Annotated in this window: 50 protein-coding genes, 9 tRNA genes, 1 rRNA gene, 1 pseudogene, 2 riboswitches and 1 other annotated feature (1 of these 64 cut by a window edge); of the genes and pseudogenes, 48 read left to right on the top strand and 13 right to left on the bottom strand. The window is 37.2% G+C overall.

The annotated features are described in order from the left end of the window. The 4 genes from FFM55_RS03715 to FFM55_RS03700 all read left to right on the top strand — a co-directional run. Nucleotides 1-309, top strand: partial view of a Ppx/GppA family phosphatase gene (locus FFM55_RS03715; protein WP_042493111.1) — the end only. 636 nt of this gene lie to the left of the window's left edge; only the last 309 of its 945 coding nucleotides appear in the window; its start codon lies off the left edge, out of view; the stop codon is at nucleotides 307-309. A 203-nt stretch (nucleotides 310-512) separates the two neighbouring features. Beyond that, a 5S ribosomal RNA gene (rrf, locus tag FFM55_RS03710) occupies nucleotides 513-629 on the top strand. A gap of 7 nt (nucleotides 630-636) precedes the next feature. Continuing rightward, nucleotides 637-709: transfer RNA gene (locus FFM55_RS03705), tRNA-Asn, on the top strand. Between the two features lie 58 nt (nucleotides 710-767). Next, nucleotides 768-1,094, top strand: coding sequence for a hypothetical protein (locus FFM55_RS03700; RefSeq protein WP_052348413.1), 327 nt, complete (start codon nucleotides 768-770; stop codon nucleotides 1,092-1,094). Nucleotides 1,095-1,159: 65 nt separating this feature from the next. Here FFM55_RS03700 and FFM55_RS03695 read toward each other — a convergent pair whose 3' ends face one another. Further along, nucleotides 1,160-2,035 (bottom strand): LysR family transcriptional regulator, encoded by an 876-nt coding sequence (locus FFM55_RS03695; protein WP_042493109.1) that lies wholly within the window; start codon nucleotides 2,033-2,035, stop codon nucleotides 1,160-1,162. 105 nt (nucleotides 2,036-2,140) lie between these two features. On the opposite strand from FFM55_RS03695, the gene FFM55_RS03690 reads away from it, so the two are divergent. Continuing rightward, on the top strand, nucleotides 2,141-3,772 hold the full coding sequence (locus FFM55_RS03690) for a malolactic enzyme (RefSeq protein ID WP_137600513.1): 1,632 nt from the start codon (nucleotides 2,141-2,143) through the stop codon (nucleotides 3,770-3,772). Nucleotides 3,773-3,775: 3 nt separating this feature from the next. Next, nucleotides 3,776-4,732, top strand: coding sequence for an AEC family transporter (locus FFM55_RS03685; protein ID WP_042493106.1), 957 nt, complete (start codon nucleotides 3,776-3,778; stop codon nucleotides 4,730-4,732). 109 nt (nucleotides 4,733-4,841) lie between these two features. On the opposite strand, the gene FFM55_RS03680 is transcribed toward FFM55_RS03685, so the two are convergent. Then, complete coding sequence (locus FFM55_RS03680) at nucleotides 4,842-5,195, bottom strand: iron-sulfur cluster biosynthesis family protein (RefSeq protein ID WP_042493105.1); 354 nt, start codon at nucleotides 5,193-5,195, stop codon at nucleotides 4,842-4,844. Between the two features lie 199 nt (nucleotides 5,196-5,394). On the opposite strand from FFM55_RS03680, the gene FFM55_RS03675 reads away from it, so the two are divergent. Next, a complete protein-coding gene (locus FFM55_RS03675) occupies nucleotides 5,395-5,646 on the top strand; it encodes a GlsB/YeaQ/YmgE family stress response membrane protein (protein WP_042493103.1) in 252 nt (83 codons plus the stop codon). Between the two features lie 15 nt (nucleotides 5,647-5,661). Then, nucleotides 5,662-6,318 carry a hypothetical protein gene (locus FFM55_RS03670; protein ID WP_042493102.1) on the top strand — a complete coding sequence of 219 codons (657 nt, stop codon included), beginning with the start codon at nucleotides 5,662-5,664 and terminating at the stop codon, nucleotides 6,316-6,318. A gap of 59 nt (nucleotides 6,319-6,377) precedes the next feature. On the opposite strand, the gene FFM55_RS03665 is transcribed toward FFM55_RS03670, so the two are convergent. Next, complete coding sequence (locus FFM55_RS03665; RefSeq protein WP_042493101.1) at nucleotides 6,378-7,220, bottom strand: MurR/RpiR family transcriptional regulator; 843 nt, start codon at nucleotides 7,218-7,220, stop codon at nucleotides 6,378-6,380. Between the two features lie 153 nt (nucleotides 7,221-7,373). On the opposite strand from FFM55_RS03665, the gene gnd reads away from it, so the two are divergent. From gnd to FFM55_RS03625, 8 genes are all read left to right on the top strand, one after another. Then, a complete protein-coding gene (gene gnd / locus FFM55_RS03660) occupies nucleotides 7,374-8,282 on the top strand; it encodes a phosphogluconate dehydrogenase (NAD(+)-dependent, decarboxylating) (protein ID WP_137600512.1) in 909 nt (302 codons plus the stop codon). Nucleotides 8,283-8,408: 126 nt separating this feature from the next. Continuing rightward, on the top strand, nucleotides 8,409-9,098 hold the full coding sequence (locus FFM55_RS03655) for an FGGY family carbohydrate kinase (RefSeq protein ID WP_042493096.1): 690 nt from the start codon (nucleotides 8,409-8,411) through the stop codon (nucleotides 9,096-9,098). Nucleotides 9,099-9,702: 604 nt separating this feature from the next. After that, nucleotides 9,703-10,962 carry a tyrosine--tRNA ligase gene (gene tyrS / locus FFM55_RS03650; RefSeq protein ID WP_042493094.1) on the top strand — a complete coding sequence of 420 codons (1,260 nt, stop codon included), beginning with the start codon at nucleotides 9,703-9,705 and terminating at the stop codon, nucleotides 10,960-10,962. Between the two features lie 130 nt (nucleotides 10,963-11,092). After that, nucleotides 11,093-12,127, top strand: coding sequence for a branched-chain amino acid aminotransferase (locus FFM55_RS03645; protein ID WP_042493090.1), 1,035 nt, complete (start codon nucleotides 11,093-11,095; stop codon nucleotides 12,125-12,127). A gap of 387 nt (nucleotides 12,128-12,514) precedes the next feature. Then, entirely contained in the window at nucleotides 12,515-13,615 is a 1,101-nt protein-coding gene (locus FFM55_RS03640) for a PTS sugar transporter subunit IIC (protein WP_137600511.1), read from the top strand. A 111-nt stretch (nucleotides 13,616-13,726) separates the two neighbouring features. Continuing rightward, the gene (locus tag FFM55_RS03635; RefSeq protein WP_042493086.1) at nucleotides 13,727-14,062 is read left to right on the top strand and encodes a thioredoxin family protein; all 336 of its coding nucleotides are present in this window, start codon (nucleotides 13,727-13,729) and stop codon (nucleotides 14,060-14,062) included. A gap of 71 nt (nucleotides 14,063-14,133) precedes the next feature. Next, nucleotides 14,134-14,369, top strand: a binding site (T-box leader). 51 nt (nucleotides 14,370-14,420) lie between these two features. After that, the gene (gene msrC / locus FFM55_RS03630) at nucleotides 14,421-14,891 is read left to right on the top strand and encodes a free L-methionine (R)-S-oxide reductase MsrC (RefSeq protein WP_042493085.1); all 471 of its coding nucleotides are present in this window, start codon (nucleotides 14,421-14,423) and stop codon (nucleotides 14,889-14,891) included. Between the two features lie 55 nt (nucleotides 14,892-14,946). Further along, nucleotides 14,947-16,293 carry a dihydrolipoyl dehydrogenase family protein gene (locus tag FFM55_RS03625; protein ID WP_042493084.1) on the top strand — a complete coding sequence of 449 codons (1,347 nt, stop codon included), beginning with the start codon at nucleotides 14,947-14,949 and terminating at the stop codon, nucleotides 16,291-16,293. Nucleotides 16,294-16,403: 110 nt separating this feature from the next. Here the strand turns inward: FFM55_RS03625 and FFM55_RS03620 are convergent, their stop codons facing one another. Further along, nucleotides 16,404-17,579, bottom strand: a complete 1,176-nt coding sequence (locus FFM55_RS03620) for an MFS transporter (protein WP_137600510.1) — start codon at nucleotides 17,577-17,579, stop codon at nucleotides 16,404-16,406. A gap of 189 nt (nucleotides 17,580-17,768) precedes the next feature. Continuing rightward, nucleotides 17,769-17,867: riboswitch (purine riboswitch) on the top strand. Nucleotides 17,868-17,978: 111 nt separating this feature from the next. Between FFM55_RS03620 and FFM55_RS03615 the strand changes: the two genes are divergently transcribed. The 5 genes from FFM55_RS03615 to FFM55_RS03595 all read left to right on the top strand — a co-directional run bounded on the left by FFM55_RS03615 (nucleotide 17,979) and on the right by FFM55_RS03595 (nucleotide 24,138). After that, complete coding sequence (locus FFM55_RS03615) at nucleotides 17,979-19,283, top strand: nucleobase:cation symporter-2 family protein (RefSeq protein ID WP_042493081.1); 1,305 nt, start codon at nucleotides 17,979-17,981, stop codon at nucleotides 19,281-19,283. Nucleotides 19,284-19,288: 5 nt separating this feature from the next. Continuing rightward, complete coding sequence (locus FFM55_RS03610) at nucleotides 19,289-19,861, top strand: xanthine phosphoribosyltransferase (protein WP_042493078.1); 573 nt, start codon at nucleotides 19,289-19,291, stop codon at nucleotides 19,859-19,861. 253 nt (nucleotides 19,862-20,114) lie between these two features. After that, nucleotides 20,115-20,984, top strand: a complete 870-nt coding sequence (locus tag FFM55_RS03605) for an NAD(P)-dependent oxidoreductase (RefSeq protein WP_042493077.1) — start codon at nucleotides 20,115-20,117, stop codon at nucleotides 20,982-20,984. A 26-nt stretch (nucleotides 20,985-21,010) separates the two neighbouring features. Further along, nucleotides 21,011-22,603, top strand: a complete 1,593-nt coding sequence (gene asp1 / locus FFM55_RS03600) for an accessory Sec system glycosyltransferase Asp1 (protein ID WP_137600509.1) — start codon at nucleotides 21,011-21,013, stop codon at nucleotides 22,601-22,603. A gap of 5 nt (nucleotides 22,604-22,608) precedes the next feature. Next, entirely contained in the window at nucleotides 22,609-24,138 is a 1,530-nt protein-coding gene (locus tag FFM55_RS03595) for a glycosyltransferase (RefSeq protein WP_137600516.1), read from the top strand. A 57-nt stretch (nucleotides 24,139-24,195) separates the two neighbouring features. Here FFM55_RS03595 and FFM55_RS03590 read toward each other — a convergent pair. Continuing rightward, nucleotides 24,196-24,266 (bottom strand) — tRNA-Cys (locus FFM55_RS03590). 236 nt (nucleotides 24,267-24,502) lie between these two features. On the opposite strand from FFM55_RS03590, the gene FFM55_RS03585 reads away from it, so the two are divergent. The 7 genes from FFM55_RS03585 to FFM55_RS03555 all read left to right on the top strand — a co-directional run bounded on the left by FFM55_RS03585 (nucleotide 24,503) and on the right by FFM55_RS03555 (nucleotide 25,189). Further along, a tRNA-Val gene (locus FFM55_RS03585) sits at nucleotides 24,503-24,575 on the top strand. Nucleotides 24,576-24,577: 2 nt separating this feature from the next. Beyond that, a tRNA-Asp gene (locus tag FFM55_RS03580) sits at nucleotides 24,578-24,651 on the top strand. An 8-nt stretch (nucleotides 24,652-24,659) separates the two neighbouring features. Further along, a tRNA-Phe gene (locus FFM55_RS03575) sits at nucleotides 24,660-24,732 on the top strand. A gap of 40 nt (nucleotides 24,733-24,772) precedes the next feature. Then, a tRNA-Trp gene (locus tag FFM55_RS03570) sits at nucleotides 24,773-24,843 on the top strand. 14 nt (nucleotides 24,844-24,857) lie between these two features. Next, nucleotides 24,858-24,930, top strand: a tRNA-His gene (locus FFM55_RS03565). Between the two features lie 50 nt (nucleotides 24,931-24,980). Beyond that, nucleotides 24,981-25,064, top strand: a tRNA-Leu gene (locus FFM55_RS03560). Between the two features lie 41 nt (nucleotides 25,065-25,105). After that, nucleotides 25,106-25,189: transfer RNA gene (locus tag FFM55_RS03555), tRNA-Leu, on the top strand. A 123-nt stretch (nucleotides 25,190-25,312) separates the two neighbouring features. Here the strand turns inward: FFM55_RS03555 and FFM55_RS03550 are convergent. Continuing rightward, nucleotides 25,313-26,044 carry an alpha/beta hydrolase gene (locus tag FFM55_RS03550; protein ID WP_137600508.1) on the bottom strand — a complete coding sequence of 244 codons (732 nt, stop codon included), beginning with the start codon at nucleotides 26,042-26,044 and terminating at the stop codon, nucleotides 25,313-25,315. 11 nt (nucleotides 26,045-26,055) lie between these two features. Beyond that, nucleotides 26,056-26,982: an ArsR/SmtB family transcription factor gene (locus FFM55_RS03545; protein ID WP_170999648.1), complete on the bottom strand. Its 927-nt coding sequence runs from the start codon at nucleotides 26,980-26,982 to the stop codon at nucleotides 26,056-26,058. A gap of 216 nt (nucleotides 26,983-27,198) precedes the next feature. On the opposite strand from FFM55_RS03545, the gene FFM55_RS03540 reads away from it, so the two are divergent. The 10 genes from FFM55_RS03540 (at nucleotide 27,199) to FFM55_RS03495 (ending at nucleotide 38,373) form a co-directional block, all read left to right on the top strand. Continuing rightward, nucleotides 27,199-28,461, top strand: a complete 1,263-nt coding sequence (locus tag FFM55_RS03540) for an extracellular solute-binding protein (protein ID WP_137600506.1) — start codon at nucleotides 27,199-27,201, stop codon at nucleotides 28,459-28,461. Between the two features lie 38 nt (nucleotides 28,462-28,499). Further along, a complete protein-coding gene (locus FFM55_RS03535; RefSeq protein ID WP_081839301.1) occupies nucleotides 28,500-29,408 on the top strand; it encodes a carbohydrate ABC transporter permease in 909 nt (302 codons plus the stop codon). Nucleotides 29,409-29,428: 20 nt separating this feature from the next. Continuing rightward, the gene (locus tag FFM55_RS03530) at nucleotides 29,429-30,271 is read left to right on the top strand and encodes a carbohydrate ABC transporter permease (protein ID WP_137600505.1); all 843 of its coding nucleotides are present in this window, start codon (nucleotides 29,429-29,431) and stop codon (nucleotides 30,269-30,271) included. A gap of 6 nt (nucleotides 30,272-30,277) precedes the next feature. Next, nucleotides 30,278-30,643 (top strand): hypothetical protein, encoded by a 366-nt coding sequence (locus FFM55_RS03525; RefSeq protein ID WP_137600504.1) that lies wholly within the window; start codon nucleotides 30,278-30,280, stop codon nucleotides 30,641-30,643. A gap of 19 nt (nucleotides 30,644-30,662) precedes the next feature. Beyond that, complete coding sequence (locus tag FFM55_RS03520; RefSeq protein ID WP_042493065.1) at nucleotides 30,663-32,504, top strand: glycoside hydrolase family 2 protein; 1,842 nt, start codon at nucleotides 30,663-30,665, stop codon at nucleotides 32,502-32,504. A gap of 43 nt (nucleotides 32,505-32,547) precedes the next feature. Next, entirely contained in the window at nucleotides 32,548-33,654 is a 1,107-nt protein-coding gene (locus FFM55_RS03515; protein ID WP_042493063.1) for an ABC transporter ATP-binding protein, read from the top strand. A gap of 212 nt (nucleotides 33,655-33,866) precedes the next feature. Then, nucleotides 33,867-34,769 carry a 3-hydroxyacyl-CoA dehydrogenase gene (locus tag FFM55_RS03510; RefSeq protein WP_228179995.1) on the top strand — a complete coding sequence of 301 codons (903 nt, stop codon included), beginning with the start codon at nucleotides 33,867-33,869 and terminating at the stop codon, nucleotides 34,767-34,769. 336 nt (nucleotides 34,770-35,105) lie between these two features. After that, complete coding sequence (locus FFM55_RS03505; RefSeq protein ID WP_042493060.1) at nucleotides 35,106-36,245, top strand: trans-sulfuration enzyme family protein; 1,140 nt, start codon at nucleotides 35,106-35,108, stop codon at nucleotides 36,243-36,245. 86 nt (nucleotides 36,246-36,331) lie between these two features. After that, nucleotides 36,332-37,354 carry a dTDP-glucose 4,6-dehydratase gene (rfbB, locus tag FFM55_RS03500; RefSeq protein ID WP_042493058.1) on the top strand — a complete coding sequence of 341 codons (1,023 nt, stop codon included), beginning with the start codon at nucleotides 36,332-36,334 and terminating at the stop codon, nucleotides 37,352-37,354. A 65-nt stretch (nucleotides 37,355-37,419) separates the two neighbouring features. Beyond that, nucleotides 37,420-38,373, top strand: a complete 954-nt coding sequence (locus tag FFM55_RS03495; RefSeq protein ID WP_137600503.1) for an aldo/keto reductase — start codon at nucleotides 37,420-37,422, stop codon at nucleotides 38,371-38,373. 110 nt (nucleotides 38,374-38,483) lie between these two features. Here FFM55_RS03495 and FFM55_RS03490 read toward each other — a convergent pair whose 3' ends face one another. Beyond that, a complete protein-coding gene (locus FFM55_RS03490) occupies nucleotides 38,484-39,965 on the bottom strand; it encodes a hypothetical protein (RefSeq protein ID WP_137600502.1) in 1,482 nt (493 codons plus the stop codon). A gap of 244 nt (nucleotides 39,966-40,209) precedes the next feature. On the opposite strand from FFM55_RS03490, the gene FFM55_RS03485 reads away from it, so the two are divergent. Both FFM55_RS03485 and FFM55_RS03480 read left to right on the top strand, forming a co-directional pair. Then, on the top strand, nucleotides 40,210-41,040 hold the full coding sequence (locus tag FFM55_RS03485; protein WP_137600501.1) for a class A sortase: 831 nt from the start codon (nucleotides 40,210-40,212) through the stop codon (nucleotides 41,038-41,040). Nucleotides 41,041-41,109: 69 nt separating this feature from the next. Beyond that, complete coding sequence (locus FFM55_RS03480; RefSeq protein ID WP_137600500.1) at nucleotides 41,110-41,787, top strand: SDR family oxidoreductase; 678 nt, start codon at nucleotides 41,110-41,112, stop codon at nucleotides 41,785-41,787. An 89-nt stretch (nucleotides 41,788-41,876) separates the two neighbouring features. Here the strand turns inward: FFM55_RS03480 and FFM55_RS03475 are convergent, their stop codons facing one another. Continuing rightward, entirely contained in the window at nucleotides 41,877-42,260 is a 384-nt protein-coding gene (locus FFM55_RS03475) for a winged helix-turn-helix transcriptional regulator (RefSeq protein ID WP_137600499.1), read from the bottom strand. Between the two features lie 109 nt (nucleotides 42,261-42,369). On the opposite strand from FFM55_RS03475, the gene FFM55_RS03470 reads away from it, so the two are divergent. Further along, nucleotides 42,370-42,876 carry a type 1 glutamine amidotransferase domain-containing protein gene (locus tag FFM55_RS03470; protein ID WP_042493048.1) on the top strand — a complete coding sequence of 169 codons (507 nt, stop codon included), beginning with the start codon at nucleotides 42,370-42,372 and terminating at the stop codon, nucleotides 42,874-42,876. An 83-nt stretch (nucleotides 42,877-42,959) separates the two neighbouring features. Here the strand turns inward: FFM55_RS03470 and FFM55_RS03465 are convergent, their stop codons facing one another. Then, complete coding sequence (locus FFM55_RS03465; protein ID WP_042493047.1) at nucleotides 42,960-43,970, bottom strand: LacI family DNA-binding transcriptional regulator; 1,011 nt, start codon at nucleotides 43,968-43,970, stop codon at nucleotides 42,960-42,962. Between the two features lie 125 nt (nucleotides 43,971-44,095). Between FFM55_RS03465 and FFM55_RS03460 the strand changes: the two genes are divergently transcribed. The 7 genes and pseudogenes from FFM55_RS03460 (at nucleotide 44,096) to dhaL (ending at nucleotide 53,695) form a co-directional block, all read left to right on the top strand. Next, entirely contained in the window at nucleotides 44,096-46,141 is a 2,046-nt protein-coding gene (locus tag FFM55_RS03460; RefSeq protein WP_042493046.1) for a beta-galactosidase, read from the top strand. Between the two features lie 14 nt (nucleotides 46,142-46,155). Next, a pseudogene (locus FFM55_RS03455) lies at nucleotides 46,156-48,055 on the top strand (sugar MFS transporter). 166 nt (nucleotides 48,056-48,221) lie between these two features. After that, nucleotides 48,222-49,778, top strand: coding sequence for a hypothetical protein (locus FFM55_RS03450; protein ID WP_042493045.1), 1,557 nt, complete (start codon nucleotides 48,222-48,224; stop codon nucleotides 49,776-49,778). A 73-nt stretch (nucleotides 49,779-49,851) separates the two neighbouring features. Next, a riboswitch (SAM riboswitch) is annotated at nucleotides 49,852-49,939 on the top strand. Nucleotides 49,940-50,036: 97 nt separating this feature from the next. After that, nucleotides 50,037-51,230: a methionine adenosyltransferase gene (metK, locus tag FFM55_RS03445; RefSeq protein ID WP_042493044.1), complete on the top strand. Its 1,194-nt coding sequence runs from the start codon at nucleotides 50,037-50,039 to the stop codon at nucleotides 51,228-51,230. A gap of 452 nt (nucleotides 51,231-51,682) precedes the next feature. Beyond that, nucleotides 51,683-52,081 carry a dihydroxyacetone kinase phosphoryl donor subunit DhaM gene (dhaM, locus tag FFM55_RS03440; protein WP_042493042.1) on the top strand — a complete coding sequence of 133 codons (399 nt, stop codon included), beginning with the start codon at nucleotides 51,683-51,685 and terminating at the stop codon, nucleotides 52,079-52,081. Between the two features lie 9 nt (nucleotides 52,082-52,090). Continuing rightward, nucleotides 52,091-53,077: a dihydroxyacetone kinase subunit DhaK gene (gene dhaK / locus FFM55_RS03435; RefSeq protein ID WP_042493041.1), complete on the top strand. Its 987-nt coding sequence runs from the start codon at nucleotides 52,091-52,093 to the stop codon at nucleotides 53,075-53,077. 18 nt (nucleotides 53,078-53,095) lie between these two features. After that, the gene (gene dhaL / locus FFM55_RS03430) at nucleotides 53,096-53,695 is read left to right on the top strand and encodes a dihydroxyacetone kinase subunit DhaL (protein ID WP_042493040.1); all 600 of its coding nucleotides are present in this window, start codon (nucleotides 53,096-53,098) and stop codon (nucleotides 53,693-53,695) included. 62 nt (nucleotides 53,696-53,757) lie between these two features. On the opposite strand, the gene FFM55_RS03425 is transcribed toward dhaL, so the two are convergent. The 3 genes from FFM55_RS03425 to murQ are packed head-to-tail and all read right to left on the bottom strand — an operon-like array spanning nucleotide 53,758 to nucleotide 57,510. Next, nucleotides 53,758-54,600: a MurR/RpiR family transcriptional regulator gene (locus tag FFM55_RS03425; RefSeq protein WP_137600498.1), complete on the bottom strand. Its 843-nt coding sequence runs from the start codon at nucleotides 54,598-54,600 to the stop codon at nucleotides 53,758-53,760. A 27-nt stretch (nucleotides 54,601-54,627) separates the two neighbouring features. Further along, nucleotides 54,628-56,604 carry a glucose PTS transporter subunit IIA gene (locus tag FFM55_RS03420; protein ID WP_081839300.1) on the bottom strand — a complete coding sequence of 659 codons (1,977 nt, stop codon included), beginning with the start codon at nucleotides 56,602-56,604 and terminating at the stop codon, nucleotides 54,628-54,630. An 18-nt stretch (nucleotides 56,605-56,622) separates the two neighbouring features. Continuing rightward, nucleotides 56,623-57,510, bottom strand: a complete 888-nt coding sequence (gene murQ, locus FFM55_RS03415; RefSeq protein WP_042493038.1) for an N-acetylmuramic acid 6-phosphate etherase — start codon at nucleotides 57,508-57,510, stop codon at nucleotides 56,623-56,625. Between the last annotated feature and the right edge of the window lie 161 nt (nucleotides 57,511-57,671).

Here is a 57,671-nt window from a genome sequence, read left to right as displayed (position 1 = left end):
CTGGCTAAAATTAATCGACGTCGTGATCAATTATTTAATATGGAAGATATTCACGGTTACAAAATTAAAGGGACACAGGCGAATAAGACCTTTGAGGATATTATTGGGTTAGATTGTGAAGGCCGTAAGGGAGTGCCTGGAATTAGTCGAGATCGTGCTGACATTATCGTTGGTGGGTTAATACCGATTGTATTATTAATGAATACTTTAGATTCTGAAAAAATTACATTTTCTACTAGTGGTTTACGTGTGGGTATTTTATATGAACATTTACATGATATACTGCGGGCAAATGTGGAAGGTGAATAAAAATACATGTTAAAAGTTTGTGGGTCTGACAGTTTTGTTAGGTTTGCAAGCTTTTTTTAATAGGGTAATTTATTTGTCGTGTTATTTATTAATAGCGCAATGAATCGCATAGTTGTGACATATTATATTAAAAGGTATTGACAGGGACTTAATTTAGAGATAATATAGTTAACCGTAGGTGATATACTTATATAGATATAACGTGTCGTGATGATGGCACTGAGGTCACACCTGTTCCCATACCGAACACAGAAGTTAAGCTCAGTAACGCCAAAAGTAGTTGGAGGATCGCCTCCTGCGAGGATAGGACGTCGCGATGCATATCATTCCGAATTAGCTCAGTTGGTAGAGCACACGACTGTTAATCGTGCTGTCGTCGGTTCGAGCCCGACATTCGGAGTCTGATAGCCATTCCATTGTGAATGGCTTTTTTTGTATCTAAACGGAGGTGGGATAGAATGAAATTAACGATGGAAGAACAAATCAAACAATTAACGGTAGCGTTAGAGCAAGCTCGAAAAGAAGCAGAAAAATGGCAAACAGGTGCTGAAATTTATGAAGCACAAGCAACTGAATTACAGGAAACCATGCAATTAATGGCGCAAGAAATTGAAAAATTGCGTCATGAAAACGAGGTACTTCGTCAAAAACAGGTTCAGGTGCAGACCATGATCCCAGTTAAGCAACAGCGAGTGGTAGCTGATCAAGAGTTAGCCCATTATCGTATTATTGAAGATGCGTTAATTAGTAAAATTCAACAATTAGAACAACAACTAAGAAAATAAAAATGTTATAGACAGTTTTCAAAAGCCACTGCGTTTTATACGCAGTGGCTTTTTTGTGGCGATATTTATTGAAAGGCACTTTTAATAATTTCGCTAACTTTAATTTGATCTTGTGTCATGTAGTGCTGTTTTCTAAATGCCATATAGACATGGAAATTAGGTTGGGGTTGATCAATTAGACCAATTTTTTTTAAACCGATTTCGTCTTTTTGCATCGCTAATTCTGTTAGAAATGCTAAACCAATACCTTCGCGAACTAAGTTTTTCATAGCTGTAACGTTATTGCTTTGATAAATAATATGAGGTTGAACACCTGATTGATTAGAAAGTGTTTTAAAAGCTTTTGGATGAACGAATTGCTCGTCCAAAGAGATGAAGGCATCATTGGCAAAATCGGCGAAAGAGGCGAAGTTTCGTGGGTCATTGGCCTTGGCAACGATAATAAATGGAAAGCTAGCTAATTCAACAACTTCTAAGTCAGTTAAATCAAAATTTTCGGTAGCACCTATCAGTGCAATATCGATATTACCTTGACGTAAGAGTGTTAATAATTTGGAACTACCGACTTCTTCAGTCTCAATTAACTGCAAAACATTAGCTTTCAGTAGCTTTTTTGCGACCTTTGAAAATAAATATGTCTCAATAATGGGAGGCAATCCTAAATGAATTTTATGACGATTTAAGCGTTGAATTTCTTTGGTGGCAGTTGACCATTCAACCTGTATATGGCGAGCACTTTGTAATAAAATGGCACCTGCTTCAGTTAAATTAACTTCTTTATGCGCTTGATTTCGTGTGAATAATGTTGCGCCAACTTCTTGCTCTAATCGCTTTATGGCATAAGTAATAGTCGGTTGAGTCACATGAAATTGTTCAGCAACTAATGTGTAGTTTTTATGGACAGCTAAACTCTCAAAATAAGCCAAATCTTTTAAATGCATGCTATTCACCTCATATAAATATTTTTTATGTAAACGGTCGCTTTTGACTATACCAGTTTTAAAAGTTTATTATACGCTGTTGTACTTAATAGGAGGTAATTTGAGATGAAAAATGGAATGCAAATTTTGCAAGATCCTTTTAGCAATAAAGGAACTGCCTTTACAATGGCAGAACGTGAAGAACTGGGCTTAGTTGGTTTGTTGCCAACTAAAATTCAATCATTAGGTGAGCAAGTTGCACAAGCTTACGAACAATATAATACTAAAGTTAGTGATATTGAAAAACGCCTATTTTTGAGCCAAATTTTTAATGAAAACCGTACTTTATTTTATGCAGTATTAGGTGCACATTTGACTGAAATGATGCCAATTGTCTATTCACCAACTGTTGGTGAAACAATCGAACACTATTCAGAGCTATTTGTGAATCCACAAGAAGTTTCTTTTTTGGATATTCACCATCCAGAAAATATCGCTGATAGTTTGAAGAATGCTGCTAATGGTCGTGATATTGATATGATCGTTATCACAGATGGTGAAGGTATTTTAGGTATTGGTGACTGGGGTGTACAAGGAGCTGACATTGTTGTTGGTAAGTTGATGGTTTACACAGCAGCTGCTGGTATTGACCCACGCCGCGTTTTGCCAGTTGTTTTAGATGCTGGCACAAATCGTGAGTCACTTTTGGAAAATGATGGTTACCTTGGTAATCGTCATGAACGTGTTCGTGGTGATGAATACTTTAACTTTATCGATCAATTGTTTGATGAAGCTGATCAAATTTTCCCAAACTTTTACTTGCACTTTGAAGATTTCGGTCGTTCAACAGCAACAAAATTGTTAACACGTTACCAAGACCGTTTGGCTACGTTTAACGATGACATCCAAGGTACTGGAATTGTTGTAACAGCGGCAGTATTGAGCGCATTAAAGATTACTGGTGAGAAATTAACTGATCAAACTTATATTACATATGGTGCTGGTTCAGCTGGTGTTGGTATCGCTAATCGTGTGTTGCAAGAATTTATTAATGCTGGTTTGACAGCAGAAGAGGCTCGTAAGCACTTTTACTTAGTTGATCGTCAAGGTTTGCTATTTGATGATGATGAGAATTTAACGCCAGAACAACGTCCATTTGCTCGTTCACGTGATGAATTTGATAATGACACTGATTTAACAACTTTAGAAGCAACTGTTAAGGCTGTACACCCAACGATTTTAGTTGGAACATCTGGTCAAGCAGGTCACTTTACTGAAGAAATTGTTCGTGAGATGGCTGCTCATGCAGAGCGTCCAATTATCTTGCCATTATCAAACCCAACTAAGTTACACGAAGCAATTCCAGAAGATGTCATTAATTGGTCTGAAGGTCGTGCGTTGGTAGCAACTGGTATGCCATTTGAACCGGTTAATTATGATGGTGTTGCGTACCACATTGGACAAGCTAACAATGCCGTTGTTTATCCTGGTATTGGGCTAGGTGTGATTGCAAGTAAGGCAAACTTATTGACTGAAAATATGCTGTCAGCTTCAGCTACAGCTTTGGGTGAATTGGTTGATACTAGCAAGGTTGGTAGTGCTATTTTGCCATCATTTGAGAAGCTATCTGAAATTTCAACGGCAGTGGCGACAGCTGTTGCACAAGCCGCTATTGATGATGGTGTTGCACAACAACAAGGAGATGCTAAGACGTTGGTAGAAAAATACCAATGGCACCCAGTTTATGGAGAGGACTAAATCATGGATGCAATAGTAACCTCATTAAGCAGCATCGTTAAAATTATTTTTGTTGTGTTAATTGGTATTTATTTACGTAAAAAGGACCATTTCCACGATACTTTTAAAAAAGATTTGGAATTTTTAATTGTTAATGTTGCCTTGCCAATTTCTGTTTTTGTGGGTATTCAAGAAAATTTGACGCGTAAATTACTTGGATCATTTGGTATGAGCGTGTTGTTTGTCGCAGCAGCATTCTTTATTCTTTATGTTTTAAGCTTCATTGCTAATAAAGTATTTAATATTCGTGTGGGTCGTCGTGGTATTATCACGAATACTTTTACCAATGATAATGTTATCTTTATTGGTTTGCCATTAGCATTAGCTATTTTTGGTACTAAGGCAATGCCATTTTATTTGGTTTATTACTTAGTTAATACAATTTCAACATGGGCAATTGGTATTTTCTTTATTCAAAATGATACGACTGAGAAAAATGAAAAATCATCATTTAATTGGAAGAAGCTTGTGCCAGCACCAGTGCTTGGTTTTGTGATTGGTATTATTTGGTTATTGATTGGTTTACCATTGCCAGAAGTTGCAGGTTCAAGTTTGAACATGGTGGGTGGATTAGTAACACCACTTGCTTTGCTATACTTGGGTATCATTATTGCAGATGCCGGTTTGAGTTCACTAAAGATTGAACGTGATACCATTATTGCTTTAATTGCGCGTTTTGTTATTGGTCCAGCAGTTATGTTTATGATGTTGAAGTTTATTCAACAAACACCATTTGCATTATCTGGTTTAGGTGTAAAAGTTATTTTCCTAATGTCGGGTATGCCAGCTTTGACAGCAATGGCATTACTTGTTGGTCAAGCTAAAGGTGATACAAAGTTTGCAAGTAACGTTATTACAATTTCAACTTTGCTATTTATTATTTTAGTGACTGCTTACTTGGCAATCGCAAACTTAATCTAAGTGTTAAAAATAACGATTTAAATAAAAATAAGCATTTTCTAATATAAAAAACAGGCAGTTATCGATATATCGGTAACTGCCTGTTTTTGATTTATGATAGCAAATATAACTATGCTGTTGTTTGTAAATTACGTAAAGTCACGCTAGGATCTAAAATACCAGCATCGCTAGATAAACTATAGCGTAGGTAACGATCAACATCTAATTTTAAATTGGGTTCTAATTGGCTAGTTGTGTAGTCTTTGATGTAGACCGGACCAAAGTCACTGTCAATTGTTTCATTAAAATCAGCTGATAAATCATCAGTTTGGCAAAGTACAAGATTAAAAGCCACATCAAATGTGCATGTTGCAGAATCAGAAAATGGACCGACACCATCATCTAAATCTAAAGCGATAGTTGTGTTTGGTGTGATAAGTTTTGAAATACGCTCTTTAGCAGCGTCTGTAAATGTTAAGTACATAATAATCCCCTTTTAAGGATATTGTAACAGTAACATTAAATATTTAAAAGTAAATTGACACGTCAATAAATGTATTCTTACTAAGGTAAAAGTCATAATATTTTATATATATAAGAAAATTGTGTATACTTATCGTAGTGTTGTATGTGATAACATTGTGTATGATTATCATCGGTTTATATAGAGAAGGAGATTTATTATGTTTCATTTGATTTGGGTATTAATTATCGGTGCTGTTATTGGTGCTATTGCGGGTGCTGTTACTAAGAATGGTGGCTCAATGGGTTGGATCGCAAATATTGTAGCTGGACTAATTGGATCATGGTTAGGTGAAAAGGTCCTTGGTTCTTGGGGACCTCACGTTGCTGATATGGCAATTATCCCATCAATTATTGGTGCCGTTATCATTGTAATCATTGTTTCTTGGCTATTAGGTCGTGCAAAGAAATAATTAGAGGAGTGGGTTGTGGTTAAACAAGGTCATTATGCTGGCGTTCAGTCTAACAAAAAAAGGCGTTCAATACGTCAACGTCAGACAAAGCCAGTTGCAAATAAAATTACTAGACAAGATGTTAGTGAGTTTATACAAGGGCGTTATGTTTTAACGCAGCGTGGTACGTCAGATCTGGTTGATGAAACAATGCAACGTTTTTTATCAACATGGCTATTGCAAGCAACATCAGCAGATTCAGATGTTTGGGATATGAAAATAATTACCCAACAGACCTTCACGCATATTGCTAACCAAGTACCTTGGCAATTTTATGCGGTTATTGTGAAACAGTGGGATAAATTAAGCCATTTTTTGATTAAAGAAGTACCTGCTGTGCCAGTCGCAACGCCAATAAAATTAATGCAACAAGTGTTTGATATAAAGCTTTTAATCAGTCAACAATTGGCTATTAATTGGTATCTAACGCGTTTTAATACTGAAAGTCAGCTAGCAACGATTAAAACAACAGATATTTCACAATTAGTGAAATCATTTGTCGCAGCTGATGAAATAGTTTGGCAAAATGTTGCTGTTGTTTATTCAACAATCCCATTCAAGATTAAAACAGATGATGTAACAACAAAAAAATGGTTAGTTAAGCTAAATAGTTTACAACCTGAACAAGTTTAAAAAAATCCTGCTAGTTATTAGATTGATTGATGTCTAAGATTAGCAGGATTTTTAAATTTTTATTCACGACTAGCTTCAATTGTTCGACGCGTCTTTTCAACGACAGCCTGTGTTTTATCACCTAATTGTACGCCAATTAAGGTGAATAAACTGTCAATGATAGCAATTTGAGCTACTAGTGAAGACATAGATTCGCTACGAATATTAACTTCTTCAGCGACGCTTGCTAGAGTGACTGAGGCAAGTTTAGCTAATTCGGACTTGGGGTAAGCAGTGATTGCAATAATTTTGACGTGATTGTCTTTTAGACGTCGGGCAATGTTTAACGTATTGTGGTTACGACCAGAATGTGAAATAACAATAGCAACATCTTGACTTGTCATATGCACGGTTTGCATTAATTGCACATCATAGTCAGGGTGTTGTTCGATGTGTAACGGGGTACGTAAAAGCTTATGATAAGCATCTAAGGCAACAATAGCTGAACCACCAACGCCAAAAATACCGATGGTTTGTGCGTTCAGTAACCAATTTGTTGCGGTTGACCATGATTCTGGTTTAATTAAATTAACTGTTGCATCAAGGGCATTTTGGGCGCCACTAAACACTTTTTGGACGATACTATTTTGATCATCGGTTGCATCAATTTCCCCAAAGAAACTACTTTGCGTGACAGATGAACTAGCTAAGCTCAATGAAAACTCACGAAACGAATTAAAACCAACTCGTTTAACAAAACGTGAAATCGTTGCAGTTGAAACGCCAATGGCATTAGCTAACTCTTGAATCGTTAATGAACGAATTTCGGTAGGATTATCTAAAATGAATGTTGCTATCTTACGATCAGAACCAGTAAGGTGTTCAAACAAAGATCTGATTCGAGCGAAACCTGATTGTGACATATTTTCTCCTTAATAATTTCAATTAATATACAGATGATAAAAATTAAAACAACCCATGAAAACATTTTACAACAAAATACTTGCATTGTGAAAAAGTTTTGCATTATAATAATAATGTAACAAAAACACACATAGAAAAAAGGGGTATTAAACATGAAGTTCGCAATGATCGGTCTTGGTAAGATGGGCTTGAACTTGGTAAAAAATGCCGTTGATAATGGTCATGAAGTAGTTGCTTATGATTTGAGTGCAGATTCTGTTAAAGAAGCTGACGAATATTCACAAGCTGTTACTGGGGTTACTGACTTAGACGACATGTTGGCAGCATTGCCATCACCAAAAGTTGTTTGGGTAATGGTTCCAGCTGGAAAGCCAACTAACTCAACCATTGATACTTTGATTGAGAAGATGGAAGCCGGAGATATCATTATTGATGGTGGAAACTCAAACTACAAGGATAACTTGGAACAAAACAAGCGCACCACTGCTGCCGGTATTAAGTTCTTTGATGCTGGTACTTCTGGTGGTATGTCAGGTGCTCGTAATGGTGGAAACTTCATGGTTGGTGGAGATGATGCCCAAGCATGGAAAGTTATCGAACCATTGTTTGTATCTATTGCTGAAGAAGATGGATACCTATACACTGGTAAGCTAGGTTCAGGTCACTACTTGAAGATGGTTCACAACGGTATCGAATACGGTATGATGCAATCAATCGCTGAAGGTTTCGAAGTTTTGGAAGCCTCACAATACGATTACGATTACGAAGCCGTTGCTAAGCTATGGAACCACGGTTCAGTTATCCGTTCATGGTTGATGGAATTGGCTGAAGATCAATTCTCAAAGGATCCTAAGCTAGACAAGATTTCTGGTGTTATGCACTCATCTGGTGAAGGTAAGTGGACTATTGAAGAGTCATTGGACTTGCAAGTCCCAGCACCTGTTATTGCTTTGTCATTGATGATGCGTTACCGTTCACTACAAGAAGATACGTTTACTGGTAAGGTTGTTTCAGCTTTGCGTAACGGCTTTGGTGGACACGCTATGGATACTGCTAAGTAATGATTGCTTGGTAAAACCCATAAAATATTTTGATTGTGAAAGTGAAGCTGGGGTAGAATTATGCTGCCTCAGCTTTTTTTGTACATCTGTCGTATAATGATAAAAGATGCAGTTAGAGGAGTTATTATGAAATATACATTACTTATCGATGTCACACTGTTGGCAGTCAATACGACACTGATTGATGAAAATGAAGTATCATCACAACAAACTTTTGCATATTCACAAACGACTAAAAATGTGATTGCAGAACAGATTATGACGACAGTGATTACTGCGATAAAGCAAGTACAAACGGTCTTAAATGAGAGTGATTGTATTGAAACAATCACATTTACGGAAATGACCGTAGATAGCTTAATCCCTTTTAATGAACAGAAAAAATCATTAATGCCGGTAAAGTATGGTTATGAAACGCAAAAGTATATCGATGCACTGGTGATGAACGGTGTTATTGGTCAATTAGAACGAAAAACAGGATTAATATTCCAAGAAGTTACGCCACTCATGCAAATTCTCTGGTTGAAAAATGAACAGCCAGCTATATTTACTGATGCAACGCAATATATGAATGTTCAAAGTTATATAATGTACCGGTTATTTGATTTGTATGTTACATCGCCAGCTGCTGCAGGGCGAACGGGTTTTTATAATTTAACAACGCAAACATGGGATGCCCAAGCACTTGCGTTAAGCGGACTTAAAGAACAAATGTTACCGCAAGTAATTGATTTTCAAACACGTAGCTTTATTTTAATGCCGGAAATGTGTACTTACCTAGGGATTGATGAGGATACGATATTTCACGTGAATTAAAATATGATATAATAAATACTGTTATCGGGGATGCAGTTGGTCAAGGGGTGATGTCCTAGGACCGCCTTTTCGGAGGGTGCAATTCCCTGCTGTCCGATAATGGTTTTGTTGAGGTTGTGAAGGAACCTCAGCGAAGCGGAAGGAGTTCTAAGACGGGATTCTTAGAACAAAGGGGATTGTTAATGGGGTGGTGCCCGTTAACATGATATGGTGAAAAAGTATAAGTGGTACGTGGTGGTCCACTTATACACGGAGAGGCCTGCGCTCATTTAGTGAGAGAGGCCTCTTTTTTTGTTATTATACAAAATGTAATCATCTATGCTATAATCGTTTTATCATGTATGATATCAAGTAGGAAGATGAGTGGACAGATAAGCGAATTAGTGGTCGGTGTAAACTAATCAAACTCATTAACGAATTACAATCATAAAAGCGCATGAACGGGCGTCTCACGTTACGAGAGATAAGTGGTCACAAATTGTGGCAATTTAGGTGGTACCGCGTTTAACTGCGCCCTAATCAAGAACGATGTCTTGGTTAGGGTGCTTTTTATTTATTGTGAGAAGTCAAAAAAATAATGACTAATAATTTGGAGGCAAAGTAAATGGCAGTAGATATATTAAATGAACTAGCTTGGCGTGATGCAATTAACCAAGTTACTGACGAAGAAGGTTTACGGGAATTAACACAAAAAGAATCAATTGGCTTATATGCTGGGATTGATCCAACCGGTGATTCAATGCATATCGGACATTTGATTCCTTTTATGATTTTGAAGCGATTCCAATTAGTTGGGCACAAACCAGTAATTGTTGTTGGTGGTGGAACAGGTTCAATTGGTGATCCTTCGGGTAAGAAATCTGAACGCCAGTTACTATCACAAGAAGACGTTGCAAGCAACGTTGAAAAAATTCGTGCACAAATGGCTAAGTTGTTTGGTGAAAATGGTTTCACTATTGTTAACAACTATGACTGGTTGGGTAAAATGTCCTTGTTGGGGATGTTACGTGATTACGGTAAGTTGTTTTCAATCAACACAATGTTAGCTAAAGATGTCGTTGCTTCACGTCTAGAAGCAGGTATTTCATTTACCGAGTTTACATATCAAATTCTACAAGCTATTGATTTTTATGAACTATACCAACGTGAACATGTACGTCTACAAATTGGTGGTTCTGATCAATGGGGAAACATCACAAATGGTGTTGATTTAATTCATAAATTAATCGCAAGTGATGCACCAGCTTTTGGATTAACAGTGCCTTTGTTGTTGAAATCAGATGGAACAAAATTTGGTAAGACTGAAGGTGGTGCAGTTTGGCTAGATCCAGAAAAGACCACACCATTTGAATTCTACCAATTCTGGTTGAACACAGCTGATGCCGATGTTGAAAAAATGCTAAAGTTCTTTACGTTCTTAACGCAGGATGAAATTGCTGATTTAGTTGCTGATTTGTCTAAAAATGCATCAGCTCGTAATGCACAACGTCGTTTAGCACAAGAAGTCACCACTTTCGTGCATGGTGAAGAAGCCATGCATACAGCTGAAGTCATGACAAATGTTTTGTTTGGCAATGCTGATGTTGCAACATTAACAACTGAAGAAGTTGCTGTTTTGGCTGGTAATGTACCAACGTTTACAATTGATAATACTGAAATTGGCCTATTAGACTTGGTTGTCGCTGCTGGTTTTGAAAAGTCAAAGACGGCGGCTCGTCGTTCGGTTAAGGACGGTGCTGTGCGTGTGAATGGTGTACAAATTAAGGATGAAGATGCCGTTATTAATCCTGCTGATAAGTACGATGGTAAATATGTTATTGTAAAACGCGGTAAGAAGAAGTGGGCTGTAGCAGTCGTTAAATAAGTAGGTGAAGGTCTAGGCATGATTCGAAGTGTTTAGATCTTTTCTTTTTGTCGTAAAATAAAAGCTTGACAATAATCTCATTGTATTCTAATAATTGATTAGAAATTTATGAACTTGGGGGAATTATAAGATGGCAAAAACAAAAGTATCTGATTTAGATTGGCAAAATTTGGGATTCGTTTACCATGATTTACCATATCGATATCGTGCAGAATACCATAATGGTAAGTGGGAAGCTGGTAAACTAGTCACAGATAGTCATTTAGAAATGAGTGAGGCTGCAGTTGGGCTTCATTATGGGCAACAAATTTTTGAAGGGTTAAAGGCTTACCGTCGTCAAGATGGCGGTGTTAATATTTTCCGGCCAGATCGTAATGCTGCACGTATGGCACGTTCAGCAGAACGGTTATTGATGGCAAGCTATCCAGAAGATTTATTTGTTGAGGCCATTAAAGAAGTGGTAAAGGCTAATCAAGAGTTTGTCCCCCCTTATGAGTCAGGGGCGACCTTGTATATTCGACCATTGCTAATTGCAGCGACACCAGACATTGGTGTACATCCTGGTAATGATTATATTTTCAATATTTTTGTGACGCCAGTTGGTGCATATTATCCAGGTGGATTAGCACCGACAGCTTATGTTACAAGTGATTTTGATCGTGCTGCGCATGGCGGAACTGGTCAAGCCAAGGTCGGTGGAAACTATGCTGCGTCAATGTTACCAGGCGAACAAGCACACCAAGCTGGTTATTCTGATGTGGTTTATTTGGATCCACGCTTACATGAAAACATTGAAGAATTAGGTTCAGCGAATTTCTTTGGTATCACTAAAGATAATCGTTTCTTAACGCCGAAGTCACCATCTATTTTGCCATCAGTTACGAAGTATTCGTTACTAGAACTGGCTGTTGAAATGGGCTTGCAGCCAGAAGAAACCACAATTAGTATCTATGATTTAGATAAGTTTTCAGAAGCCGGTGCCATGGGAACTGCAGCTGTTATTTCACCAGTTGGTTCGATTACGCACCAAGGTAATAAACATGTGTTTTATTCTGAAACTGAAGTTGGTCCCAAGACGCAGGCTTTGTATGATCGTTTAGTTGCGATTCAATATGGGGATGAAAAAGGGCCAGAAGGTTGGGCAGTTGATGTGCCATTAGATTAAGTATCCGAAAATAGGATTAAGTGTAAGCAACCGACGATGTGTGGGTTGCTTTTTTAATTATTAACTGACAACTATTTTTATTAAAAATAAATTAGAGAAAAGTGTTGACATTCAAATTTTTAGGTTCATAATAATAAACATCAAATAAAAAACGGAGAAACAAAATGATGACAAAGACAGTAATGAACAACACAAATAACGGCTTATTACTCGGCTTAATTTTAGACTTGATTATTATCAACTAAAAGGTCGAGCAATTTGTGTCGGCCTACAAAAAGGGCCGACTAGTTCATCACTGGAATGTTATATTCGTGAACCGCTAGTTAGGAACAGACTAACTAGCGGTTTTTTTGTATCTTCAGGGTTATACGGAGAAGGGGTAAAATTATGGAGCGGGCACAAACACAGACACAGGCACAAGAAAAAAAGCTAACAGCGAAAGATTATGTTTTTTTAGTTTCACAAGGTGTTTCAAATACAGTTTTGGTATTTTTGGGAATTGGCTTGTTGGTTAATACGGTGGGAACAACGATTCACTGGGATGCATTGGTGCAAGTTGGTAATATTGCCCAAAAATTGTTAGCGCCTGCTTTGGGGATGGCAATTGCTGTGATGATGCGCACATCAACTTTGGTGATTGGTGGTACAATGATTGCATCAACAGTTGGTGCCAATAGTGTTTATTTCACGTCAGGTGCAGTAGCGAACACAATGACAGCCACTGGTTGGCAAGCAGCACAAGATGCTGGGTCACAAATTATGACGGCCGGTCAGCCTGTTTCAGCTGTGCTGGCAGGTGTGATTGCTGCAATGTTGGGAAAGTGGATGACCGGTAAGACGCCATTGGATATGGTGTTGGTCCCATTTGCTGTGACAATGGTGGGTTCAATTGCTGGTCTAGGATTGGCATCTGTCACAACACCTGCCCTTAATTGGGTAAGTGGTGCGCTTGGGCATACAATGCAAGTTAATCCAGTCTTGGGTGCTTTAGTTGTTTCACTTTCGTGGTTTGTCTTTTTGATGACACCTGCTTCTTCTGCAGCACTGGCGATTGCAGTCCAACTAGATCCGATGTCTTCAGGGGCAGCTTTGATTGGTACAACAGTTGCTTTCGTTTCATTTACTGCAATGTCTTATAACCAAAATACAATTGGTGGCAATATTGCCCAAGGTTTGGTGACACCGAAAGTCCAATTTGCAAACTTGTTGAAACGACCTATTTTAGCCGTAGGACCAGCAGTTATTGCAATGATTACAGCAGTTATTGCAGTTGTCGGCTTTGATTTTAAAGTTCCCTATGCTCTTGCTGGATTGGGATTGAATTCACTGATTGCACCACTATGGTTGGCGGCACATGATATGCGTGGTTTGGTATTGCTAATTGTATTTGGCATTGTTATACCGGCTGGGTTGGCATGGGGTTACTACCGTTTCTTGAAGGTGATCGGCCAAACAAAGATGCAAGATTTGCGCTTGCAAGAGGTTTAATACGTTCACTTGCCAAATATTTTGTAATCGTGCATACTCAAAAGAGGTTAATTTGACTAATGACGGGTTAACTATTATACTTACAATAAATAAGTGAAAGAGGGCACGGACATGGAATTCTACCAACCAGAATTAAATGATGATGACGTTATTCGTCAAGAAATCGCTAAGCCCGGTAAGCAAGTAATGTTCTTACAAGCTGACTGGTGTGGTGATTGCAAGGCAATTAAGCCATTTGTTAAGGATATTAAAGCAAGCGTGACTGCAGCTGGCGTTAACTGGTTTGATGCTGATCGTGATGCTAATTTAGCTATTGCACAAGAACAAGGATTGATGGGTATTCCAGCATTTGTTTTGTTTGAAGATGGCAAGCAAATTGATCACATCGGTAATGGTGAACGCTTAACACCAATTCAAGTTATGGATTGGATTGCACAAAACGTTTAAATGAAATAATTTCTCATTTAATGATTGACAATTATCTTTGGACTTCGTATGATATGGTCAATTATATTTTTAGAAATTCGATGATGAGAAGAGTAATGTTACCGAGCCAATCTAGAAAGCACTTGGTTGATGGAAAAGTGTTTGGCAGGAACTTGAAGATGAACTCGGAGAATGATAATTCGTGCAAGCGATTATCACGGTGAATACCGTTATCAACTACAGTTTATGCATAAATGCACTAACATCAGAGGCTTATTTAATGCGAAATAAGTGAATTTGGGTGGTAACACGATACATCGTCCCTTATAGGAACTATTAGTTCTTATAAGGGACTTTTTTATATTTGGAGGAAAATTAAATGGCAGAACAAGTAACCCCACTATTATCACAATTATTAACTTCATGGATTTCTGGCGAAGAATCAGAAGAGTTGCCATTAGCTAATCTATCAAATGCTGCGGCTATTTTATTTGAAAACTTAGCAGATGTTAATTGGGCAGGTTTCTATTTGTATAACCCAACGAAAGATGAACTAATCTTAGGACCATTTTTAGGAAAACCTGCTGTTGTTCGCATCAAACCTGGTTCAGGTGTTGTTGGACAAGGTTATAATAGTCAAGAATCAATTATCGTCGCTGATGTGCACCAACATCCAGGGCACATTGCTTGTGACTCTGCTTCAAATGCTGAAATTGTTATTCCGTTGACACGTGCTAATGGTGAAAAATTAGGTGTGATTGATATTGATTCAACGCGCACAAATCGTTTTACAGACCAAGATAAGGCGGATTTGGAACACTTTGCCCAAACTTTGTTAGCTTATATTTAATAAAAATTTGCGATAATAGTATTAAGAAATACTTGGTAAAGGATGGTGCAAGTTAATGAGTGAAACTGAACAGTATGATGTTGCAATTATTGGTGCAGGTCCTGCAGGCTTAGCAGCCGCACATCAATTGCATGATGCTGGGAAAAAAGTTGTGATTATCGAAAAATATTTATGGGGTGGTACATGTCCAAATTACGGCTGTGACCCCAAAAAGATATTATTAGGTGCCGTCGAAGCAAAAGAATATGCTGATTTTCTAACTGGTACAGGTATTGATGGCAAAGTGACAATTAATTGGACTGATTTAATGGCACGTAAAAATCAATATACTGATGGTATTTCACAAGGGACAGAACAATCATTAGTTACTAGTGGTGTTGATCACTTAGCTGGTAAAGCGACGTTTATTGATGAGCATACTGCAGTGGTCAGTCAAGATAATCAAGTTGCGGTGCACGTAACCGCAACAGATTGGATTGTAGCAGTTGGTCAGCGACCAGCTGAATTAACTTTTCCAGGTGTAGAATTAACGATTGATTCTGAGCAATTCTTGAGCTTACCATCATTACCTGACGAAGTTGTGATTATCGGTGGTGGATTTGTTGCGATTGAGTTTGCAACAATTGCAGCAGCTGCCGGTGCTAACGTAACGTTGTTAGTGCATAGTGATCAGTTATTACGTTCATTTGATGATGAGATGGTTGATTCGCTAATGGATCAGTTAGATGATCGTGGTATTCACATGTATTTCGATACTGAAGTCACGGAATTAAAAGCCGTTGATGATCAGTTTGAAGCAACGTTAAGCTTTGGCAATACTTTAACAGCTGGTGTGGTTGTTCGTGCAGTTGGACGTGTTGGCAATCATGACACCTTGGCATTGGATCAGGCACAAGTACAATTTCGTGATGAAGGTATCTTAGTTGATCGTTATTTACGTACTAGTAATGCGCATATTTATGCAGTGGGGGATGTTGCTTATTCGCCAGTTCCTAAAATAACGCCGGTCGCTTCGTATGAGGCGCACCATGTTGTACAAGAAATTTTAGGGACATCGCACCCAATTACCTATCCTGCAATGCCAGTTGTTGTATATGGGACACCGAAATTAGCCAAAGTTGGGGTTCAAACAGGGACAGCAGCTCAGAATGGTTATACCGTTAAGGATATTGATATGACTAGTTGGTATACTGCTTATCGACAAGGTGAACCAGCTTCACGGATTAGAGTAGCTATTGATCAAGCTGGGCGATTGGTAGGTGCAACGGTTATGAGTAGCCATGCTGATGAACTGATTAATTATTTAACAACGGCAATTAATCAAGGACTAACGCAAGAAACCGTTACGCAACAGTTGTTTGCTTATCCTTCAGTTGCATCAGATTTATCATATTTTTTCTAAAATAAAGTATATAGCACCAAAATTTTTATGAAATACCAAAAAGCGTCAAATTACCAGGTTAAAATACGGTAACTTGACGCTTTTTGACGTGCTTTAAAAGATTGGAAAATTTAATCTAATGCGGGTTGTTTCGCATTAACCTTGTTCAACATAATTGTTGCGATTAGTGCACACAAAATAAATACGGCACCCCCGAGTCCAACATTATTTAAGCCAATATTGGCAACAACTAGACCACCGATAGCTGAACCTAGTGAAATACCTAAATTGGAAAAAATTGAATTTAATGACGATGCGAGTACGAGTGATTGCGGATAATCACGTTCGGCAACGCCCATAATGTGTAGTTGTAATGGTGAATTAATCAGATACATAAACACACCAACTAACATAATGTTTATAGTTCCTAACCATGTATTGGCCAGCAATAAAGGCATTGCACCGAGTAGGGAAAATTCAATTGTATACAGCGTTGGCATTGCCTTTAAGCCTTTGTAATCAGCAATTTTCCCACTAGCCTGGTTACTAATTAATGACATGACACCATAGACTGTTAGCAAGATTGTAATGAGGCTAGGATCAAAATTAAGTGATTTTGAAAAGATTGGGCGTAAATAAGTGTAGAATACATAAATGCCGGCTAAACTACATGTTTGTAAAATAACACCTAAATAAATGCGTGGATCTTTAAAGATAATAAATTGCTGTAAAATATTTCCTTGTTTTTGTTGTACCAAATTATGTGGCAATGTCTTAATAATTAAAAAGACAGTTAACAAACTAAAAATCGTAATCGTAATAAAAGTGATACGCCAGCCAAATGTGGTACTGATCCAGGTTCCCAATGGAACACCAAAAACGGAAGCGACGCTGAACCCTGAAAAAATCCAGCTAACGAGCCAAGCACGTTTTTGAATGGGAGCAATGACGGTTGCGAAAGTTAATGATAGCGAAACTAGGGTACCTGAAACAATGGCAACGATAATACGTGAAATAACTAATACCGTGTAATTTGGTGCGAATATGGTTAAAGCATTACCAAACGTAAAAATAATAGCTAAGACTAGCATGGCATGATATAAATTATGCTTTAAAGTTGATGTAATGATTGGCGTACTGATTGCATATACCATGGCAAAGATGGTCACTAAGTATCCAACCGTGGCGACGTTAACTGAAAACTCCTTGGCTAAATCGTCAAGAATCCCAATAATGATAAACTCACTAAACCCTAATACGAAAGAGATTAAAATCAGGACAAAACTTTGAATTCTGAATTCTTTCACATGAAACCTCCTAAAAACTGTTGTTGTGTAACAGATATAAACCTATAAAATGTCTACTCAAGCTAAAATATAGTAATTGATGGCACGTTGTCAATGTGTTTTATTGATAAACTGGCATGAAGTTTAGGATTATTAAAAATCTGACTATTTCCAAATGCCGTAATGTCTGCTATATTTAACTACATAATAATAAAAGACGTAATCACTATCGGTATAATTGTTGGAGAATGGCCAACGAGTTCCTACCCGTCTCCCAAGAGATGGACTACCGATAGTGTTTTGATTTATTAATGCACCCATTCTGCATGCTTTTTAATGCATAGGGTGCATTTTTTTATTGCCAAATGTCTATTGGAGATAGTGGTTACGTGTGTTTCTAAATTGGAGGAGAGTTTAGTTATGGAGTCGCACACACAGACATCGACAGAACGTTTCAGCAAGTTGCGTAATCTTATTTTAGGATTACAGCATGTTTTGGCGATGTATTCAGGTGGTATTTTAGTACCACTATTAATTGGTGCAGCATTACAATTTAATGCGCAACAAATGGCTTATTTAATATCTGCTGATATTTTTATGACTGCAGTTGGAACACTATTCCAATTGAAGGGAACGCGGTACACAGGAATTGCCATGCCAGTGGTTATTGGTTCGGCAGTCCAGACTGTGTCACCATTAATTAATATTGGTAGTACGTTAGGAATCGGGGCAATGTACGGGGCTACAATTGTAGCTGGTGCTTTTGTGTTCTTAATTAGTGGTTTGTTTGCACGACTACGTGCATTTTTTCCACCAGTTGTAACGGGTTCGTTAATTACAGTTATCGGGTTTACGCTGATCCCAGTTGGTTTTCAAAATTGGGGTGGTGGTGACTTAGAAGCAAAGAGTTTTGGTAGTTTAACAAACTTGTCAATTGGGTTGGTTACGATTGTCATTATTTTACTATTTAACTTATTTGCAAAAGGTTTTGCTAAGTCAATTGCAATTTTGCTAGGAATCGTATTAGGAACAATTTTTGCAGGATTACTAGGAGAAGTGTCACTGCAACCGGTAGCTGACGCCTCTTGGTTCCATATGCCAACGCCGTTTTTCTTAGCTGCGCCAACTTTCCATTGGTCAGCAATGATTACAATGATGATTGTTGCCTTAACATCAATGATGGAATCAACTGGTGTTTATTTTGCGTTAGCTGATTTAACAGGTCGTAAGTTGACTAATGAAGACATGGCTAAGGGATATCGTGCAGAAGGATTAGCAGTTATTTTGTCAGGTATTTTTAATACTTTTCCATATTCAACTTTCTCACAAAACGTTGGTGTTGTTCGTTTATCAGGTGTTAAAACAAGGACACCGATTTACTATGCTGTATTAATTTTATTGCTAATCGGACTGTTACCAAAATTTGGTGCACTTGCAACGATTATTCCATCATCTGTATTAGGTGGTGCAATGATTATCTTATTTGGTACAATCGGGGTACAGGGAATTACGATTTTGAAGCAAGTTGATTTTAATTTAGAACGTAATTTGATGATAGCAGGAATCTCAATTGGCTCAGCTATTGGTGTGACGGTTTACCCACAAATTTTCCAACATTTGCCAGAATTAGTAAAATTAGTTATTCAAAATTCAGTTGTTGTCACTTCAATATTAGCAGTTCTATTGAACATTGTATTACCAGGTCGTCAGAAAGAGGTTATGTAAACAATATGAAAATTTTAGAAGAGCGTATTAAAAAAGATGGACGTGTTTTGGGCGAAGACGTCTTGAAAGTTGATAATTTTTTGAACCATCAAGTTGATCCACAATTGATGCAAGAAATGGGTGATGAATTTGGCCGTTTGTTTGCTGATGAAAAGATTGATAAGGTTTTAACGGTTGAATCATCAGGAATTGCGCCAGCTATTTTTGCAGCTGCAGCACTAAAAGTGCCAATGGTCTTCGCACGTAAGAAGAAGTCAATTACACTTTCAGCAGAGTCATATATTGCCGATGTCTACTCATTTACTAAGCAAGAAACTAATCATGTCATGATTGATAAGCGCTTCTTGCATGAAGGTGAACGCGTCTTGATTATCGATGACTTTTTGGCAAACGGTCAGGCTGTAACCGGCTTGATGGAAATTGTGGATGCTGCACAAGCACAAGTTGTGGGTGTTGGTATTGTTATTGAAAAGACATTCCAAAAGGGACGCGCAATGTTAGATGAACAAGGTGTTCATGTTGAATCATTGGCGCGTATTGCAGCTTTTGAAGACGGACACGTTGTGTTTGCCGATTAGGCCTCAAAAATAAAACTCGTAAAATTATTTGCAAGACATACCCACATTAGGCGTAACTGGCTAATTAAAGTTGGATTGTTGTGTAATAAATTTACGAGTTTTTTTGTGTATTTAAGGCAGATATAAATTAATTATTAGATTTATGGATTTTTTTGTGAAATTAACTGAATTTAAGATAAAATCATTAATATATAGTACGGCGTATACAGAGCAGATTTATTATCAGACAAAAGTCTAATTGGGGGATATAAAAATGAAATTAGGATTTATTGGTACAGGTGTAATGGGACGAGGCATCATTAATAATTTGCTAAAGGCTGATTATGAAGTTTTTGTTTATAATCGAACAAAGGCCCATGCACAATCTGTTATTGACAATGGTGCAATTTGGCAAGACTCGCCACGTGAAATTGCAGAATCAGCCGATGTTGTGATGACAATGGTTGGGTATCCCAAAGATGTTGCTGAACAATACTATGGTGAAAAGGGCATCTTTGCAGGTTCACATCCAGGTCAAATTATTTTAGATATGACAACATCAACCCCCACTTTGGCTAAAGAATTAACGGATGCAGGACGTGAGTTTAACGTGAAAGTGTTGGATGCCCCAGTATCTGGTGGTGACACAGGAGCTAAGAATGGGACGTTAACCATCATGGTTGGTGGTGATGAAGCAGCATTTAATGAGTTAAAGCCAATGTTTGCGGCAATTTCAAAAGCAGCAACGTTATTTGGTACAGCTGGTCGTGGTCAAAATGCCAAGATGGCTAATCAAATTATGATTGCAGGTACTATGTTGGGGATGGCAGAATCAATGGCATACGCTAAAGAGTCTGGATTAGATTTGCCTCAAGTGCTAAAGACACTTGGAGGTGGTGCAGCCCAAAATTGGTCAATGGATAACTATGGTCCGCGTGTGTTGTCTGATGACTATGAGCCTGGTTTCTATGTTAAGCATTACATCAAGGATTTACGGATTGCACTTGATGAAGCCCAAAAAATGCAGGTGGATTTACCCATGACGACAATGGCTGAACAATTTTATACGACATTAGTTGATGAACAAAAATTAGCAGATGCTGGTATACAAGCAATTGTTAAATTATGGACGCAATTTGCTTAGTATATCCGGAGTGAAAGGCGTAACAGATGAACTTTTTTATTAATGCAACGATGCCTGACCATAAATCTGGTATCGAACATGCAGAACTTAAGCGATTGGCGTTGTTTAACAAAAATAATGAACCAGCGAAATTAGTTTTATGTGATTGGGATCCCAATGGGCATATAACGGCCAATCAAGCCGGTATTCAAGATGAACAAATAATCAATTTATTTGATTATTTTCAAGAAACGAGTAATGTCACAGCTAAATTAATACAAGTGCAAGATATTGAATATGGTGTACTAGATGCACAGTATACAGATGATCCGACGAATAGTCGTTATTTGGTGACTGCTAATAATCAATTGATAGCGCGTGTAAATTATAAGCAAGATGATACACGTCCAGTTAAATCAATTGAATGGTTTGATGGCTTTAATAATTTGTACTGTGTTGATCATTATGATGCAAGAGGCTTTGTTTCATTAAAACAATGGTATACAGCTGACAATAAGATTGGGACAGAAACTTGGCAAACACCAACTGGACGTGTGGTAATTGAGGCGTTTCATAAGCAAACAATGCGTGGCAATATGCAAAAAACAAGTTGGCGGTTGATTGATCGTCATAATAAATGTCAGCAATTTGACACACGAACAGCATTAATAACTTATTTTTTGGATTGTTTAAATGAAGATTATTGGTCACTTGATTACCCGAATGTTTTTATTTTGGATCGCTCACATTTAGGTGATCAAGCATTGTTACAGTTAAAAAAGCCAGCCTATACAGTGTTTCATTTGCATAATGCACATACAGCAGATGCGCAAGATCCAGAGGCACCATTATTTAATAATAATTATGAATTTGCTCTAAATGTTATTGATGGTTATGATGCTGTGGTCTCAGCAACGCATAAACAAACAGCTGATGTACGAACTAGATTACAACCTAAGGCCCAGTTATTTACCATTCCAGTAGGGGTTGTGTCTAATAAATTATTAACAGCACCACATGTGCCATTAGCAAATCGCCAATTTGGTAAGATGGTGGTTTTTGCTCGTATTGCTTGGGAAAAACATTTGGATGATTTAGTGCGTGCGATTGGCATCGTGCATCGAGAAATCCCACAAGTAACATTAGACTTATATGGATATCCTGACCCTGGCGATAATTATAAAGCGCAACATGAAGTTGAAGCAGTTATCGCAGAATATGACTTAGCTGATGTCGTGACTTTGAAGGGGTATACGACCAAGATTGATGAAGTCCAAAATAATGCTATGATGTATGGGCTAACTTCGCGTATGGAAGGCTTTAATTTAGCAATTATGGAAGCTATTTCACATGGATTAATTTCTTTTTCATACGATGTTAATTACGGGCCAAATGAAATTGTTGCTGATGGTGTAAATGGTGCGGTTGTGCCATATGGTGATTATCAAGCATTAGCGGCAGCCATTTTACAAGTTTTACGTGATCCAGCATTGGCTGAAAAATATATTGAGGGTGCCTATCAATCAGCAGAACGGTATTCTGAAGCTGCAGTGTGGGATGCTTGGAAAAAATTGTTATCAGATGCTCAGGCTAGTTGGGCAACCAAAATTGCGGCAATGCCTGGTCATCGGAGAGGATAGTGAAAATGTATTATTTTGTGAGTGAAAACATATTTGCCTATAACTCTGGAACCGAGCATGCTCAAGCTAAACGAGTGCAATTTTTCAATCGTGAATATCAACAAAATCGTTTAGATCAAGCGGCTTATGTGACGCGAGATTATAACCGTTTTTTAAATCGTGATGCTGCAGCGATTGGTTTAAATAATGATGAAGTGTTGAATATGTATGATTATTTTCAAGGAACAACCAATGTCCCACGCAAAAAACAGCACTTACGTTTATTACCGCAATTACCGCTTGATCGATATCATATCGTTGGTCATGGGCCAAATTATTCAACAGTCGAAGACAAAGGACGGGTTATTGCGCGTATTAATGTTATGCCAGCAACGGTTGGTCTGGTGAATGATATCACCTATTATGATCGTGCTGATAATATCACAGTACGTGAAAACTTTGATTGGCGAGGATTTAAATCATCAGTCGATTATTTCCATCCAGATGGTCAACTTGCTGTACAACAGTTTTTGAATTTAGCTGGTGATCCTGTTATTGAAATTACGCATATGAATGTTAACGGTCAATTATTGCCTAGTATGTATAAATTGAAAAACTATTTAGGACATGATTATCGCTTTAATTCGCAAGAACAATTATTTTTATTCTTTTTAAATGAAATTGCTCGTCAGCAGCCAGACGTAACTTTAATTTCTGATCGTCGTGGATTGGACCATATTGTTGCAGCAGTGCAAGGGACTGTACATAAATATGCCTACTTACACGGGATTCATGTTGGAAACGTAAAACATCCAGTACGGGGTAAATTATATGATGCTTATACTAATGTATTGGAACGCTTTGGGGGTGCTTTTACAGCAATATTAGTATCTACGGTGAGCCAGCAAAAGGATTTAGCAAGTCGTTATCCAGCGTTATCGATTAAAGTGGCGCCTGATATTTCATTGTCACCAGTAACTTTAAATAAAGCGCCGGTTACTTTACAAAAGCAACCATCACATCAATTAATTTACGTTGGCCGTCTATCACCAGAAAAACGACCTGATCAAGCTTTACGTGTATTAGCTAAGGTCGTTAAGACAATACCGGATGCAACGCTTGTATACTACGGCTATGCCGCATCACAGGATATTATGGACAATTTGCAAACATTGGCACAAAAATTAGAGGTTACTGATCATGTGACGTTTGGTGGCTATGTCAATGAAGAAAAGTTACAGCAAGCATACCAGCAAGCACAAGTAATTTTGCAACCATCTATCGCTGAATCTTTTGGTATGAATTTAGTTGAAGCAATGGGTGGTGGTGTACCTGCAATTATTTATGATGTGCCGTATGGTGCACATGTATTGGTGGCAGATGGTGTTAATGGCTATATTGTGCCAGATGGGTCTAACAATACGATGGCACAAAAAGTTGTGACGTTGCTATCAGATGATAATTTATGGTCACAAATGTCGACGGCGGCATATGAAAAAGCCCAAGCATTTGCTGATGATAAAATGACGATAATGTGGCAGAACGTTTTAAAATAAAAGACAAAACAAAAAGGACAAGCTGACGCGACACTGTCAATTTGTCCTTTTTGTTTAAGGTAGTGGCGGGAATCGAACCCGTGATGACGGTTTTGCAGACCGTTGCCTTACCACTTGGCTACACTACCGTAATTACTACCACAATTACATATTATAGGGGAAATTTAGTAAACATGCAATTGTATAATAACACAGAAAAGATAATCAAACGTTTTTTTGTAAAAATTTGTTCATTTGGTGGTTTTTAATAAAGAAATATTTCAAATTATATATTAAATATAAAAGATACATGGTTTAGGGGGTTGCCAATAAAGTGAAATATAGGTATAATTATTTCTGTTGTTGAGTTTGTAACAATAATAATGGACGTTTAGCTCAGCTGGGAGAGCACCTGCCTTACAAGCAGGGGGTCACAGGTTCGATCCCTGTAACGTCCATTGGTCGCATGGTCTAGTTGGTTAGGACGTTCGCCTGTCACGCGAAAGATCACGGGTTCGAATCCCGTTGTGACCGTTTATAATGGCGCGGTAGCTCAGTTGGTAGAGCATACGATTGAAGCTCGTAGTGTCGACGGTTCGATTCCGCCCCGCGCCATTTGATAATACGATGTATTATCAAATAACCATCTTCAAATAGGGGTATAGTTTAATGGTAGAACAACGGTCTCCAAAACCGTCGGTGGGGGTTCGACTCCCTCTACCCCTGTTTAATTGATGATGGCGGTAGTGGTGAAGTGGTTAACACACCGGTTTGTGGTACCGGCACGCGTGGGTTCGATCCCCATCTACCGCCCTTAAAGTTAGTGATAACTTTTTATTTTAATATATATAATAATTAGATATGCCGTTGTGGCGGAATTGGCAGACGCGCTGGACTCAAAATCCAGTTCTCGCAAGGGAGTATGGGTTCGACCCCCATCGACGGCATTTAACCAGATATGGTCAAATTGCTTATTTAATTATTATATGCCGTTGTGGCGGAATTGGCAGACGCGCTGGACTCAAAATCCAGTTCTCGCAAGGGAGTATGGGTTCGACCCCCATCGACGGCATTCTAATACTCGACAGGTTCATTTATGGATTTGTCGAGTTTTTTTGTTGCATTAAAAAAGACGTTAGTCAGATACACTTCACTAACGTCTCTTTAATGATCGGTTCAAGTCATGCAGCCTGCTTTAAACATTTTGTTTTAATGGTAACCAAGCCAAAACATTTTGCATTTCTTTTTCCCAAAAAAACCAATCATGATTACCGGGTGAGACATGATAATGATCATCCAGTTGATGTTTGGTCATAAAATGAGTGAACTGATCATTTGCAGGTTTTAAAAAATCGCTTTCACCAATGGTGCGGTACCATTTAATGGCTTTTAAATCATCTATTTTAGCTGTTTGCGCTAGAATTTGTAGATAGTCTTCTGGGATTTCATCACCAAAAACACGCTTAATATCAGGCATAATTGGTATAACATCAGTTAAATTAATGACAGGTGATAGGGCCGCAACATAGCTAAATAATTCCGGATGACTAAAACCGAGTTTTAAAGCACCAAAGCCCCCCATAGAATTACCAATAATGAAATTATTTTCGCGATGACTGTTTAACGGCAACAAATGTTGCATTTCAGGCATTAATTCTTTTGTAAAATAAGTCCAGTAAGGTAGACCATTTATTTCATCCATATAAAAACTACGATCAACGTTAGGCATAATAATCGCCACTTGATAATTTAGTGCAAGATTTTCAATTGTTGTCCGAGTAGGCCAGCAAGTACCATTTTCACCAAGGCCATGTAATAACCAGATAGTGTCTAAAGGTGCCTGTGGTAGTTGGTCGGGGAGTATAACACCAATATTCATGTGTGTTTGCAGAGTGCTTGAAAAACGTGTGATTTGTATATGTGCCATAATATCCCCCTTTAATTTACGCTATGATCATTTTGTGAGTAAAAGACGGTTGCCTTGATATTTTGTGGATGATTCCCAAAATCACTACCAAATAATGTTAGTCCCCCATATGTATCATTATCCATGGGTAAAACGGCCATTTTTAAAGTTAACCGGCGTGTCTTATCTAATTCAAGATCATTAATATTAACATTAGAGATACTGACGCTATCAATGGACGTATCTAATTCCCCAATTCGAATATGATTTAATAGGCCGTACTGACTGAATTTTTTTGGCCACCAATCTGGTGTGTAACGGCCTTGTACATCAGAATAATTACCAGGTAATTCAGTTGAACCAATAAATTTATCATTTAGCCAAAAACCAATTTTAGAATGCCAACTGTTGTTAGACATTGGAAATTCGCTAGCCATTTCGATATCAAATTCTAACAATTCAATTTTGCCATTTTCTGGAATTTCATTAGGAATAATATATTCAATGCTGCCTTGTGTAAACCATAATATTTGGGCCTGGAAACGATGTGTACTAAAAAAGACATTCATATCATCCATTGGTGTAATGACTTCTGTATTTGTGGCCAACCCACAGGAAGGGGCCACATCTTCAATGGCAAAATAATTACCAATCGGAATATCATAACTTTTTTTATAATAATCTGGAAAAATCTGTTGTGGGAAATTAATGGAAATTTTATCAATGTTCACACAGGGAACGTTTTGACGATTATCGGTTCCCTTTTGAAACTTAATAATATTTGCATTTTTCAAAATATGTAAGTTTTTAGAAATGGCAGCTTTACTAATATTCATACGCTTCGCTAATTGTGTTGCCGTTACTTTTTCATGCGAGATAATGTCAATCATCTCTAAGCGAACCGGAGAATCTAGTGCTTGATAAACAGGTAGATAGTTAATGCTAGTGTCAATATCCATAAAAACCCCTCTTTTCATGATAGTTAACTATTTTGTTAACTATCATACGAATTTTCAGCAAGTGTGTCAATGATGTTCCCGTTATTATTAATAATGGCTGCATACTGTCATAACAACGTTGACAGCGCTTACAAGTTGGGCAGATAATACAACTGTTAGGAAGTTAAGCTAAATGTTAAACATTTTATTAGGTACTTAGTTTAAGAGGGAAATTTTATGAAAAAGTCACATTTTTGGGGTGTAATCGTGACATCTATTGCTGTATCACTTGGATTAACAGGGTGGACAAGTACAGCAGTTCATGCAGATGACACCAAAGAAATTATTTTTTGGAATCCGTTTACTGGGCCGGATGGGACTAGTATGCAAAGTCTTGTTAATCAATATAATAAGACAAATCCAAAGTATCGGGTTAAGAATGTATCGCTAACAGAAAGCGATATGTATTCAAAAATCCCAACTATTGTGAATTCTAAGAAAGGTATTCCGGATTTACAAATTGTCCACGTAGAACGAATTAAAGACTACGTGAATAATGGGTTACTAGATAGTTATAATCCCTATCTAAAAAAATTTTCAGGCATCAACAAAGATAATTATGTACCAGAAGCTTGGGTAAATGGTGCTTATCAAGGAAAACGTTATGGTGTGCCGTTAGATATTCACACATCATTCATGTACTACAATAAAAAATTAGTTCAGAAATATGCACCACATGCATTGGACGATAACATTGTGACTTTTGATGAAATTAAGGCCGCAGGTAAAAAATCACAAAAAGATGATATCGCAGGTATGGGATTAACATGGTGGAAACCATTGTTCCTATCATTGTACGGTCAAATGGGGGGCGAATTAACCAAGAATGGGAAAGATCCTGATTTAAATAATAAGACGTCACGTCGTGTTGTTAATTTTTATAAGGATATGCATGATAAAAAAATTACCACACAAGATGGGGATGATCCCATGCAACTATTTTTGACAGGTAAGCAAATCTTTCTTCCTGAAGGAATTTGGATGAATAATCAGATTAAAGAAAGTGATATTGATTATGGTGTTACCAATGCACCACAATTATCTTCTGATTCAAAGAAAATTGTTAATTGGTCATCAAGTCATCAATTCGTTCTATTGAAGCAACCCAAGCGTGATCAAGCAAGGACAGAAGGCACGTTAGCCTTTGTTAACTGGGTTCGAACACACTCAATAAAGTGGGCTGAATCAGGGCAAAATCCAGCGTCACTCGCAATTACTAAAGATCCAAAATACCTTAAGATGCAACAATCGTTTTTGTTAACAAATAAGGTTGAACAAGATTCAATGACAATCTTTAATTATCGCTACAATGGTTACTTAGCTGATTATTTGGATCGATATGCTTACGATGCTGTCTTTAATAAGACAAGCGTTTCACAATATTTGAAGAAAATGCAAAATACTGTGCAGGATGAAGTTGATGCACAAATGACAAATTAAAGTAAGGTCTATAAAAATTAAGAGGGAGTTACATACTAATGGCAGAAGTTTCTTTAAAGTCACATGAGCAAGTGAGTAAGCATAAGCGTACGCGCAGCCATCCATTTGTTTATCTATTGCCGCATTTAGCGATTTTTACGATTTTTTTCTTCATACCGCTAATTTTTGGGATTTATATTGCTTTTACAAAATGGGATTTAGTTCGAACACCAGTCTTTGTTGGTTTGGATAATTTTAAAAATATTTTGTTTTCAAACTCTATTTTTCATGATCAATTAACGAGTGGTTTATGGCATACAATTTTGTTCGTTTTGATTTCAGTACCATTCTGTGTGTTAGTGCCATTATCACTAGCCGTAATGTTAAATACAAAACCAAAATTTGCAAAATTCTTCCAAGGATTATTCTACTTACCAAGTTTATTTTCAATTTCTGCCGTGGTTATTGTGTGGTCATTGATTTTTAATCCTAATTATGGTCCCTTGAATACATTGTTTAATTGGAATCAGGTTTGGACAGGTACGCAACCATGGGCATGGATTACAATTGTCGTGCTAACAGTTTGGTGGACAATTGGTGGTAATATGATCATTTATCAAGCAGCTTTAAACGGTATTCCACAAGACTACTATGAAGCAGCAGATATTGATGGTGCTTCAAGTTGGAAGAAATTTGTTCATATTACTTTACCAAGTATTCGTGGTCAGTTGCTATTTACGATTGTGACAACAACGATTGCACAATTCAATATTTATGGACAACCATTAATGTTGACAAACGGTGGACCAAACGGCTCTACGACCGTTTTGATGATGAATGTGCAACAAAATGCGTTTGGATCAGGACAATCGTTAGCTGGAATTTCTTCAGCAATGTCAGTTATTTTGGGTATCTGCATTATGATCGTATCCATGGTTCAACTATTCTTGTTGAGAAATAAAGATTGATGTAGGAAGGTAAAGAAATCATGAAAAATAAGAAGCAAGGTGCATCACAGTGGTTATCGTTTATCTTTTTGATTCTATTAAGTATTATTTGGATTATGCCATTGCTATACGGTGTGATGTCATCATTTAAAAGTAATATTGAAATGCAATCAGTTGGATTTAAGTTTCTACCAATCAATTGGATATTAACAAATTATTCAGATTTATTACAAAATACAGCAAATACACCAGTGTTCCGCTGGTTCTTAAACTCAATTGTCATTTCAGGTGGTTCAACAATTTTAGTATTAATTGTCACCTCATTATCAGCATTTGCCTTTTCGCGTTTGCGATTCAAAGGAAGAAATGTCTTGTTCATCTTTTTGTTAGCGACCATGATGTTTCCACCCGTAATGAACATCATCCCGCTATACAAAATTATGACATTGCTAGGTTGGGCAAATACACCATGGGCAATGATCTTCCCAGCTGCAACGGGGGCATTTAATATTTTCCTAGTTCGTCAGTTTATGGATAATATTCCACTTGCTTATGATGAAGCTGCTCGAATTGACGGGGCAAGTGATTGGCAAATCTTTAGAATTATTATTTTGCCATTAATTAAGCCTGTCTTGTTTGTTGTTGCGTTGTTTACATTTACCGGTTCATGGAATGATTTCTTGTGGCCATCAATTGTATTTTCAGATATTAATAAGATGCCGATTACACCTGGTTTGAAATTATTGCAGGGAATGTATGTTGCTGATATTCCAACTTTGATGGCAGGTGCAATCATTGCTATCATTCCAACGTTTATATTATATCTAGTCGCACAAAAGTATTTCTTGCAATCAATGTCTTTGTCAGTAGGTGTGAAGGGATAATTATATATGTTAGAAAGAAACTGGGATAAAAAACTATTACTAATTGCTGCAGTTTGGCAATTTATTGATGGTGCATTAACGATAGGGTTAGGAATGTTTGATGCCAGTACGACAACAACTGAAACTTTATTGCCAGTAAGTTCATTGAGTGGATTAGTTGGAACGTTGTTTATTCTAGCTGGTTTAGTTAACCTATTATTCGCTAAATATTTCTTAAAAGAAAAAGAAATTAATAAATGGGTGTTGCCAATTTTGATTATTGAAGTGATTATTGCATATTTTTGCATGGATGTTGTTACGGTAGCTTTATTGGTACCAACAACAATAATTATTAGTTTAAAGAGAAAAAAACAAAAACTTGTTAATTCATAAAAGAGAAAGTAGGAACGATATGTATCGAACAGAATACCCGCAACCGCAATTTCAACGTGAAAATTGGACAAACCTCAATGGTAGTTGGGACTTTGATTTTGATGACCAAAATCAGGGAATTAAAGATCAATGGTACCAACAAGAGAAGTTAACGCAAAAGATTGAAGTTCCTTTTGCCTATCAAACACAATTAAGTGGTATTGACGATCAAAGTGAACATAGTGTTGTTTGGTATCAACGTCATTTTCAAACAGACCAGTCAACTGATGAGGTAACCATTCTCCATTTTGGGGCCGTCGATTTTAAAGCTGATGTTTGGATTGATGGTCAACATGTTGGTACACATTCTGGTGGTCATACTAGCTTTTCGTTTGATATTACAAATTTTGTAAAAGATGGTGCCAATCATGTCATGACAGTCCGTGCGGATGACCCAATTCGTGATGAAGAATTAACGCGTGGTAAGCAAAATTGGACCGGTGAGAGTACAGGTATTTGGTATACAAATACGACAGGTATTTGGCAAACCGTTTGGCTAGAAAAAAAGCCAGTTACTAATTTAGCAAGTGTTAAATATGTGACAGATATTGATAAGGGTATTGTAGAAATTTCTGGTGAAATTGATAATTTCATTCCTGGGACGGGCGTTACTGCAAATATCAAATTTGGTGACGACTTGCTAACAAAGGTAACCATCTATCCTGAAGATAGTACTTTTGAATGGGGGATCAATATTTTAGGTAATCACATTTTCCGAATGGGTTATCACAATGAAGGCTGGCTTTGGACACCGGAGCATCCTAATTTATTTACCGTTGATTTTGAGACAACAGCACCAGATGCAGTAACTGATAAAGTTAGTTCATATTTTGGTATGCGTAAAATTCATACGGCGAATGGCATGACTTATTTAAACAATCGTCCATACTATCAAAAGTTAGTGCTTAACCAAGGATATTGGCCAGAAGGACTATTGACTGCACCAAGTGATGAATCTTTCAAAAAAGATATTAGTTTAGCTAAAAAAATGGGCTTTAATGGTGCCCGTATTCATCAAAAAGTTGAAGATCCAAGATATCTTTACTGGGCTGATAAAATGGGATTTATTTGCTGGGGTGAATGTGCCGCAGCACCAGTATTCACACAAAAGGCTGAAGCAACTTTGTATAAAGAATGGCTAGAAATTATTGAACGTGACTATAACCATCCATCAATTGTTACTTGGGTACCGATTAATGAAAGTTGGGGTGTCCCACAAGTTCATATTGACCGACAACAACAACACTTTACGCAGGCGATGTATCATTTGATTCATTCATTAGACACAACACGTTTGGTACAGTCAAATGATGGTTGGGCACAAACGGAAACAGATATCTGTGCTGTGCACAATTATGCTCATGGTACTAAGGATGATAAAGAAACCTATGACTATTATCAAGAAACATTGCATTCATGGGAGAGTATCATTCGTAATCCACCAGTATGGGACATTTTTGCTGAAGGCTTTAAGTATCAAGGCCAGCCAATCTTATTAACTGAATTTGGTGGTATTGGTTATAACAAACAAGATGCTGATAAGGGATGGGGCTACACTGGTGCTAAAAGTGATGAAGAATTTATCAGTGAATACCAACGAATTATGAAGGCAGTTGCTAAATCACATAGTTTAAATGGGATTGTCTATACACAACTAACGGATACTGAGCAAGAGGTGAATGGTTTGTTGACCGTTGACCGTCAGCCAAAGGTGGATCCTGAAGTTATTAAGAAAGCTAATGAATTCTTCATTCGTGCTTTTGTTGATGCTCCCCAAAAAGATATTGAAATTGCAGATATTTTAGATACTGACATGAATTAATAGTTCATTAAGAAATTTATAGAAGGAACAAGGTGATTTTCTAATGGTTCAAATTGCATTAGATCATATTTACAAAAAGTATGATAACGCGGCGGATTACTCAGTTACAGACTTTAACTTGCATATTAAGGATCAAGAATTTATCGTATTCGTTGGCCCATCAGGTTGTGGTAAGTCAACAACATTACGCATGATTGCTGGATTGGAAGATATTTCACAGGGTGAACTAAAAATTGACGATCAAATTGTTAATGATGAATCACCTAAAGATCGTGATATTGCGATGGTTTTCCAAAATTATGCTTTGTATCCTCATATGTCGGTGTATGACAATATGGCATTTGGGTTGAAACTTCGTAAGTATGATAAGAGCGAAATTGATCAACGTGTTAAAAATGCTGCTGAAATTCTTGGCTTAACAGAATATTTGAAGCGTAAGCCATCTGCCTTATCAGGTGGCCAACGACAACGTGTTGCTTTGGGACGTTCAATAGTACGTGATGCACCCATTTTCTTAATGGATGAGCCTCTATCAAACTTGGATGCTAAGTTACGTATTTCAATGCGTGCTGAAATTGCCAAGTTACATCAACGGTTGAAGACAACAACTATTTATGTAACACACGACCAAACTGAAGCGATGACAATGGCTGATCGTATTGTTGTCATGAAGGATGGAAAAGTCCAACAAATTGGTACACCACAAGAGGTTTACGATAATCCAACTAATGTATTCGTTGGAAGCTTTATTGGTGCCCCAGCAATGAATTTCTTCCATGTGACTTTACAAGATGACAAGATTCGTGAGAATGATGGAAACTTTACCTTGGAAGTGCCTGCAGGTTGTTTAAAGACATTGAATAATAAAGGTTATCAAGGTAAAGAACTTGTCTTTGGTATTCGACCTGAGCATATGCATACTGAAAATACATTTTTGGAAACATTTCCTAATGCAGTAGTGCCTGCTACAGTCGTTGTTTCAGAGTTACTTGGTGCGGAAACACAACTTTATAGTAAGATTGGTGATACTGAAGTAGTTGCGAAAGTTGATGCACGTGATTTTAAGAAGACAGGTGAACAATTTAACATTGGTTTTGATTTAAATCGTGCACATTTCTTCGATCCCGAGACAGAAGTTTCTGTATATTAATGTAATAGTTAAGATAAAATGTAAATCCGAATAATAAAGGCTGAATCGTCAGCCCTTTATAAGGATAATAAAAACGAACATGGCGCTAATAAGCAATACATGTTCGTTTTTTTAATACATGCTTTTTTATTAGATAATGCATATTATTAGGATGTTAAAAATATTTAAGCTATAATTAATTTTAGAGGATTATTTTTTCTATTCAGAAAAGGATATTAGGAGGAATTAACATGACAATCAAAAATGTTACTATTGCAGGTGGTGGTGTATTGGGAAGTCAAATTGCTTTCCAAACGGCTTTTTCAGGATTTAATGTCACATTGTATGATATTAATGATGCAGCAATTGCGCACGCAAAAGAATTATTAGCTAGCTATGTACCGGAATATCAAGCATTTTATGATGATGGTGATAAAGCAACGGCTGTCATTGAGCGTATGTCATTTAATACAGATTTAGCACAAGCAGTCGCTGATGCAGATTTAGTTATTGAAGCAATTCCAGAAAGTGTAAAAATTAAAGCCGATTATTACACGCAATTATCAGAGGTAGCACCTGAAAAGACAATTTTTGCGACGAATTCATCAACATTTTTGCCTTCACAATTTGTGGAATATGTTGATCGACCTGAAAAGTTTTTGGCTATTCATTTTGCTAACCAAATTTGGAAGAATAATAACGCCGAAATTATGGGACATGCAGGAACTGCCGATGAATATTTAGACGAGTTGGTTGCTTTTGCTAAGGATATTCGTATGGTCCCATTCCGCTTGTATAAAGAACAACATGGTTATATTTTAAATTCTTTGTTGGTACCATTGTTGGATGCTGCCCAAAAGCTATGGGTTAATGGGGTGGCTGATCCACATACGATTGATAAGTCATGGATGATTGCAACTGGTGCACCACAAGGACCATTTGCAATTCTTGATGTCGTTGGCTTGAACACACCATATAATTTGTCATTGGCGAAAGCTGAAGATGACGAAGAACAAGCACGCATTGTCAAAGCATTGAAGGAAATGATTGATGCTGGCAAGACGGGTGCTGCTGCAGGTGAAGGCTTCTATACTTATCCAAATCCTGAATTTACACAAGATGATTTCTTGAAATAAAAATAATTTATGAATTAGCTTTATAGCAAGTCTGATACTGAATCAGACTTGCTTTTTTTATAAGTCTTGACAAGTAAGCGACATCTCGATAGACTTGAGGCAATTAGTAATTGGAGGGGTTATAATGAGTCAATCACTACGAAACTTAACAGTATGTTTTTGTCGAGCAACGCGTTTTTGCGATGTTCGGCCTGTTAAGTGTCGTGTTTTTTGAGAAATATAACACAACACTAATAAATATAAGGTTGATATTAAGCTAAGAGCGCGATTTCTGTATGTAAAGCAGGATATCGGGCTCTTTTTTTGTTCATAATATAAAAAATGGGGTAATTAATAATGGAATTTGATACAAAATTGATTCATGGTGGTATTAGCGAAGACGAATTTACAGGGGCAACGTCAATCCCAATTTATATGGCATCAACGTTTCATCAGCAGACAATCGGGGCAAGTAAATATGAATATTCACGGTCAGGGAATCCGACAAGAGAAGCTGTTGAAAAACTAATTGCTGATTTAGAGGATGGAACGGCAGGTTTTGCTTTTGCATCTGGCTCAGCAGCCATTAATACAGTTTTTTCACTTTTTTCTGTTGGTAATCATATCATTGTCGGTAACGATGTGTATGGTGGGACATTTCGACTAATTGACGCTGTATTAAAGCGCTTTGGGATGACATTTACGGTTGTTGATACACGTGATTTACAGGCAGTTGAACAAGCAATTACGCCACAAACGAAAGCCGTTTATTTGGAAACGCCAACTAATCCATTATTACGAGTAACTGATATTGCAGCCATTGCATCACTTGCTAAAAGTCATAATATTTTAAGTATCATTGATAATACATTTGCATCGCCTTACATTCAAAAGCCCCTTGATATGGGGGTAGATATTGTGTTGCATAGTGCTTCAAAGTATCTGGGTGGTCATAGTGATGTCATTGCGGGTCTGGTGGTTACCAAGGATGTTGCTTTAGGTGAAAAAATTGGTTATTTGCAAAATGCCATTGGTAGCATTTTGGCCCCCCAAGAAAGTTGGTTATTGCAACGGGGAATGAAAACATTAGGTTTGCGGATGCGAGCACACTTGCAAAATACCCAAGCGGTGTTTGATTATTTAGATAAGCAACCATTAGTTAACAAGATTTACTATCCGGGTAATCCTAAAAATCCGGATTATGCTGTGGCTAAAAAGCAAATGAATGGTTTTGGAGCCATGATTTCATTTGAATTACAGCCCGGATTAGATCCACAATTATTTGTTGAACAGCTAAAAATTATTACATTAGCGGAAAGTTTAGGGGCGCTTGAAAGTTTAATTGAAGTGCCAGCGATTATGACACATGGGGCTATTCCACGCGCGAAACGTTTGGAAAATGGTATTACTGATGAATTAATTCGTTTATCAATAGGTGTTGAAGATATCGCAGATTTGTTAGCAGATTTGGATCAAGCATTTCGTAAGTTAGCATAAGTATGACGAGTTCAAGCAGTTGATTCAATTATGATATGATGAAAATAACGATAATTATTTTTTGATCTTAATTGGGGATGATGTTTATGGCAAAGTACAATAAAATTTTAGTAACAGGTGGGGCAGGATTTATTGGCACAAATTTTGTGCGTTATGTCGTAGCTAATCAGCCAGATGTTCATGTGGTGGTGTTAGATAAATTAACGTATGCCGGTAATGCAGATAATTTAAAGGATTTACCAACTGAACGTGTGCAACTAGTTGTCGGGGATATCAACGATAAACAGCTAGTTGATCAGTTGGTTCAAAAAACACAAGCCATTGTTCATTTTGCAGCTGAAAGTCATAATGATAAAGCATTACATGACCCTAGTATTTTTATGCAGACCAATTTAATGGGAACGTTTACTTTGATTGAAGCGGCTCGTAAATATCATGTGCGTTTTCATCATGTTTCAACCGATGAAGTCTATGGTGACTTACCCTTACGACCAACATTACCTAAATTCGATAAATTTACCACGAGTTCACAGTATCGGCCGTCATCGCCATATTCAGCAACCAAAGCAGGGGCGGATTTGTTAGTACGAGCCTGGGTACGGTCGTTTGATTTACAAGCGACTATTTCGAATACATCAAATAACTATGGTCCATATCAACATATTGAAAAATTTATACCCCGGCAAATTACAAATGTTTTGAGTGGTATTCGGCCAAAATTATATGGTAATGGTCAAAATGTACGTGACTGGATTCATGTATGGGATCATGTTGCTGGTATTTGGGCTATTTTAGAACATGGTGAAATTGGTGCGACCTACTTATTGGGAGCTAACAAAGAATTAAATAATTTAACAGTGCTACAATTAATTTTACAAAATATGGGTCAAGACCGGTGTGATTTTGATTTTGTTGCCGATCGACCTGGTCATGATTTGCGTTATGCAATTGATGCAACCAAAGCACAACAGGAATTAAATTGGCAACCACAATACACAGATTTTACGGCAGGCTTGCAACAAACAGTTCGCTGGTACCAGAATCATCAAAGCTGGTGGCAAGCAGACAAAACAGCGGTTGAAGCAAATTATGCTAAGCATGAACAATAAATATTAGCGTATTTTTGGTATTGAAAAAAGTGTAAAATGAATACTATACAGGGAGGGTGAATAATATGTCACAAATTAATTTAGGTGGTTCTGGTTTGATGGTACCCCAAATCGCATTGGGTGTTATGCGTATGGGTGATAAGACCGAGGCACAATCACAAGAAGTCGTTGAGACGGCATTATCAAAAGGCGTTAACTTTTTTGATACAGCTGATATTTATGGAAATGGTGCATCAACTAAGAGTTTGGCAAAGGCTTTAAAGGCTGTTGGGGCTGCACGTGAAGACATTATTTTGCAATCAAAGGGTGGTATTTTATCAGATGCAGGTCCAGTTGCAGATGATGGTATTTTGGGGCCACGCTATGAGTTTTCAAAGGAGCATATTATTGCTTCAGTTGATGCTGAATTGGCACGCTTAGACACAGATTACTTGGATGTTTTCTTGTTGCATCGTCCAGATGTGTTGATGCAGCCTGAAGAAATTGCGGCAGCTTTCAATGAGTTAGCCCAACAAGGTGAAGTAAAACAATTTGGTGTTTCTAACATGAATCCATGGCAAGTGGAGTTAATTCAATCAGTAGTTGACCAAAAATTGGTAGCAAATCAATTGCAATTTGGTGTGATGCATACAGGGATGGTGGATGCTGGCCTACATGTTAATATGGCTGATAGTCGTTCAGTTGATCATGATGGTGGTATTTTACCTTATTCACAATTGAAGAATATGACTATTCAGGCATGGTCACCATTCCAATATGGGATGTTTGAGGGCCACTTTATTGGTAATGATAAGTTCCCTGAATTAAATATGAAATTGCAAGAAATTGCTGATAAGCACCACTCAACTAAGAATGGTATTGCGGTTGCGTTTATTTTGACACATCCAGCAAGTATGCAGGTGATTCTTGGTTCAATGACGCCAAGCCGTTTAGTTGAAATGATTGATGGGCAAAATGTACAACTATCTCATCAAGAATGGTACGACATTTACTTTGCTGCAGGTAATGATTTACCATAAAAAAGCATATAATAAGCCCCCATAAGTTAGTGTTAGCTAACTTATGGGGGCTTATTTAAAAGGTCATTCTAGTGTGGTTTATCGCAACTCAGTATAACGGACTTAACCTATTATTTAAATGGACTTGTGTGTTCACTTGAATTCATGATTTTATTTTGTCGTATACTAAAGATAAGATTATAAAAGGCACGCCACTGATTTTCAGAAGGCTTACTTTTCCAAACAATTTGATGAATGGACAGTTCTGGATTTAAAGTGTCGGTTAAATAAATTTCAGTATTATTAGTGACATTTTTATCAATTGTAATGTGTAAATCTCCTAGAGTGTTGAAAATATCAGAAATATAATCATTTAAAATACGACCAGATGTAAAATCAATAACGATATGAACTTGCAAATCTGTATGACGCATTACTAATTTTGGTAGGACAACTAAGCTGTAAATTTTATTAATTTCAGAAATTTCAATAGCATTAAAAGGTGATGTCGTCGTGTGCGTCACCATATCGATGAATTCATGAATAAGACTATCGGCCTGTGGATTCATTGGGACTATATTATGTTCTTGTTTTGTAGAGTAGTGAAATAAATCAGTTTTAAAAAATGGGCTTAATACTCGGGCATTAACAATCGCTAACTTGTTTTGTAAATCAGAAAGGTCAATGTTTTTACCTTGCTTATCAAGCAGAAAGGCAACATGCTGCATCTGTCGTTGGGTTACAGCTTGATTAATTGTGTTTTCTTGTATAAAATCCAAATGTTTGTTGGGTAAACTGTATGTCGTAATTAGAAACGTAATATAATATCTGGTTGCGATTTCAGCATCCTCTTTTAAAAGATGCCATTTTTTATGCAGATGGTTCATAAACAAGAGCAATTCATTTTGTGATGTTAATGTAACAAGATAAGATAAATCACTTTTTAATAAAGGTGCGTTATTTTTAGCTCTTAATAAGTTCACTAAGCCAAAGTATTGGAAATTTTTTTGCTGACTACGTGAGGGATTAATATGCCAAACTAGCATTGCATAATTGGCAGTTTGTTTCATTTTAATGAAATCAGCATGTTGGGTTAAACTGTCGGGTGAATAATCAAAATATGAAAAATACACTAAAACAGTATGAATATAATAACGCATAAAAATTTCACTTTTTTTAAGGAGCCTAATTTTTTCTAAACCAATGGCATTGTTTAAATTCTTTTTAAGTCTAAAATATGTCGCAGTACTGATGCCGACAGATTGTTGAAATTCTGCATCAGACTGATTATACATGTTTAAAAAAGTATGCAAAAAAATCTGAAAAGGTAGTGAATTATAAGCTTGTTTATTGATGATTTTTGTAATGACAGCATTATTAATGTTATTTGTAAATAAGCAATCATTTTCAAAAATTAGGGTTACCTCTGGAAATTGTTGGGCAATGAGCACAGCGTTTTTACTAACTATGTTAGCTTTGTATACACTAATATCTAAAAAGTCTGCTATTTCATTCAATGTATGTGATGGTTCGCGATGACTTTCAATAAATTCAAATAATTGAATGACGAGACGCCGCTCTTTATCAATAAAAGGCATAAACTTTTCAATCACGACTGAGCCCCCCTCTCTAGAATTTTTGCAATTAAAGTATAATTAAGAACTAAATTAACACAAAAAAAGTCATGTATCATCTATAATAGTGTAAATTATGTTACTTTTATTGTAAAAACAAAACCATAACTATTGCATTTTTTAAAATAAAAATAAAAACTGATACTTTTAAGCTTTGTTTATTGTTTGGAAGTGAATTTAGAACATAAAAGGATGTTATTAAATAATAACAATTAATGAAAAAATGAAAAAAATAACAACGATTTTAATCGAGATAATATTAGGAATAGTACTAATACTTGGTATAGGATATGCAGCTTATCAATACAACTGGTTTGGGATACATGGGCAAGTTGTAAAAGAAATACAATCACACAAGACAACAGTAGATACCACACCAATTAAAAAAAATAGTGACAGACAGGCAATTATGCGTCGTTTAATGCGTGATACACAACCAGGGTTACAAAAACAAGGTTTTGTGAGTGTACCACAAGTTGGTATTTTAGAACCAATATTTGATGATGCTTATTCAAAAAAAGGACTGAATGCAGGCGCTAATTATGCAAATCGAACGCAAAATGATCCACAAGGGACACAAGCGCCAGTAATGGGGCAGGGTAATTATGGGTTAGCCAGTCACAATTTTGATGATGGCTTAACTGGTTTTAGTGGCTTGCAACAGCATTATCAAGATGATGCGCCTTATTTAGTGGCTGGCAAACGGCATGAAAATAAATGGTTAAATAATAAGCCAATTTATTTAGCAAATGCCAGTGGTATTTATGAATACCGTATTGCCAGACAAAAGGTTGTTACTGCTGATAACGTCAGTGTTTTAAATACGACTAACCGTGCCCAAGTGACAATCATTACCTGTCTATTTCCTAGCACGCAATTTCGAATTATCACAACCGGGTATTTGACAAAAACATATACTTGGGGAAAAGCGCCTAGTCGCGTTGTTCACTACTTTGATTTAACGAAGCAACCAACGAATGCACATGCAGACTGGTTTAATCCAGGAATTGAAGAAGGCAGTAATGGGGATGCTGGTGGTACAAAGGTAAAGTAAGTTACTTTACGATCTGATTAGTGTTGCGTTATGATGTATCTGTACTTACTAATAGAAAGGCGGGAAGTCATGAAAGTATTAGTTATTGGGGCACATGGTAAAATTGGTCAAATTTTGACTAAAAAATTACATGATAGTCATGATTTTGAAGAGATTGCTGGGTTACGTACAGCAGATCAACAACATGCTTATGAAGCAGTTGGTCTACAAACCGTTACACTTGATTTAGAAAAAGAACAAACTGATTTAGAAAATGTGATGCAAGGTGTAGATGCTGTTGTGTTTACTGCTGGATCAGGTGGCAAAACAGGACCAGAAAAAACAATGATGATTGATTTAGATGGTGCTGTTAAGAGTATTAAAGCTGCTGAAAAGCTTGGCGTTAAGCGTTTTGTTATTGTTAGTGCAATTAATGCGAATAAACGTGAATTTTGGTCATATGGGCGTCATGATTTAGGCGCAACTGGTAACTTTTATTATGCAGCAAAGCACTATGCTGATTTATATTTAGAGCACAGTAACCTAGATTACACGATTTTACGCCCTACGTTATTATTAGATGATGCAGGAACGGGCAATGTAACAGTGGTAGATGATCTAGCAACTGTTGCTTCACCCAAAATGAAAATTCCACGTGCTGATGTTGCAGAAACGATTATGGCTGTATTGCGTAATCAAAATACTGTGCGTCGTTCATTTGATTTGGATGGTGGGGATACACCGATTAAAGAAGCGATTAATGATTAGACGGTTATTGTTTTATCTAAAAAATTAGTTAAGACCTGTTCTCGCTATGAAAGTGAGGACAGGTCTTTTGAATACAGGTGGTTTGTATTTTATATTTTGGGTGTGTAATCAACGTCAAGTGTGGCTAAACGTTCTTTTTCCCATGAAAACATCATTTCAATGATGGGCATGAGTGATTGTCCAGTAGATGTTAATGAATAAAAGACAGCTTTGCGATTGTTTACCAAATCCTCCTGACGGGAAACAAGACCGTCTTCAACTAATTCATTGAGTTGTTGTGACAATACTTTGTGGGTAGCATGGTCCAGTAATTTTTGAATTTCGCCAAAGCGCATAGTCCCATCATGTGATAAATGGTAAATAATGACAATTTTATACTTACCTGAAAACATGGATAGTGTGTATTCTTTGGCGCAACTAAAATCTTTTTTCTGTACTTTTTCAATCGCATATTTTCTTACAATGTCAGTCATAATTATCTCCTATTTGATACGCAAACTCATACGCACAAAAAAGTGCGTTATTGTGTTATGGTACTTTTAGGTATAAATTATATACCATAATCAAAGGAGGATGTTAATCATGGCAAAAGAAGTTGCAGTTGTCGTAACTGACTTAGTTGAAGATGTTGAGTACACAGAACCTGTTGAAGCGATCAAGGCTGCAGGACACAATGTCACAACAATCGGATTTGAAGAAGGTACTGTTGAAGGTAAGCACGGCACTAAGATTACGATCGATAAGTCAATCGCTGACGTGAAGCCGGAAGATTTTGACGCACTATTCATTCCTGGTGGCTTTTCACCTGACCAATTGCGTGCAGACCAACGTTTCGTTGATTTTACTAAGGTATTCTTGGCAAAGAATAAGCTAACAGCAAGTATTTGCCACGGCCCACAATTAATGATCCAAACTGGTTTGGTACATGGTCGTACAATGACGTCATACTTAACTGTACAACCTGATTTGTACTATGCTGGTGCACGTATTGAAGATGAATCTGTTGTTATTGATGGTAACTTGATTACAAGTCGTGAACCAAAAGATATTCCAGCATTTAACGAAGCAGTTGTTAAGGCTTTGGCATAAGTAAATTAAACGTTCAATATATGAATGTTTACGAAATGAAAAACACGTGTTTGGCGTTAGCCGAAACACGTGTTTTTTGTATGTCAGTCATTTTTAGTGAAAGTATCGCGATAAACTAGGGTCGGTGTGACTAACGTTATTTCTTGCGATTGATTATGGAAGGTTATCATATCGTATAGTTTATTAAAACTAAGTGTGACCAGGTAATCAATATCAATGTGAAATGTTGTCAATGATGGTTGCGTGTAGGCAGCGCTGGGACTGTCATTAATACTAATGATGGCTAAACGTTTCGCTAACTCAGGGCTAATTTCGTTTAAGGCATCTAAAACACCAATGGCAAGTGAGTCAGATGAAATAAACAAAGCATCCAACGCTAACCCAGTTTTTAATTTGTTGGCAATTTCCGTGCCTATTTCATGACCACTAGAAACTGTAAAGTCACGTGCTTTGAATAATAATTCATCATTGTATAACGCTGCATCTGTCATGATGTTTTTAAAGTAATTTAAGCGACTATCTAGACGAACAATTAAGTGGCTAGGTGTATTGACATCCCAATATTGGCCAGTGACAATGCCAATATTTGTTAATTGCCGTTGAATGAATAAATTAACAGCTTTAGTTGTGGCGTATTCTAAATTAGGTTGTACAGAACTAAAGTGTTCAGGTTCAGGATTACTATCGATAAATAGAATATGTGAGAAAGCTGTATTTATTTCGATAAGTTGTGCATCATCAAAATAACCGACCGCAATAGCACCATCGAACTTGGTTAAATCTTGATTTTCAAGGTGGTTTATAAAGGTGACATCTATATATTCATCCTTAGCATGTTGCACAATGCTACGACGTAAATCGTAGTAATAAACATCTTCAATTTCACGTTGCGGATTTAGTGCAAATAAAACAGCAACTTGGTAAGTTTTCTTTGTTGTTGTTTGTGGTAATGGGTAATGTAGTTTTTTTGCAGTAGCCAATATTTTGTTGCGAGTTGCATCTGATACGGAAAGGGTAGCGTCATGATTAAATAATCGAGACACAGTACTCTGTGAAAAGCCAGATATCAATGCGATTTCTTTAATCGAAGTCATTAAATAATCCTTTTCATATAATAAGTAAATAAATTTACTAAATAACACTATATCATTTGCTGAAACCGCTTACAATTAAAAGTAACGGTTAATTAGCAAAGATAAGGATAACGTTGAGGTTAATTATGACACAAATAAAGGAATTTATACACGGTGGTGATTATAATCCTGAGCAATGGCTGGACCATCCAGAAATTATTGCCAAGGATTTTACATATTTTAAAAAAGCACACATTAATACCATTACAATTGGCATCTTTTCTTGGGCAAAATTAGAACTAAGCGAAGGTGAATATAATTTTGGTTGGCTTGATGAAGTGTTTGATCGAGCTGAGCAACAAGATATGAATGTTATTCTAGCGACACCAAGTGGAGCACGACCACGGTGGGTTGCTGAAAAATATCCAGAGGTATTACGAGTTGACGAGAATGGACAACGGGCTTTGTTTGGTGAACGACACAACCATTGCTACACTAGTCCGGCCTATCGACAAAAGGTGCAAAATATTGATCGGAAATTAGCCGAACGATATGGGAAGCGCAAAAGTTTGATTTTATGGCATGTTTCAAATGAATTTGGTGGACAATGCTATTGTGATTTATGTCAGGCGGCATTTCGTAAATGGGTACAAGCTAAATATCAAACTTTAGAAAATTTGAATAAGGCATATTGGGCAACATTTTGGAGCCATACGTATACCAGCTGGGATCAAGTTGTTGCGCCGTCACCACGTGGTGATGAAAATTTATTAGGTCTTAATTTAGACTGGCATCGTTTTGTTTCTGAACAAACAATTGATTTCTTTGAGGCAGAAGCACAGGTGCTACGAGAAGTGACACCGAATATTAAAATCACGACGAATTTCATGGGTGGTAATCCAGATGATGAGCATGTGTTCTTTGATTTAGATTATCAAAAGTTTGCGCAGCATGTGGATGTTATTAGTTGGGATTCATATCCAAGTTGGCGTAGTGATGCTAAGACAACTGCTCAATTAGCAATGAATACGGCTGTGATGAATGATGTTATGCGTAGTTATAAGCATGATAATTATATGATTATGGAAAGTACGCCATCACAGGTAAATTGGCATCCAGTTAATCGACCAAAGGCACCAGGCATGCATCGTATGGGTGTGTTACAAGAAGTTAGCCACGGTTCAAATGCTATTAATTATTTCCAGTTGCATCAGTCACGAGGCTCATCGGAAATGTACCATGGAGCTGTTATTGGCCATGATTTAAGAGATGATACCCGGATATTCAAAGAAGTGACGCAGGTTGGTGAAAACTTAATGGCGTTGCAACCAGTATTAGATACAACAGCGCAACAAGCAAAGGTAGCGATTGTTTATGATTATGACAATATGTGGGCTTTGAGTGATGTACGTAATTATGCAGGTGAAACAATTAAGTATTGGCGTACTATTCAAGAGCAGTACCAATATTTCTGGGAACATGACATACCAGTTGAATTTATTAGTACACAAGATGATTTGTCTACTTATCAATTAGTCATTGATCCCATGCATTTTTTGATGACAACAGACTTTGCGGATAAGCTTAATGCGTATGTCGCACAAGGTGGTACGTTAGTGGGATCATATATTTCAGGGCAAGTAGATGAACGTTATTTGGCTTATCTTGGCGGCTGGTTAAAGCCATTGCATGAAGTTTATGGTATGGAACCGATTGAAACAGACACATTATATCCTACGCAATCAGTAGCTGTTGCCGATACGACGCAACAAGTACAAGCGCATGATTATGCAACGATTATGGAACTGGATACGGCGCAGGCATTAGCACATTATACCAGTGATTGGTATGCTGATTCACCAGCAGTAACTGTCAATAAATTTGGTAAGGGAGCAGCGTACTATGTGGGTGCCCGTTTTGACCAAGCATATTTAGCAACTTTCTATAAAAAGATTGTGACTGATTTGCAATTAGAACCAGCATCACCGATTGAAAAGATGACAAAGGCGATTCATGTCAATATACGTGAAGATAACAATCAAGCATATTTCTTTGTCCAAAATTTTGCAGATAAAGCAACAACGATAACCATCACAACACCGGTTATTGATATTTTGACAGGTGAAGAAATAGCAGTCGGTAATCATCAAATGGCAGCATATGATGGTTTAGTTTTAGTTAAGAAAAATTAACGGAGAAATAAGAGATGAATAGGACGAGTTATAAGGAGCGAATTAGTTTCGCTCTGGGGAATTTAGGGCATTCAGCATTTTATGGGGCATTAAGTACTTACTTTATTGTGTATGTGACATCAAGTATGTTTGCTGACTTAGCACCATCTGTTGCGAATAAACTGATCGGATTAATTACATCATTAGTTGTGATTATTCGTTTAGCTGAGGTTGTATTAGATCCGATTTTAGGAAATATCGTTGATAATACGGAATCTAAATATGGGAAGTTCAAACCTTGGTTAATGATTGGTACGATTGTTAGTGCAATTCTGTTAATTGTTAGTTTTACAGGATTATTTGGGTTATCAAAAATTAGTCCATTATTGTTTGCAATTTTATTTGTCATTGTCTTTGTGGCATTAGATATTTTCTATTCGTTTAGTGACGTTGTTTACTGGGGAATGGTACCAGCGATTTCTGAAAGTAGTTCTGAACGTAGTGTATTTACAGTGTGGGGTAGTTTCACAGGAACGATTGGTTGGAACGGATTAACAATCATTGTGGTACCGATTACAACCTACTTTACTTACTTGGCAACTGGTAAGCATGAACAAGGTAGTGCAGGATGGCTAGCATTTGCCGTTATTATTTCAATAATTGCTATTCTATCTGCAGCAGCTACTGCATGGGGGACTAAGGAAAAGAACAACGTTATTCGTGAGTCGGCCAATAAAAAAAACGTCTATTAAAGATGTTTTCCTTGGCATCGCGCATAACGATCAAATGTTATGGACCTCATTGTCATACCTATTGTATTCAGTTGCATATGTGGCAACAAATGGTGTTTTGTTCTATTACTTCAAGTATGTTTTAGACAAACCAAACCAATTCTGGATTGCCGGTGTGGTTGCGACTATCGTTAGCTTCTTTACAGCACCATTATTTGGTATGTTAAACAAGTTTGTAACACGTAAGGTTTTATTTAGTATCGGTCAGATTTGTATGATTTTGGCTTATGTTATTTTCTTAACAGCTCATGACAACCCAACATTGGTAACGGTAGGATTAGTACTATTCAACTTTAACTATGCACAATTAGTGACGGTCTTAACACTGACAGACGCTATTGAATATGGTCAACTACAAAGTGGTAAACGTAATGAAGCAGTTACATTATCAATTCGACCACTATTAGATAAAATTTCAGGGGCCTTCTCAAATGGAATTGTTGGATTTATCGCTGTGACAGCCGGTATGACGGGATCAGCAACTGCCAAAGATATGACAGCAAGTAATATTCATACTTTTGAATTGTTTTCATTCTACACACCATTAATTTTGGCTGCAGGATCATTACTTATTTTCTTGTGGAAAGTAAAGTTGTCTGAAAAAGCGCACGCACAGGTTGTTGTTGAACTAGAATCAAAATTAGCAACTGAAGAGGGCATTACCACACCAACAAATGTCGTGACACAACAACAGTTGATTAGTGCACCAACTAGTGGTGTTATCACATCGTTGGCTGAATTAAATCAAGCACAACCATCATTAGACTTGTTTGAGGGTACGGGTTACGTTATTCAACCAAGTGATAATAAAGTTTATGCGCCATTTGATGGTAAAATTCGTTTTACATTTTCAACACAGCATGCTTTTGGTATTGAATCTGAAAATGGGCTAGCTGCAATTATTCACGTTGGTATGGGGACTGTTAACCTAAGAGGTGCTGGTTTTGATTTGCATTTCATTGATGGTCAAGAAATCCATCAGGGTGATTTGTTGATGACGTTTGATCGTCAATTGTTTGAAGCAAATGGCTATGAGGATACAATTGTGATGTTCTTTGTTGATCCTAAACGTATTCAAAATTTTGCGGTTGATGAAAAACATGTACAGCATGGTGATGATCTACAACCAATTTCTTTTAAATAATTAAGATAAAGCGACTTGGAAATGTTGATTTTTAAGTCGTTTTTTTGTGCAGTTATGAAGAACGAATTTTTACATATTGAGATAATTATACGTCATGAAAAATATTGTTATGTTTAAAAAAACAAAGTAGCATATGAATATAACAAATGACATAGAGGATATTTTAATGAGAACTAGTAAGCGGCCTATTAAATCTGGAACGACTGGCAAAAAATTAGTTGATGATTTAAAGCCTTTTGGAAAATTAATTCAGACAACGTATCGTAATGATAGTTTATTATCTAAACCCCAGTTAGCTAAATTTAGTCAAACAAGTCGGGTCATGCTAGGGACTATCCAAAAACAAATAGACACAAAATTAGTACAGTGTCCATTGGATGTGACCGCAATCACTTATTGTCATGATCGTCGTTTCATGAAGTTGATGGCTATTTTGCCTAGCGGTGAACGATATCGGGTGGATGAGCTTGTTGAGAAATTGAACGAGTTATTATTAGGTGACATAACAGAAGCAACTTTTTATCAGCAACAGCAGCCGAAAGTATTGGAAAAAAGCTTGCCAAATGATATTAGTGATAAAACAAAGCGAGCCAATCAAACGCTCAAACAACGGTTACGTCAACTAACTGAAAGTAAATTACAATTAACACAACAATATCAGCAATTAAAAGTAGCATTATCGCAAAAGGAAAAAGCATTGTGTGATCAGATGCTACTTAATCAAGAATTGACGCAAAAATTAGAAACAGTATGTGAAACGAATGCAACGTATCAATTTAAAATTAAAAAGCAACAACAAGAGATGGGAGCGATTCGTGAACAAGTACGTAAAAAACAGACAAAAATAAAGCAAGAACAACGTACGCAGCTTAAACCAGATACTAAACATATCTGTCCTAAAACAGATAATCGTGCGTTATATAAAAAAATAGCTGATTTACAGCTGAAATTATCGCTATCACAACAGCATCAGCAGCAGATGCAACAAATGAAAACAACGCAAGCCCAACAAATTAGTCGTTCTGAGAGAATTCGACAACTAACCAGTGAATTAAATCAAACGTGTGTGAGTGAATATCACCCATTACTGCGCTTAGTTGATAAGTATAATCAGTTGGTGTCTGAAGACGTTGTGCTATGGCATCAAATACAAGGACGTTTGGTACATGATGGGGATGAATGGTTATTTATTGATCGACAAGCAAATGAGTATTTATTAACATCAGAAGGTATGAACGGTTTGTTGGTTGAAGAATTAACAACGGCATATTATTATTCAGCACGACAACGATTGGATACTAAGTTTATTAGATTAATTCGGCAATTAAATATACCCGTTACGAATGAGCGTGATGTAGTCAAACAAGTGCATGAATCAGTAGAACCTATGATCGAAGCAAATTACCAAGTTTTAATTATTTCATGGTGGGGTGAAACTGTAAAAAATGCCACACAAAAGTTAAAGCGACTGGGTATTAAAGTTGTATGGCTTGATCCATCAGATGTTAATAATGATAAAATTGTGCATGAAATGCATAAGCCACAATATGATTTCCAATTAATTGTTTTGCGTGGGGCACATCATGAAATTGTGACTGCAGCACATCGGTTACGGCGTTTGGGACGCTGTGTGAAAGTTGCGAATAATCCAGGTGTCAGTGCAATGGTATCTTTTGTTCGAGAAGCTTTAAAAGAGAGGTGTGATCATCAAACCAGGGTTTAGTAAAAAATTAACTTGCGTAATTAAAAAAAAATCAGTATTATAGTTGAAGTATAAAAAAAGTAAATAACTCGACATCCTATCAAGAGTCAGGGAGGGACTGGACCCCATGATCTGACACCAACTACCGTTAAGGTGATGTGGTAATTTCTAGTAGATAGGCGCATATCGACTCAAACCCCGACATGCCGCCTATGTGTGGTACTCGGGGTTTATTTATTTTTGATTTTTGTAAAAGTAAAAAGGAGATATTGATATATTATGTCAGAAAAGCGTTTGTTTACGTCAGAATCCGTTTCAGAAGGACACCCAGATAAAGTGTCAGATCAAATTTCAGATGCCATCTTGGATGCTGTCTTAAAGCAAGATCCAGAAGCCCGTACAGCCGTAGAAACATCAGTAACAACTGGTTATGTTAATGTTTTTGGTGAAATGTCAACGCGTGCATACGTTAATATTAATGATATTGTGCGCAATACACTAAAGCGTATTGGTTATGATGATCCAGAAGCTGGCTTCTTAGCAGATGATATCCACGTTGGGATTACCTTGGATGAGCAATCACCTGATATCGCTCAAGGTGTTGATTCAGCTATCGAACAACGTGAAGACGGTGGTGTTGATCCACTTGATCAAATTGGTGCCGGTGATCAAGGATTAATGTTTGGTTTTGCAACAAATGAGACTGATGAGTATTTACCACTATCAGTTGTGTTGTCACATAAATTAGTTAAAAAGCAAGCTGATATTCGCCGTGCAGGCGTTTTGGACTACTTGTTGCCTGATGCTAAAGCACAAGTGACAGTTGAACTTGATGAAAATGGTGCACCTATTCGTATTGATACGGTTGTGTTATCAACACAACACCGTGCTTCAGTATCCTTAGAACAATTACGCCAAGATGTTCGTGAATATATCATTGATCCAATTTTACCTGCTGATATGGTTGATGATGATACGCGTTACTTTATTAACCCAACTGGTCGTTTTGTAATCGGTGGGCCTAAGGGTGATGCTGGTATGACTGGTCGCAAGATTATCGTTGATACTTATGGTGGTTATGCTCGTCACGGTGGTGGTGCTTTCTCAGGAAAGGATGCGACAAAGGTTGACCGTTCAGCTGCTTATGCAACGCGTCATATTGCTAAAAACATCGTTGCTGCAGGTTTGGCAGACAAGGTTGAAATCCAAGTTGCTTACGCAATCGGTGTTGCTGCACCAGTTTCAGTTAACGTTGAAACATTTGGTACAGCAAAAGTTGCTGATAATGACTTAGTCGCTGCAATCCGTGATTTGTTTGAACTGCGTCCGGCAGGTATTATTGACGATTTGGATTTGCGTAAGCCACGTTATGAAGCAACTGCTGCTTACGGTCACTTTGGTCGTCCAGAGTTGGACTTGCCATGGGAGCGTTTGGATAAGGTTGACGAGTTAAAGGCTTATTTTAATAAGTAAAAATGTTTAAAGGCTATCAATCCAATTACTGGATTAATAGCCTTTTTTATATTGTCATAAGATTCATTTGTGAAGAAAAAAATTTGGCTAATCGCAATCTAAATTTTTGGCAATTACTTGCATAATTTAGATGCAATTATTATTTAAAATGTAAAAACATTTCATGAATGATATGAGATGCGCAAAGTTAACTGATGATATATAAAATTCTATAATGGTCACTAGAATTTTATTAAAAAATTCGATTGTGAAGGCGGCCACAAACTGATTATTAGAAAAAATTAATTATTGTACATTTTATTATAACCATGTAAGCTTTATTAAAAGGAAAGATACCGCTTTCATTTTTGGGTGATATATGCATATGGAAGTGATATGTTTTTTTGTATCCAGAGGGGGATACAAAATATGTTTTTAAATGAATGTTAATACTAGATGCAAGGGGAGATATGATGAAGTATAATTTGTTGCTTGTTTCGCATAGTCAAAAGGTGACTGACGGGTTAAAAGAATTGATAGAAGAAATGAATATTTCTGAAGATACTGAGATTTATTCATTAGGGGGAACCCGCGATGGCGGAATTGGTTCTGATGTAACACGGATTACCGATATTATTGAGGCTTCTGACTCAGATACACATTTTTTGGCATTTGCTGATCTTGGTAGTGCTGTTTTGAATGTTGAAATGGCGTTAGATTTAATTAATGATGAACAAAAGCAACGCTACCATTTAATAGATGTGCCGTTGATTGAGGGCGCATTTGCGGCAGCCATTACGGTAGGGGTGACGGATGACTTAAACACAATTATTACTGAAGCTAAAAAGACGGTTGCAGATAAGTGGTATTAGGGGAATAACATGAAAAAAATAATTAACAACTTGGCGGATATTATTGATGAAATGATGAACGGATTGGCTGGTAGTTATGCTGATAAAATTCATCGTGTTGACGACTCACGTGTACTTGCACAAAATGATATTGCTGAAAAGCGGGTTGCTTTGGTGTCAGGTGGTGGTAGTGGTCACGAGCCAGCCCATGCTGGTTTTATTGGTGATGGGATGTTGAGTGCTGCTGTTGTTGGGGACGTGTTCACATCCCCAACTCCTGATCAAATTTTGACAGCGATTGATGAAGTTGATCAAGGTGAAGGGGTCTTGTTAATCGTTAAGAACTACACCGGTGACATTTTAAACTTTGAAATGGCACAAGAAATGTCGGAAATGAATGATCATGAAGTCGCAATTGTGGTTGTCGATGATGATATTTCAGTTGAAAACAGCGAGTTTACGGCTGGCAAGCGTGGCGTTGCGGGGACGATTCTTATTCACAAAATTTTGGGTGATGCAGCGCGTAATGGCGCTTCATTATCTGAATTAAAAGAATTAGGTGATCAAACCGTTGCTAAAATCAAAACAATTGGTGTGGCCTTGGGTGCAGCCACAGTACCAGAAGTTGGTAAGCCTGGTTTCAAATTAGGTGAAGAAGAAATTGAATTTGGTGTTGGTATCCACGGTGAAGCTGGTTATCGTCGCGAAAAAATTCGTCCATCTAAGGAATTAGCACAAGAATTAGTTACTAAAATTCTGGCTGATTATGCCAAAAAACCAACAAAAGTGGGGGTTTTGGTAAACGGTATGGGGGCTACACCGTTGATGGAACAATATATTTTTATGAATGATGTTTTGCATTTGCTTGCCGATGAAGGTGTTGAAGTAACCTTCACGAAGGTTGGCGATTACATGACGTCATTAGATATGGCCGGTATTTCATTAACTTTGATTGATTTAGGTGATGAAAATCTTGTAGCAGCTTTGCAGAGTGAAGTTTCAACGATTGCTTGGTAATTAGGGGAGTGAGCACACATGAATTTAACAGTTACAGAAGTACAAGCATGGTTAGCAAAATTTAGTACAGCCATTGTAGAAAATAAAGATTATTTGAGTGATTTAGATACACCAATTGGTGATGGTGATCACGGTAATAATATGGCTCGTGGTGTTATCGCGTACGAAGAAAGTGTTGCTAAGACAACACCAAAAGACATTAGTGCAACATTCCAAGCTTTATCAATGGCGATGCTATCTAAAGTTGGTGGTGCGTCAGGACCCTTGTATGGGTCAGCGTTTATGAAGATGACGAAAGCTACTAAATCAGTTGAAACTATTACGTCATATGAACAACTAGGTGATATTTTAGCTGAAGGGTTAGAAGGTATCAAGACTCGTGGTAAGGTTGAATTACAAGATAAGACCATGATTGATGTTTGGGATCCCGTCGTTAAGGCAATGCAAGTTGGTGAACTTGATTATGATATGGTGGAGACAGCTAAAGAATCCACGAAAGATATGGTAGCTCGTAAAGGACGCGCTTCATACTTAGGTGAACGTTCAGTGGGCCATATTGATCCAGGTGCGACATCTAGTGCATTATTATTTAAAATGTTGTTAGAAGTTGTTCATTAAAAATATAAGTAAAAACGCCACGGACACCCATTACTTTAAGGTGCCAGTGGCGTTTTTAATAGTTACAAATCTTGATCAATTCGGGCTCTTGTTAAAGCAATTTTTTCTTGTGCGTCATCATAATGATGACTGATATAAGTATAAAATAAAATATCGACAACATATAATTGTGATAATAGACCAGTAGTTGATGCGAAACGTACTTTATCAAATTGTGGTGTCGCAGTCTGTAATACCATATGGCTGTTAGTTGCCAGTGGGGTATCCGGATTACTAGTCATCACAATTGTTTTTAAGTGCAAATCAAGGCTAATTTTTTGGAATTTTAGTGTCTCATAAGTATTGCCAGATTCAGAAATAATAATGCTAATATCATTATCCGTTGCAATAGCTTGTACGCTGGTAATCATTTGATGAAAATCAGCATGATAAATCACTTCAATGCCAATACGTGTAAATTTTTGTTGTAAATCCTGTGCGACTAAAGAAGAAGCGGCAATACCATAAACGAAGATATGCTGAGCTTGTTCAATTAATTGTGTCGCAGTAAGAAAATTAACTGCATTATTTTGCTGCGCGATAGTATCAGGAATTAATTTAAAGCGTGCGCTGGTTTTTGCTAGGATGGCATCAACAGATTCATCTGCAGTGATTTCACTCAATGAGGGTTGCGTATTATCAGTCGTTGCTAAGGCAATGTCCAAGCGTAGTGCTGGAAAGCCTGAGTAACCTAATTTTTTAGCAAAGCGTACCACAGCAGCGCTACTAGTTTGAGTTTTTTCACCAATTTTAGCAGCTGTTGCGTCGAGAAACCATTGTGGATTTTTAAGTAATAAATCAGCAATTTTGCGTTCGCTCGCTGTAAAATGTTTTTCAGCCACTAAACGGGCGAATAATGAATTCATGTGTTACTCCATTTGATAATTAGTATATTATGATTTAATCGTTATGATTGTATCACCGATTTGAACATCTTGCGCAGAAATATCAGTAACAGAAGCAAAATCAGCACTGTTTGTTACTAGTATTGGGATTACAGTAGCGTAACCAGCTTGTTTAATAATGTTTAAATCCATGTTTGTAATTGGCTCACCAGCTTTTACAGATTGACCTGCTTCGACCAATGTCTCAAATCCTTGACCTTGTAAACTAACAGTATCTAACCCCATATGAATTAAAATTTCTTCATTATTATTACCAATAATGCCGATTGCATGCTTGGTTGGGAATACTGCTTGAATGGTACCGTCAATTGGCGAAACAACATGGCCATCACTTGGTTCGATGGCAACACCATCACCCATCATACCTGCGGAAAAGACGTCGTCTGGCACATCAGAAAGTGCAATCAAACGACCGTTAACAGGAGCTGTTAATTCAGTTGTAAATGACTTAGTTTCAGCAACTTCAGGAACAATTGGGCCATCAGTACGTGCTGAGTTGGTAGTCACTTGGTCCGTTGCCACGATTTTCATATCCTTTGGAATACCAAAGAAGTAAGTACAAATGAAACCACCGACATAACCAGCAGCTAAACCTATTAGATAGTAGACGACTTTATGGTTGGCAATCAATGGAATTAGTGCCCAGCCTGAAGGACCAACAGCGATGGCACCAACATGACCAAGCATTCCGATGACGGCACCACCAATACCACCACCGATACATGCGGTGATAAATGGCCGGCCTAGCGGCAATGTTACAGCATAAATTAAAGGCTCACCAACACCAAGCAAACCAACAGGGAGTGCACCTTTGATGTTTTGAACTAGTTCGGCTTGCTTGTCATTATGACGGAAGTATAACCAGAGTGCAAAAGCAGCACCAACTTGGCCGGCACCAGACATGGCAAGGATTGGCAATAGTGGTGTACTACCCATTTGGTTAATCATTTCTAAGTGGATCGGAATTAAAATTTGATGTAGACCAAGCATCACCATTGGTAGGAATAGCGCACCTAAGATAAAGCCAGCAACTGGCCCACCAACATTTAAGACCACATTGATAAATTGTAACAAACCATCTGAAACGACACCGGCAATTGGCATGATTAGGTAAATAGTTGCCAAGCCAATCACTAATAAGCTTAATGTTGGGGTAACAATGATATCAACTGCATCAGGTACCCATTTATGTAATCTTTTTTCGACTAATGATAAAATCCAAACGGCGAAAATGACACCGATGATACCACCTTGACCTGCAGCGATATCTTGACCATTAAATAAATTTTGAATTGGTGTATCAGGTGTGACACCGGATAACAACGTGACGGCTCCTACAGTACCACCTAAAGCAGGGGTAGCGCCAAATTCAGAAGCGGCATTGATACCTGTATAAATAGCCAAATAAGCAAACAAACCATTTTTAATAACATTTAAGACGGTTACAAATTGTGTGACATTATCGCCAGTTAATGTACCAGCTGTTACCAAATTTTGGAAAATAGAAGCAATACCGGCAATGATTCCGGCACCCACTAGGGCAGGGATCATTGGCACAAAGATATTAGCTAATGACTTCAAAATAGATTTGAATTTATTGGGCTTATTATATTTTTGTTTTGCTGCAGCTTTATTTTGGCTAGTTTGATCTTGTAAGTTTGCGTTATCAGGTTGACTGTTTTTTGTACTTGGGAAGTTTTCACCTAGTTTAACACCAACCGAATCTACCATACTTTGTGCAACTTTGTTGACTTTACCGGGTCCAACGACAACCTGCAAGGTCTCGTCTTCAACCACGCCTAGCACACCTGGAATGGCTTTTAGTTGCTCAATATCAGCTTTATTTTCGTCTTTTAGTGTTAAACGAACACGCGTCATACAATGGATGACTTTATCGACATTTTCTTCACCACCCACGTTTTTAAAAATGTCTTGTCCCATTTGATCATAGTTTTCATTTGCCATGATGTTATACCCCTTTGATTAGAATGTTTGATTAATAAAGCCATCAGCTTGCTTTAATTTAGCTTTGGCATCTGCATAGTTTACCCCTGTTAAAATCATAACAATTGCAGGCTTAACATGTTGTTCAGCAGCCGCAAATGCTTTTGCGGCAACGTCATATGAACAATCAGTTGCTGTCATGATAATGCCTTTTGAACGTTCAACTAATTTTTCATTAGTAGGTTGTACATCGACCATGAGGTTTTTGTAAATTTTACCAATACCAATCATTGAAATAGTTGAAATCATGTTAAGGACCATTTTTTGGGCAGTCCCAGATTTCAAACGGGTTGAACCGGTCAAAAATTCAGGGCCGACATTAATTTCAATAGCTGTTTGAGCATGTTGACTGATAATGGCATTAATATTTAAAGCTAAACTAACAGTTGCTGCATTAACGCTTTGTGCATAGTCTAAGCCACCAACGACATATGGTGTTCGACCACTGGCAGCGATACCAATAACAGTATCTTTGTCGTTTAATTGTAAGCTTTGCAAATCACTTGGGCCTAAAGTAAGGCTATCTTCAGCACCTTCAACGGCATGGATCATGGCTTTTTCACCACCAGCAATTAAACCTACGACTGTTTCTGGACTCACACCAAAAGTAGGGACACATTCAGCTGCATCTAAGACGCCTAAACGACCACTTGTACCAGCTCCCATGTAGATAATACGACCACCAGCTTTAAGTGAAGCCGTTGTTTTAGCAATGGCTTCTTCAATAGTAGGAAGTGCTTGCGCAACTGCATTTGCAACAGTTTGATCTTCATTATTCATTAATACAGCAGCCTCATGAATATTAAGGCTATCTAAGTTCATGGTGCGTTCATTGCGTTGTTCGGTTGTTAATTGATCTAAATTCATCGTATAAAGCTCCTTTTGTAAGCGCTATCTATTATAGTTTGCATTATAATAGTTATGAAATAGAATTACAACTAAACAATATTATGATTCGTTAATGAAATTAAATTTCAATTTTGCTAATGTATTTAACTTAGGTTATAAATGTTATTAGGTATTTAAAT

The organism is Weissella sagaensis (assembly GCF_005405285.1).
GTDB lineage: Bacteria > Bacillota > Bacilli > Lactobacillales > Lactobacillaceae > Weissella > Weissella sagaensis.
This window is presented reverse-complemented; position numbering and strand designations above follow the sequence as displayed.

Coding starts and splice junctions, on each gene's coding strand:
- FFM55_RS03700 (WP_052348413.1), top strand. CDS start 768: ATGAAATTAACGATGGAAGAACAAATCAAACAATTAACGGTAGCGTTA.
- FFM55_RS03695 (WP_042493109.1), bottom strand. CDS start 2,035: ATGCATTTAAAAGATTTGGCTTATTTTGAGAGTTTAGCTGTCCATAAA.
- FFM55_RS03690 (WP_137600513.1), top strand. CDS start 2,141: ATGAAAAATGGAATGCAAATTTTGCAAGATCCTTTTAGCAATAAAGGA.
- FFM55_RS03685 (WP_042493106.1), top strand. CDS start 3,776: ATGGATGCAATAGTAACCTCATTAAGCAGCATCGTTAAAATTATTTTT.
- FFM55_RS03680 (WP_042493105.1), bottom strand. CDS start 5,195: ATGTACTTAACATTTACAGACGCTGCTAAAGAGCGTATTTCAAAACTT.
- FFM55_RS03675 (WP_042493103.1), top strand. CDS start 5,395: ATGTTTCATTTGATTTGGGTATTAATTATCGGTGCTGTTATTGGTGCT.
- FFM55_RS03665 (WP_042493101.1), bottom strand. CDS start 7,220: ATGTCACAATCAGGTTTCGCTCGAATCAGATCTTTGTTTGAACACCTT.
- gnd (WP_137600512.1), top strand. CDS start 7,374: ATGAAGTTCGCAATGATCGGTCTTGGTAAGATGGGCTTGAACTTGGTA.
- FFM55_RS03655 (WP_042493096.1), top strand. CDS start 8,409: ATGAAATATACATTACTTATCGATGTCACACTGTTGGCAGTCAATACG.
- tyrS (WP_042493094.1), top strand. CDS start 9,703: ATGGCAGTAGATATATTAAATGAACTAGCTTGGCGTGATGCAATTAAC.
- FFM55_RS03645 (WP_042493090.1), top strand. CDS start 11,093: ATGGCAAAAACAAAAGTATCTGATTTAGATTGGCAAAATTTGGGATTC.
- FFM55_RS03640 (WP_137600511.1), top strand. CDS start 12,515: ATGGAGCGGGCACAAACACAGACACAGGCACAAGAAAAAAAGCTAACA.
- FFM55_RS03635 (WP_042493086.1), top strand. CDS start 13,727: ATGGAATTCTACCAACCAGAATTAAATGATGATGACGTTATTCGTCAA.
- msrC (WP_042493085.1), top strand. CDS start 14,421: ATGGCAGAACAAGTAACCCCACTATTATCACAATTATTAACTTCATGG.
- FFM55_RS03625 (WP_042493084.1), top strand. CDS start 14,947: ATGAGTGAAACTGAACAGTATGATGTTGCAATTATTGGTGCAGGTCCT.
- FFM55_RS03615 (WP_042493081.1), top strand. CDS start 17,979: ATGGAGTCGCACACACAGACATCGACAGAACGTTTCAGCAAGTTGCGT.
- FFM55_RS03610 (WP_042493078.1), top strand. CDS start 19,289: ATGAAAATTTTAGAAGAGCGTATTAAAAAAGATGGACGTGTTTTGGGC.
- FFM55_RS03605 (WP_042493077.1), top strand. CDS start 20,115: ATGAAATTAGGATTTATTGGTACAGGTGTAATGGGACGAGGCATCATT.
- asp1 (WP_137600509.1), top strand. CDS start 21,011: ATGAACTTTTTTATTAATGCAACGATGCCTGACCATAAATCTGGTATC.
- FFM55_RS03595 (WP_137600516.1), top strand. CDS start 22,609: ATGTATTATTTTGTGAGTGAAAACATATTTGCCTATAACTCTGGAACC.
- FFM55_RS03550 (WP_137600508.1), bottom strand. CDS start 26,044: ATGGCACATATACAAATCACACGTTTTTCAAGCACTCTGCAAACACAC.
- FFM55_RS03545 (WP_170999648.1), bottom strand. CDS start 26,982: ATGGATATTGACACTAGCATTAACTATCTACCTGTTTATCAAGCACTA.
- FFM55_RS03540 (WP_137600506.1), top strand. CDS start 27,199: ATGAAAAAGTCACATTTTTGGGGTGTAATCGTGACATCTATTGCTGTA.
- FFM55_RS03535 (WP_081839301.1), top strand. CDS start 28,500: ATGGCAGAAGTTTCTTTAAAGTCACATGAGCAAGTGAGTAAGCATAAG.
- FFM55_RS03530 (WP_137600505.1), top strand. CDS start 29,429: ATGAAAAATAAGAAGCAAGGTGCATCACAGTGGTTATCGTTTATCTTT.
- FFM55_RS03525 (WP_137600504.1), top strand. CDS start 30,278: ATGTTAGAAAGAAACTGGGATAAAAAACTATTACTAATTGCTGCAGTT.
- FFM55_RS03520 (WP_042493065.1), top strand. CDS start 30,663: ATGTATCGAACAGAATACCCGCAACCGCAATTTCAACGTGAAAATTGG.
- FFM55_RS03515 (WP_042493063.1), top strand. CDS start 32,548: ATGGTTCAAATTGCATTAGATCATATTTACAAAAAGTATGATAACGCG.
- FFM55_RS03505 (WP_042493060.1), top strand. CDS start 35,106: ATGGAATTTGATACAAAATTGATTCATGGTGGTATTAGCGAAGACGAA.
- rfbB (WP_042493058.1), top strand. CDS start 36,332: ATGGCAAAGTACAATAAAATTTTAGTAACAGGTGGGGCAGGATTTATT.
- FFM55_RS03495 (WP_137600503.1), top strand. CDS start 37,420: ATGTCACAAATTAATTTAGGTGGTTCTGGTTTGATGGTACCCCAAATC.
- FFM55_RS03485 (WP_137600501.1), top strand. CDS start 40,210: ATGAAAAAAATAACAACGATTTTAATCGAGATAATATTAGGAATAGTA.
- FFM55_RS03480 (WP_137600500.1), top strand. CDS start 41,110: ATGAAAGTATTAGTTATTGGGGCACATGGTAAAATTGGTCAAATTTTG.
- FFM55_RS03475 (WP_137600499.1), bottom strand. CDS start 42,260: ATGACTGACATTGTAAGAAAATATGCGATTGAAAAAGTACAGAAAAAA.
- FFM55_RS03470 (WP_042493048.1), top strand. CDS start 42,370: ATGGCAAAAGAAGTTGCAGTTGTCGTAACTGACTTAGTTGAAGATGTT.
- FFM55_RS03465 (WP_042493047.1), bottom strand. CDS start 43,970: ATGACTTCGATTAAAGAAATCGCATTGATATCTGGCTTTTCACAGAGT.
- FFM55_RS03460 (WP_042493046.1), top strand. CDS start 44,096: ATGACACAAATAAAGGAATTTATACACGGTGGTGATTATAATCCTGAG.
- FFM55_RS03450 (WP_042493045.1), top strand. CDS start 48,222: ATGAGAACTAGTAAGCGGCCTATTAAATCTGGAACGACTGGCAAAAAA.
- metK (WP_042493044.1), top strand. CDS start 50,037: ATGTCAGAAAAGCGTTTGTTTACGTCAGAATCCGTTTCAGAAGGACAC.
- dhaM (WP_042493042.1), top strand. CDS start 51,683: ATGAAGTATAATTTGTTGCTTGTTTCGCATAGTCAAAAGGTGACTGAC.
- dhaK (WP_042493041.1), top strand. CDS start 52,091: ATGAAAAAAATAATTAACAACTTGGCGGATATTATTGATGAAATGATG.
- dhaL (WP_042493040.1), top strand. CDS start 53,096: ATGAATTTAACAGTTACAGAAGTACAAGCATGGTTAGCAAAATTTAGT.
- FFM55_RS03425 (WP_137600498.1), bottom strand. CDS start 54,600: ATGAATTCATTATTCGCCCGTTTAGTGGCTGAAAAACATTTTACAGCG.
- FFM55_RS03420 (WP_081839300.1), bottom strand. CDS start 56,604: ATGGCAAATGAAAACTATGATCAAATGGGACAAGACATTTTTAAAAAC.
- murQ (WP_042493038.1), bottom strand. CDS start 57,510: ATGAATTTAGATCAATTAACAACCGAACAACGCAATGAACGCACCATG.